Annotated in this window: 47 protein-coding genes (1 of these 47 running past the window's edge); 33 read left to right on the forward strand and 14 right to left on the reverse strand. The window is 67.2% G+C overall.

Annotated features, from left to right (window positions below; translation table 11 throughout):
- Positions 1–63 precede the first annotated feature (63 nt).
- From pepQ to rph, 7 genes are all read right to left on the reverse strand, one after another.
- On the reverse strand, positions 64–1,395 hold the full coding sequence (gene pepQ / locus IAE58_RS05610) for a Xaa-Pro dipeptidase (RefSeq protein ID WP_199932934.1): 1,332 nt from the start codon (positions 1,393–1,395) through the stop codon (positions 64–66).
- Positions 1,396–1,470: 75 nt separating this feature from the next.
- Positions 1,471–1,845 carry a PilZ domain-containing protein gene (locus tag IAE58_RS05615; RefSeq protein ID WP_108754040.1) on the reverse strand — a complete coding sequence of 125 codons (375 nt, stop codon included), beginning with the start codon at positions 1,843–1,845 and terminating at the stop codon, positions 1,471–1,473.
- Positions 1,842–4,127 carry a DUF1631 family protein gene (locus tag IAE58_RS05620; RefSeq protein ID WP_199932933.1) on the reverse strand — a complete coding sequence of 762 codons (2,286 nt, stop codon included), beginning with the start codon at positions 4,125–4,127 and terminating at the stop codon, positions 1,842–1,844. Before IAE58_RS05620 ends, IAE58_RS05615 begins: the two co-directional genes overlap by 4 nt.
- A 105-nt stretch (positions 4,128–4,232) precedes the next feature.
- Complete coding sequence (gene hemW, locus IAE58_RS05625; protein ID WP_199932932.1) at positions 4,233–5,465, reverse strand: radical SAM family heme chaperone HemW; 1,233 nt, start codon at positions 5,463–5,465, stop codon at positions 4,233–4,235.
- A 27-nt stretch (positions 5,466–5,492) separates the two neighbouring features.
- Positions 5,493–6,089 (reverse strand): RdgB/HAM1 family non-canonical purine NTP pyrophosphatase, encoded by a 597-nt coding sequence (gene rdgB / locus IAE58_RS05630; RefSeq protein WP_108757066.1) that lies wholly within the window; start codon positions 6,087–6,089, stop codon positions 5,493–5,495.
- Positions 6,086–6,475 carry a VOC family protein gene (locus tag IAE58_RS05635; protein ID WP_108754036.1) on the reverse strand — a complete coding sequence of 130 codons (390 nt, stop codon included), beginning with the start codon at positions 6,473–6,475 and terminating at the stop codon, positions 6,086–6,088. Before IAE58_RS05635 ends, rdgB begins: the two co-directional genes overlap by 4 nt.
- Positions 6,472–7,197, reverse strand: coding sequence for a ribonuclease PH (gene rph / locus IAE58_RS05640; RefSeq protein WP_108750979.1), 726 nt, complete (start codon positions 7,195–7,197; stop codon positions 6,472–6,474). The genes IAE58_RS05635 and rph overlap by 4 nt, the downstream gene beginning before the upstream one ends.
- Before the next feature lie 128 nt (positions 7,198–7,325).
- Here rph and IAE58_RS05645 point away from each other — a divergent pair, with 128 nt between their 5' ends.
- From IAE58_RS05645 to IAE58_RS05660, 4 genes are all read left to right on the forward strand, one after another.
- A complete protein-coding gene (locus tag IAE58_RS05645) occupies positions 7,326–8,186 on the forward strand; it encodes a YicC/YloC family endoribonuclease (protein WP_108754035.1) in 861 nt (286 codons plus the stop codon).
- On the forward strand, positions 8,183–8,848 hold the full coding sequence (gene gmk / locus IAE58_RS05650) for a guanylate kinase (RefSeq protein ID WP_108754034.1): 666 nt from the start codon (positions 8,183–8,185) through the stop codon (positions 8,846–8,848). Before IAE58_RS05645 ends, gmk begins: the two co-directional genes overlap by 4 nt.
- A gap of 110 nt (positions 8,849–8,958) precedes the next feature.
- Positions 8,959–9,258, forward strand: coding sequence for a DNA-directed RNA polymerase subunit omega (rpoZ, locus tag IAE58_RS05655; protein WP_108750976.1), 300 nt, complete (start codon positions 8,959–8,961; stop codon positions 9,256–9,258).
- Positions 9,259–9,363: 105 nt separating this feature from the next.
- On the forward strand, positions 9,364–11,520 hold the full coding sequence (locus IAE58_RS05660; protein ID WP_108750975.1) for a bifunctional (p)ppGpp synthetase/guanosine-3',5'-bis(diphosphate) 3'-pyrophosphohydrolase: 2,157 nt from the start codon (positions 9,364–9,366) through the stop codon (positions 11,518–11,520).
- A gap of 120 nt (positions 11,521–11,640) precedes the next feature.
- On the opposite strand, the gene catB is transcribed toward IAE58_RS05660, so the two are convergent.
- Complete coding sequence (catB, locus tag IAE58_RS05665; protein ID WP_199932931.1) at positions 11,641–12,273, reverse strand: type B chloramphenicol O-acetyltransferase; 633 nt, start codon at positions 12,271–12,273, stop codon at positions 11,641–11,643.
- 224 nt (positions 12,274–12,497) lie between these two features.
- On the opposite strand from catB, the gene IAE58_RS05670 reads away from it, so the two are divergent.
- The 12 genes from IAE58_RS05670 (at position 12,498) to IAE58_RS05725 (ending at position 31,312) form a co-directional block, all read left to right on the forward strand.
- Entirely contained in the window at positions 12,498–12,884 is a 387-nt protein-coding gene (locus IAE58_RS05670; protein ID WP_025874214.1) for a RidA family protein, read from the forward strand.
- A gap of 7 nt (positions 12,885–12,891) precedes the next feature.
- Positions 12,892–15,003, forward strand: coding sequence for an ATP-dependent DNA helicase RecG (gene recG / locus IAE58_RS05675; protein ID WP_199932930.1), 2,112 nt, complete (start codon positions 12,892–12,894; stop codon positions 15,001–15,003).
- A gap of 304 nt (positions 15,004–15,307) precedes the next feature.
- Positions 15,308–16,246, forward strand: a complete 939-nt coding sequence (locus IAE58_RS05680; protein WP_108769863.1) for a nucleoside hydrolase — start codon at positions 15,308–15,310, stop codon at positions 16,244–16,246.
- Between the two features lie 88 nt (positions 16,247–16,334).
- The gene (locus tag IAE58_RS05685; RefSeq protein WP_079223041.1) at positions 16,335–16,577 is read left to right on the forward strand and encodes a type B 50S ribosomal protein L31; all 243 of its coding nucleotides are present in this window, start codon (positions 16,335–16,337) and stop codon (positions 16,575–16,577) included.
- A 296-nt stretch (positions 16,578–16,873) separates the two neighbouring features.
- Positions 16,874–18,151 (forward strand): citrate synthase, encoded by a 1,278-nt coding sequence (locus tag IAE58_RS05690; protein WP_199932929.1) that lies wholly within the window; start codon positions 16,874–16,876, stop codon positions 18,149–18,151.
- A 385-nt stretch (positions 18,152–18,536) separates the two neighbouring features.
- Positions 18,537–19,616 carry a hypothetical protein gene (locus tag IAE58_RS05695; protein WP_199932928.1) on the forward strand — a complete coding sequence of 360 codons (1,080 nt, stop codon included), beginning with the start codon at positions 18,537–18,539 and terminating at the stop codon, positions 19,614–19,616.
- Positions 19,617–20,080: 464 nt separating this feature from the next.
- Positions 20,081–20,590 (forward strand): CS1 type fimbrial major subunit, encoded by a 510-nt coding sequence (locus IAE58_RS05700; RefSeq protein ID WP_199932927.1) that lies wholly within the window; start codon positions 20,081–20,083, stop codon positions 20,588–20,590.
- Positions 20,591–20,652: 62 nt separating this feature from the next.
- Positions 20,653–23,373, forward strand: coding sequence for a TcfC E-set like domain-containing protein (locus IAE58_RS05705; RefSeq protein WP_199932926.1), 2,721 nt, complete (start codon positions 20,653–20,655; stop codon positions 23,371–23,373).
- Positions 23,370–24,512, forward strand: coding sequence for a CfaE/CblD family pilus tip adhesin (locus IAE58_RS05710; RefSeq protein ID WP_233614729.1), 1,143 nt, complete (start codon positions 23,370–23,372; stop codon positions 24,510–24,512). Before IAE58_RS05705 ends, IAE58_RS05710 begins: the two co-directional genes overlap by 4 nt.
- Positions 24,513–24,530: 18 nt before the next feature.
- Positions 24,531–25,226, forward strand: a complete 696-nt coding sequence (locus IAE58_RS05715) for a pilus assembly protein (RefSeq protein WP_199932925.1) — start codon at positions 24,531–24,533, stop codon at positions 25,224–25,226.
- Between the two features lie 68 nt (positions 25,227–25,294).
- The gene (locus IAE58_RS05720; protein WP_199932924.1) at positions 25,295–30,505 is read left to right on the forward strand and encodes an ESPR-type extended signal peptide-containing protein; all 5,211 of its coding nucleotides are present in this window, start codon (positions 25,295–25,297) and stop codon (positions 30,503–30,505) included.
- Positions 30,506–30,574: 69 nt separating this feature from the next.
- Positions 30,575–31,312, forward strand: a complete 738-nt coding sequence (locus IAE58_RS05725) for a hypothetical protein (protein ID WP_199932923.1) — start codon at positions 30,575–30,577, stop codon at positions 31,310–31,312.
- A 60-nt stretch (positions 31,313–31,372) separates the two neighbouring features.
- Here the strand turns inward: IAE58_RS05725 and IAE58_RS20075 are convergent, their stop codons facing one another.
- A complete protein-coding gene (locus IAE58_RS20075; RefSeq protein ID WP_200734975.1) occupies positions 31,373–32,653 on the reverse strand; it encodes an ATP-binding protein in 1,281 nt (426 codons plus the stop codon).
- A 47-nt stretch (positions 32,654–32,700) separates the two neighbouring features.
- A complete protein-coding gene (locus IAE58_RS05735; RefSeq protein WP_325166838.1) occupies positions 32,701–33,450 on the reverse strand; it encodes a response regulator in 750 nt (249 codons plus the stop codon).
- 176 nt (positions 33,451–33,626) lie between these two features.
- On the opposite strand from IAE58_RS05735, the gene IAE58_RS05740 reads away from it, so the two are divergent.
- Complete coding sequence (locus tag IAE58_RS05740; protein WP_199932921.1) at positions 33,627–34,259, forward strand: porin family protein; 633 nt, start codon at positions 33,627–33,629, stop codon at positions 34,257–34,259.
- A 65-nt stretch (positions 34,260–34,324) separates the two neighbouring features.
- A complete protein-coding gene (locus IAE58_RS05745; RefSeq protein ID WP_199932920.1) occupies positions 34,325–36,178 on the forward strand; it encodes an asparagine synthase C-terminal domain-containing protein in 1,854 nt (617 codons plus the stop codon).
- 59 nt (positions 36,179–36,237) lie between these two features.
- Here IAE58_RS05745 and IAE58_RS05750 read toward each other — a convergent pair whose 3' ends face one another.
- Complete coding sequence (locus IAE58_RS05750) at positions 36,238–36,888, reverse strand: hypothetical protein (RefSeq protein WP_199932919.1); 651 nt, start codon at positions 36,886–36,888, stop codon at positions 36,238–36,240.
- A gap of 158 nt (positions 36,889–37,046) precedes the next feature.
- Positions 37,047–39,467 (reverse strand): penicillin-binding protein 1A, encoded by a 2,421-nt coding sequence (locus IAE58_RS05755; RefSeq protein ID WP_199932918.1) that lies wholly within the window; start codon positions 39,465–39,467, stop codon positions 37,047–37,049.
- Positions 39,468–39,686: 219 nt separating this feature from the next.
- Here IAE58_RS05755 and IAE58_RS05760 point away from each other — a divergent pair, with 219 nt between their 5' ends.
- The 15 genes from IAE58_RS05760 to IAE58_RS05830 all read left to right on the forward strand — a co-directional run bounded on the left by IAE58_RS05760 (position 39,687) and on the right by IAE58_RS05830 (position 56,391).
- Positions 39,687–40,745, forward strand: coding sequence for a pilus assembly protein PilM (locus tag IAE58_RS05760; RefSeq protein ID WP_108754021.1), 1,059 nt, complete (start codon positions 39,687–39,689; stop codon positions 40,743–40,745).
- Entirely contained in the window at positions 40,745–41,647 is a 903-nt protein-coding gene (locus tag IAE58_RS05765) for a PilN domain-containing protein (protein WP_199932917.1), read from the forward strand. The genes IAE58_RS05760 and IAE58_RS05765 overlap by 1 nt, the downstream gene beginning before the upstream one ends.
- The gene (gene pilO / locus IAE58_RS05770) at positions 41,644–42,309 is read left to right on the forward strand and encodes a type 4a pilus biogenesis protein PilO (protein WP_108757055.1); all 666 of its coding nucleotides are present in this window, start codon (positions 41,644–41,646) and stop codon (positions 42,307–42,309) included. Before IAE58_RS05765 ends, pilO begins: the two co-directional genes overlap by 4 nt.
- Positions 42,306–42,842, forward strand: coding sequence for a pilus assembly protein PilP (locus IAE58_RS05775; protein ID WP_199911376.1), 537 nt, complete (start codon positions 42,306–42,308; stop codon positions 42,840–42,842). The genes pilO and IAE58_RS05775 overlap by 4 nt, the downstream gene beginning before the upstream one ends.
- Positions 42,843–42,863: 21 nt before the next feature.
- Positions 42,864–44,840, forward strand: coding sequence for a type IV pilus secretin PilQ family protein (locus IAE58_RS05780; RefSeq protein WP_199932916.1), 1,977 nt, complete (start codon positions 42,864–42,866; stop codon positions 44,838–44,840).
- Between the two features lie 163 nt (positions 44,841–45,003).
- Positions 45,004–46,029: a MoxR family ATPase gene (locus IAE58_RS05785; RefSeq protein WP_199932915.1), complete on the forward strand. Its 1,026-nt coding sequence runs from the start codon at positions 45,004–45,006 to the stop codon at positions 46,027–46,029.
- 8 nt (positions 46,030–46,037) lie between these two features.
- Positions 46,038–46,952 (forward strand): DUF58 domain-containing protein, encoded by a 915-nt coding sequence (locus IAE58_RS05790; RefSeq protein ID WP_233614726.1) that lies wholly within the window; start codon positions 46,038–46,040, stop codon positions 46,950–46,952.
- Positions 46,949–47,398: a DUF4381 family protein gene (locus tag IAE58_RS05795; RefSeq protein WP_199932914.1), complete on the forward strand. Its 450-nt coding sequence runs from the start codon at positions 46,949–46,951 to the stop codon at positions 47,396–47,398. Before IAE58_RS05790 ends, IAE58_RS05795 begins: the two co-directional genes overlap by 4 nt.
- Entirely contained in the window at positions 47,395–48,399 is a 1,005-nt protein-coding gene (locus tag IAE58_RS05800) for a VWA domain-containing protein (protein WP_199932913.1), read from the forward strand. Before IAE58_RS05795 ends, IAE58_RS05800 begins: the two co-directional genes overlap by 4 nt.
- A complete protein-coding gene (locus tag IAE58_RS05805) occupies positions 48,396–50,210 on the forward strand; it encodes a VWA domain-containing protein (RefSeq protein WP_199932912.1) in 1,815 nt (604 codons plus the stop codon). The genes IAE58_RS05800 and IAE58_RS05805 overlap by 4 nt, the downstream gene beginning before the upstream one ends.
- On the forward strand, positions 50,207–51,907 hold the full coding sequence (locus IAE58_RS05810) for a BatD family protein (RefSeq protein WP_199932911.1): 1,701 nt from the start codon (positions 50,207–50,209) through the stop codon (positions 51,905–51,907). The genes IAE58_RS05805 and IAE58_RS05810 overlap by 4 nt, the downstream gene beginning before the upstream one ends.
- Positions 51,908–51,964: 57 nt before the next feature.
- On the forward strand, positions 51,965–53,284 hold the full coding sequence (locus IAE58_RS05815; protein ID WP_108750951.1) for a dicarboxylate/amino acid:cation symporter: 1,320 nt from the start codon (positions 51,965–51,967) through the stop codon (positions 53,282–53,284).
- A 77-nt stretch (positions 53,285–53,361) separates the two neighbouring features.
- On the forward strand, positions 53,362–53,784 hold the full coding sequence (locus IAE58_RS05820; RefSeq protein WP_233614725.1) for a hypothetical protein: 423 nt from the start codon (positions 53,362–53,364) through the stop codon (positions 53,782–53,784).
- Positions 53,785–53,910: 126 nt separating this feature from the next.
- On the forward strand, positions 53,911–55,908 hold the full coding sequence (gene tkt / locus IAE58_RS05825; protein WP_199932910.1) for a transketolase: 1,998 nt from the start codon (positions 53,911–53,913) through the stop codon (positions 55,906–55,908).
- A 177-nt stretch (positions 55,909–56,085) separates the two neighbouring features.
- Positions 56,086–56,391 (forward strand): HigA family addiction module antitoxin, encoded by a 306-nt coding sequence (locus IAE58_RS05830; RefSeq protein ID WP_199932909.1) that lies wholly within the window; start codon positions 56,086–56,088, stop codon positions 56,389–56,391.
- A 24-nt stretch (positions 56,392–56,415) separates the two neighbouring features.
- On the opposite strand, the gene IAE58_RS05835 is transcribed toward IAE58_RS05830, so the two are convergent.
- Both IAE58_RS05835 and IAE58_RS05840 read right to left on the reverse strand, forming a co-directional pair.
- Entirely contained in the window at positions 56,416–57,018 is a 603-nt protein-coding gene (locus IAE58_RS05835; RefSeq protein ID WP_325166839.1) for an NADAR family protein, read from the reverse strand.
- Positions 57,019–57,091: 73 nt separating this feature from the next.
- A protein-coding gene (locus IAE58_RS05840) for an acetyl-CoA hydrolase/transferase C-terminal domain-containing protein (RefSeq protein ID WP_199932908.1) crosses the window boundary here: on the reverse strand, positions 57,092–57,671 show its final stretch. 1,373 nt of this gene lie beyond the right edge of the window; 580 of the gene's 1,953 nt are visible here — the last part of the coding sequence; its start codon lies beyond the right edge, outside the window — the gene reads right to left on this strand; its stop codon occupies positions 57,092–57,094.

A 57,671-nucleotide genomic window follows, 5' to 3' on the forward strand; every position in this document is an offset into this window, starting at 1 on the left:
ACCGCGAACCCACCCGCCCCGCCAGGCGCGGAAGTTTGAATTCAGCGCCCAGCCACGAGGGGCTCAGCCGTTGGCTGCCGCAAACGCCGGGCGGGTCAGGTTGTCCGCGTCGCCTTCGGTACACAGCACTTCGTCTTCGATGCGGATGCCGCCGTAGGGGCGGAAGAAATCCACGCGGTCCCAGTTGATCGCATCGCCATGGCCGGCCGCCTTCACTTCGTTCAACAGCATGTCGATGAAGTACAGGCCCGGTTCGATGGTCACCACCATGCCCGGTTCCAGCACGCGGGTCAGGCGCAGGTAGGGGTGGCCGGCCGGGCGCTCGATGCGGCCGCCGTCTTCGCCGGCCGCGAAACCGGCCACGTCGTGCACCTGCAGGCCGATCAGATGGCCGATGCCGTGCGGGAAGAACGCGGCGCTGACGCCGGTTTCCAGTGCAGTCTGCGGCGAGACATTGATCACGCCGAAGTCCTTCAGCACGCCCATCAGGGAAAGATGTGCGTCCACGTGCAGCTGCTTGTAGTCGAAGCCGGCGCGCACGGCCGCGCACATCTGCTGCTGGGCCGCGTCCACCGCATCGATCATCGCGGCGAACTCGTCGTGGCCGTGCGCGGCGTAGGTGCGGGTGATGTCGCTGGCGTAGCCGAGGGCGCTGGCACCGGCATCGATCAGGAAGCTGCGCAGCGGCTGCGGTGCCTTGCGGCCCAGTTCGGTGTAATGCAGCACGGCGGCGTGTTCGTTCAGGGCCACGATGTTGCCGTAGGGCAGCTCGTTGGCATCCTGGCCGACGGCCTGGCAGTACGCCATGTGGATGTTGAATTCGTCGGCACCGTTGCGGAAGGCGGCTTCGGCGGCGCGGTGGCCGCGCACGCCCAGCACCTGCGCCTGCCGCATCAGGGCGATTTCATACGGCGTCTTGTAGGCGCGGTGCCATTCCAGGTAGTTCAGCACCGGCGCCGGGTTGTTCGGCACGTAGGCGCCCAGCGCGCTCTGCGGCTCACCCAGGATCGCGCAGCGGGCCGGGTTGGCCGGCAGCAGGGCCAGCGCCTCGTCCGGCGTACGGATGATGTGGATGTCGAAGTGCTCCACCCACCAGCCGCTGGGGGCATCGGGCACCACGTGCCAGTAGTCGAAGGGCTGGTGGAAGATCACCGCCGGGCGCTTGCCGGGGGTGAACACCACCCAGCTGTTGGGCACGCGGGTAAGCGGCAGCCAGGCCTTGAACTGCGGGTTCACCGCATACGGGTAGTCACGATCGTCGAACACCTGGTAATGCAGGGTGCCGCTGGGCACCACCAGATGGTCGAAACCGCCGCGCGCCAGCGCCTGTTCGGCGCGTCGGCACAGCACGGCCAGGTGGTCGGAATACAGGGCGCCGGGGTCTTGCTGGATCATTGCGGTGGCTCGACACGGAAAACGGCCCTAGATTCTGCCGCATACGGCGAAAAACCGCTGTGCCGGAACCGGCACTCAGCCCGTCGAAACCGGTGCCTGATCGTTGTCTTCGCCGATCCAGCCGCGCAGCAGCTGGCGATGCTCGCGCGACAGGGTCAGGAAGCGGAAGCCGGCCCAGTGCTGGCCCGGCACGTGCGCCGGTTCGCTCCACAGCAGGTGCACGCCCACGTCGATCGTTTCATTGCGGCCATCGCCCAGCGCCAACGGGAAGCGCAGCTGGTACAGCGCATCCTCGCGCAGGCCGGTGCTGGCCAGCATCAGCATGCCGGTTTCGGAAACATTGCCCAGCCGGCCGATCACGGCGTCGCGCATCTGGTCGGTGACCGGCACCAGGTCGGCCACCTGCCGGCGCGGGGCGCGGCGGGTATCCACGGGCGGTTGCGTGCTCATGCCTTGGGCTCCGGGTTCAGGCGGCTGGCCAGCGAACGCAGCGCCGACAGGCTGGCCTGCCAGGCGCGGTCCACCAGACGGCCCTTTTCTTCGGTGGCCAGCTGGGCTTGGCCGCCGGCCATCTGCCGCGCCAGCGCATCCAGCGTGGATTCGCCGGTTTTCTGGCCACGGGCGTTCACCAGCAGTACGTGCCCGGTCAGCAGGCTGTACCAGGACAGGCGCTGGCGCCGTTGCGCACCGTCGCCCACGTCGATGTCGAACCAGCTGCCGAAGGGCAGGGTGACCAGCTGCTGGTAGCAGGCTTCCTCGCTGTCGCTGCGCGCGCTGCGCCCGGCCTCGGCCTGGCTGTCGGCGCTGCCTTCGTTCTGTTCGCCCAGGCGAGCACGTGCCTTCAGGCGCGCGCTCAGTTCCGTGCGCGAGGTGCTTTCGTCTTCACCGCCCGGGGTTGCCAGGCGTCGGGCCACGGCGGCTGCTTCGTCGGCGTGGTAGCCCACCTGCAGCAGCGCCGCTTCCACATCGGCGGCCAGCGGTGCGTCGGTGATGCCGGCCGCGCTGGCCGGTACGGCCGTGACCGTGGCGATGCGCTCGGTCTGCAGCAGGCGCTCGCGCCACTGCGGGGAATCTTCGCCGTGGCGCAGGCGGGTAAGGGTGAGCGCATCGGCCCAGGCCTGGCGCAGCAGGGTCTGCACGAAGCGCGGCGGCTGCGTGGCCTGGCACCACTGGTCGATCTGGGTGGTGGCCTCGCGCCGGGCCAGTTCCAGCCGTTCCTTGCCGCGTGCGGCTTCCACGTGGCGGCGTTCGGCCAGTTCGGCGCGGTGCGCGGCGGCGCGCTGGTGCTGCTGGATTTCCTCGTTGGCGGCGGCAAATGCTTCCGGCGTGCGCGCATCCTGGCCCAGCAGGCCCTGCACGCTCTGCGCCAGCCGCTGCAGCAGCTGCGGGTCCACGTCGTCGTCGCCCAGCCAGCGTGCGCCGGCTTCGGCCACGGTGTTCAGCAGTTCGCGCGCCGGGTGTTCGTCGCGCACGAAGAAGGCCGGGTCGGCCATGGCGGCGCGGGCCAGCGGTACCTGCAGGCGCGCCAGCAGGGCCGCGGGCACCGGGTCGGGCCGTTGTTGCTGCTGGACCTGCTGCAACAGCAGCCGCAGCAGGTCCAGGTTGTCGCGGTCGTGCCCGGCCAGCTGCGCCTGCGCGCCATGTTCGCTGCGCAGTTGTGCCAGCAGGGCGCCCTGCAGGTCGGTCACGCTGGTGGCGGCGCTGGCCTGGCCCTGCAGGCGCGCCAGCACGGCGTCCACCGCGGCGGTGGGCAGTGCGGCCGGTTCCAGTGCCAGTGGCTGCGCCGGCAGGCGGCGGGCCTGCTGCAGCAGTTCGTGCAGTACGGTGTTGGCCGGCACGGTCAGCCCGGCGGCCGCTGCATCGGCGCCGGCGAAGGCGTCCTGCATCAGGTTCGACCACGAACCGGCCGGTGCCGAACCACCCCAGCCGGTCATCGGGGTCACCGTGCGCGGCGCGGGGCGTCCGCTGCGTTTGTGGCCGACCGAACGGGTGATCACCCGGCGGGTGGCCGACGAGCGTGCCAGATAGGGGGTGTAGACCAGGCCGGGCAGGACGCCGTGCTGGGCCAGCAGCGCGTTGGCGCGGTCCAGGGTATCGCCCAGGCGTTCCAGGCACTGGCGCTCGAAGCTGCGGTACAGCGCCAGCTGCACCTCCATGCTCAGGCCATCGCGTTCAGCCAGGCGACGCACCATCGCGCACAGCGCCTGCGGTGCCAGCGGCAGCGTTTCCGCATCGAAGGCCGGCGCGGCAGCCAGCACGCCCATGCGCTGGCCCAGCAGGTTCAGCGCATTGGCCGAACGCAGGGTTTCCCTGCGCACCATTTCGACCAGCAGCAGGTCGCGGTCCACCTCGTGTTCGGCAACCAGCGACAGGCCCATCATGGCCGGCAGCGGTGGCGGCGTTGCCGGCGCCGCGGGTGCTGTGGCTGGTTCGCGCAAGCGCACCAGTGCATCGGTCAGGGCATCGAGCATGCGCTCGCTGAAGTGCCCGGCAAAAGCGTGCAGTTGCCCGCGCTGGGCCAGCAGGTCGGCCTGCTGCTGCGGATTGCGCGCGTGGTCGGCGTCGTGCAGCAGGGTCTGTTCCAGCGCCTCCACCGTCAGGATCAACGGTGCGGTGAGGGTGTGGTGGCACAGGCCGATCAACGCGCCCAGCACCTCGCGTACCCGCGGTGGCAGGTCGGCGGCGGCCAGGCGCGCGGTGTCCGCGCTGGACAATGAAAAAACGGCAGACATCGACGAGGGGTTCCGGATTCCCGCGGATCGTTACGGCAATCTACCGTGTCGGCAGGGCAGGGCGCCAGCCGCCGGGCATTGCCTGGCGCCATCCAGAGCGCCCGATCAATCTTCCAGGAACAGACTCACTACATCGTTGGTGAAGCGCCGGCCCAGCTCGGTGGGCTGCACATGGCCGTCGGCCACCTGCAGCCAGCCGCGATGGCGGGCCTGGGCGAGCGGGGCGTCCAGTACGCTGCGCGGCAGGCCGGTGCGCGATTCGAAATCGCGCAGGCTGAAGCCTTCGTGCAAGCGCAGCAGGTTCAGCATGTACTCGAACGGCAGACGCTCGGCAGCGATCACCTCGTCACCGCCGAACGAGGCCGGGCTGCCGGCGCTGTCCAGGTAGGCCTGCGGGTGCTTCACCTTCCAGCGCCGCAGTACGTGTTCTTCGGCGCCGGAACTGATCTTGCCGTGCGCGCCGGCACCGATGCCCAGGTAATCGCCGAAGCGCCAGTAGTTCAGGTTGTGCGCGCTCTGCCGGCCGGGGCGGGCATAGGCGCTGACCTCGTATTGGCCGTAACCGGCATGGGCCAGCAAGGCCTGGCAGTGCTCCTGCATGTCCCAGGCGTTGTCTTCATCGGGAATGCCCTGCGGCGGCCGCGCGAAGAACACTGTGTTCGGTTCCAGGGTCAGCTGGTAGTGCGAGATGTGCGCCGGCTGCAGCGCGAACGCGCGTTCCAGGTCGGCCTCGGCACCGGCCAGGGTCTGTTCGGGTAGCGCGTACATCAGGTCGATGTTGAAGTTGTCGTAGCCCGCGTCCTGGGCCATCTTCACCGCGCGCACGGCCTCGCCACTGTCGTGGATGCGGCCCAGTCGCTTCAGCGCGGCATCGTCGAAACTCTGGATGCCGAAGCTGAGCCGGTTCACGCCTGCCGCGCGGTAGCGGTCGAAGCGCCCGTGTTCGGCTGTGCCCGGGTTGGTTTCCAGGGTGACTTCGGCATTGGGCGCGAAGCGCAGGCGCGCGCTGGCCTGCTGCAGGAAGCGGTCGATGGCCTCGGGTGGGAACAGGCTGGGCGTACCGCCGCCGAAGAACACGCTGTGCACCACCCGGCCCCAGACCAGCGGCAGATCCTGGTCCAGGTCGCGCAGCAGGGCGTCGATGTAGGCCTCGAACGGCAGCTCACCCTTGGCCTGGTGCGAGTTGAAATCGCAGTACGGGCATTTGCGCACGCACCAGGGCAGGTGCACGTACAGCGACAGCGGCGGCGGCACCAGCCGCACCGGTGCGGGGTGGCCGTGATCGCCGTCGCAGGCTTCGCCGGGCAGGTGGTTGCAGTGATCGTGGGCGTGGGACATGACGGCAGAACTAGGTGCAGGTGTGGGTCAGAGAGCGGCAGCCAGCTGCAGCTTCAGCTGCTGCAGGGCCAGTGCGCGGTGGCTGATCGCGTTCTTCAGCGCCGGCTCCATTTCCGCGGCGGTCAGGCCGTGGGTGGTGTCCAGGAACACCGGGTTGTAGCCAAAGCCATTCGTACCGCGCAGTTCGCGGATGATCTGCCCTTCCCAGCGGCCTTCGCAGATCAGCGGCTGCGGGTCGGTGGCGTGGCGCAGCAGCACGATCACCGCATAGAAACGCGCGCTGCGCTGGCCATCGGGCACCTCGGCCATGGCCTGCAGCAGCTTGGCATTGTTGGCCGCCGCGTTGGTCGGGTGGCCGGCATAGCGCGCGCTGTACAGGCCGGGCGCACCGCCCAGGGCATCGACGATCAGGCCCGAATCATCGGCCAGTGCCGGCAGTCCGGTGGCCTCGCAGGCAGCGCGCGCCTTCAGCAGCGCGTTCTCGACGAAGGTCAGGCCGGTTTCGTCCACATCGCCCAGGCCCAGCTCGGCCGCCGAGGTGATCTGCAGCGGCAGGTCGGCCAGGATCTCCTGCATTTCCACCAGTTTGCCGGCGTTGTGGCTGGCAAGCACGAGCGTCTTCATGCGCGGGGCTCCAGCAGGTCCCAGGTGTTGCCGTACAGGTCGCGGAACACCGCAACGGTGGCATAGGGTTCTTCGCGCGGGGCTTCCAGGAATTCCACCCCGGCGGCCAGCATGGCGGCGTGGTCGCGGCGGAAATCGTCGGTGTTCAGGAAGAAGCCGACGCGGCCGCCGGTCTGGTTGCCGATGCGGCTGCGCTGCTCCTCGTTGCTGGCGCGGGCCAGCAGCAGGGCGGCGGCGCTGCCGTCGGTCGGGCCGACCACCACCCAGCGCTTGCTGCCCTGGTCGATGTCCTCAAGCAGGGCAAAGCCCAGCTTGCCGGTGTACCAGGCAATGGCTTCGTCGTAGTCGGCCACCACCAGGGTGGTCAGGGCGATGCGACGGTTCATGCCGACAGCGCCGCCTGCTGCGCGGCCAGCAGTTCGCCCACGCCCTTCTCGGCCAGGCCCAGCAGCGCATCCAGTTCATCGCGGCGGAAGGCATGGCCTTCGGCGGTGCCCTGCAGTTCGATGAAGCCGCCGCCATCGTTCATGACCACGTTCATGTCGGTGTCGCAGTCGCTGTCTTCGGCGTAATCCAGGTCCAGCACCGGGGTGCCGCGGTATACGCCCACCGACACGGCGGCCACCGCGCCCAGGATCGGGTTGCGCTTGATGTCGCCACGCTTCATCAGCACGTTCACCGCATCGACCAGGGCCACGTAGGCGCCGGTGATGGCCGCGGTACGGGTGCCACCGTCGGCCTGCAGCACGTCGCAGTCCAGGGTGATGGTGCGTTCGCCCAGCGCATTGCGGTCCACGCAGGCACGCAGGCTGCGGCCGATCAGGCGCTGGATTTCCAGCGTGCGGCCGCCCTGCTTGCCACGCGCGGCTTCACGGTCGCTGCGGGTGTGGGTGGCGCGCGGCAGCATGCCGTACTCGGCGGTCACCCAGCCTTCGCCCTTGCCGCGCAGGAAGCCGGGCACACGGTTTTCCACGCTGGCGGTGCACAGCACGCGGGTTTCACCGAAGCAGACCAGCACCGAGCCTTCGGCGTGGCGGGTGAAACCGCGTTGGATGACGACCGGACGGAGCTGGTCGGGCTGGCGGCCACTGGGGCGGGCATCGGACATGGTGCGAATTCCCTGGAGGGTAAGGCAGGCAGGTACGCCGCCATGCCCGCACCCGTCAGGGGCAGGCAGGGAGGCTCGAATAGGGCCGCTAGGGTACCATTCCCCCTTTGAGAGCATCGGAAACGCTGATGATTCGAAGCATGACGGCCTATGCCGGTGGCGAGCGCGCCACGGCCTGGGGCACGCTGGGCTGCGAGCTGCGCTCGGTCAACCACCGCTTCCTGGAAGTGGGCACCCGCCTGCCCGAGGAACTGCGTGCGCTGGAACCGCAGCTGCGCGAACGCATCGCCGCGCGTCTGAGCCGCGGCAAGCTGGACCTGGTGATGCGCCTGCGCGCACCCGAAGCCGCCGCCAGCCTGCAGGTGAACGAAGCGCTGCTGGGCCAGCTGGGCCAGTTGGCGCACCGCCTCACCTCGGATTTCCCCAATCTGCAGGTCAGCTTCACCGAGCTGCTGCAGCTGCCGGGCGTGACCCAGGGCGAGGCCACCGATGCCGCCGCCCTGCAGCTGGAAGCGCTGGCCCTGCTGGAGCAGGTGCTGGACGGCTTCGTGGCCGCCCGTGAGCGCGAAGGCGACAAGCTGGCCACCGCCATTGCCGAGCGCGTGGACGCGATCGAGCGCATCGCCGCCGAAGTGCGCACGCTCATTCCGGCCATTCGCGACGGGCAGCGCGCCAAGCTCGCCGCCCGCCTGGCCGACCTGCCGCACCCGGTCGACCCCGGCCGTGCCGAGCAGGAACTGGTCATGTGGCTGCAGAAGCTGGACGTGGATGAAGAGCTGGACCGGCTGGGCAGCCACATCGTGGAAATCCGCCGCGTGCTGAAGCAGCGCGAGCCGGTCGGCCGCCGCCTGGATTTCCTGCTGCAGGAATTCAACCGCGAAGCCAACACCCTGGGTTCCAAGTCGGTGGACAGCCGCACGTCCAACGCGGCGGTGGAACTGAAGGTGCTGATCGACCAGATCCGCGAACAGGTGCAGAACATCGAATGAGCAGCCAGCCCACCCCCATCGGCGCGCCCGCGCGCGGCACCCTGTACATCGTGGCCGCGCCGTCCGGCGCCGGCAAAAGCAGCATCGTCAACGCCACCCTGGCGCGCGACCCGCAGATCGCGCTGTCGATCTCCTTTACCTCGCGCGCCATGCGCCCGGGCGAAGTGAACGGTGAGCACTACCACTTCGTCAGCGCGGAGAAGTTCGAGGAAATGATCGCCGCCGGCGATTTCTTCGAGCACGCCTGGGTGCACGGCGACTGGAAGGGTACCGCCCGGCAGTCGGTGGAACCGCAGCTGGCCGCCGGCCAGGACGTGCTGCTGGAGATCGACTGGCAGGGTGCGCAGCAGGTGCGCCAGCTGGTGCCCGGCACGGTGACGGTGTTCATCCTGCCGCCGTCCAAGCAGGCCCTGCAGGACCGCATGCGCAAGCGCGGCCAGGACAGCGAGGCGGTGATCGCCCAGCGGCTGGGTGCGGCGCGCGAGGAAATGCTGCACTTCAACGACTTCGACTACGTGATCGTGAACGAAGTCTTCGACACGGCAGTGAACGAGCTGTGCGCCATCTTCACCGCCAGCCGCCTGCGCCGGGAAGCCCAGAAGGTCCGCCACGCCGGCCTGATCCAGGCCCTGCTGACCCCGGATTCGGGCGCAACTGACTGATTCCAAAAGACTCCGCCAGGGGTTGGCTTGATTTTGTCCAGCCCCTGGCCGTACACTCCGTCCCCTTTCCCTCATTCGACTGAGCGGCCGACCGGTCGCCGGGAGCCCGTATGGCCCGCATTACCGTAGAAGATTGCCTGGAAGTCGTTAACAACCGTTTCGACCTGGTCATGATGGCCTCCAAGCGCGCCCGCCAGCTCGCCAATGGCGTGCAGGCCACGCTGGACAACAGCGAAACCGAAGACAAGCCGACCGTGCTGGCGCTGCGCGAAATCGCTGCCCGCAAGATCGACAACGCGCTGATCGACGAAGTCGAGAAGGCCGAGCGCGAGCGTGCCGAGCGCGAAGCGCTGGAATGGGCCGCCGCGGAAGTGGTTGCCGACGAAGACATGTCCAAGAACGACGATTGATCGCATCGATCAAGGTCATTGCTGGACAGCCGAACAGCCCGCCCCGTGCGGGCTGTTTCGCATTCAGGGTTTGCCGTAAACGTCGCGCTGGAATAGGCTTCGGGCATGAACCCAGGCCCCACTGCCAAGGTAGCCGCGCCCACCGCCGCGGCCGTACCTGATTACGTCCTCCAGCTTGAACGCGCCGCCCACTACCTGCCCCCCGAGCAGCTGCCGCTGCTGCGCCGGGCCTGGGAAGTCGGTGCGTCGGCACATGCTGGGCAGACGCGCAAGTCGGGCGAACCCTACATCACCCACCCGGTGGCCGTGGCCCAGGTGCTGGCCGAGCTGGGCCTGGATGTGGAAGCGCTGATCGCTGCGATCCTGCACGACACCATCGAAGACACCCCGCTGACCCGCGAGGAACTGGCCGCCGAGTTCGGCGAAGCCGTGGCCGAGCTGGTCGACGGCGTGACCAAGCTGGACAAGCTGAAGTTCCGCGACCGCCAGGAAGCGGCCGCCGAGAGCTTCCGCAAGATGCTGCTGGCGATGTCGCGCGACCTGCGCGTGATCATGATCAAGCTGGCCGACCGCCTGCACAACATGCGCACGCTGGGCGCGCAGAGCCGCGAAGCGCGCGGCCGCATCGCCCGCGAGACGCTGGAGATCTATGCGCCCATCGCCCAGCGCCTGGGCATGAGCCTGGTCAAGAGCGAACTGCAGAACCTGGGCTTCAAGGCGCTGTACCCGTGGCGCCACGCGATCATCGAAAAGCACATCCGCAGCCAGCCGGTGGTGCGCCGCGAGGCCATGGCGCAGGTGGAAGTGCAGCTGTCGCAGCGGTTGGCCAAAGAAGGCCTGGAACACCGTCTGGTCAGCCGCATCAAAACCCCGTGGAGCATCTACAACAAGATGCGCGACGAGAACAAATCCTTCGACCAGGTGATGGACGTGTTCGGCTTCCGCCTGGTCGTGCGCAGTGTGCCCAGCTGCTACCACTCGCTGGGCGCGGTGCACGCCACGTTCAAACCGCTGGACGGTCGCTTCCGCGATTTCATCGCCATTCCCAAGGCCAACGGCTACCAGTCGCTGCACACGGTGCTGTTCGGGCCGTACGGTTCGCCCATCGAAGTGCAGATCCGCACCGAGGAAATGGACCTGATCGCCGAACGCGGCGTGGCCGCGCACTGGACCTACAAGTTCGGCGGCGATACCCCCAACAGCGCGCAGAGCCGGGCCCATGCCTGGATCGTCGAACTGATCGATTCGCAGCGTGCGGCCGGTTCGTCGCTGGAATTCCTCGACAACGTGAAGGTCGACCTGTTCCCGGACGAGGTCTACCTGTTCACCCCGAAGGGCAAGATCCTGGCCCTGCCGCGCAACGCAACCGCGCTGGATTTCGCCTACGCCGTGCACACCGACGTGGGCAACATGGCCGTGGCCTCGCGCGTGGACAAGAAGCTGGTGCCGCTGCGCACCAAGCTGGTGTCGGGGCAGTCGGTGGAAATCATCACCGCACGTTCGGCCACGCCCAAGCCGCAGTGGCTGGAATTCGTGGTGACCAGCAAGGCGCGCACCGCCATCCGCCACCAGTTGAAGCAGCTGGAACACGAAGACGCCGTGCAGCTGGGCCACCGCATGCTGGACCGCGCGCTGGAAGCGATGGATTCGTCGCTGGAACGCCTGCCCAAGGGCCGTCTGGACGCCTTCCTGGCCGAACACCGCTACCCGCGCCTGGAAGCGCTGCTGGCCGAAGTGGCGCTGGGCAACTGGATGCCGACCCAGGCCGCGCAGGCGCTGATGTCCTACGCCGAACTGCGTGGCGGTCCGCGACACCATTCGCAGGAAAAGATCCTGATCAACGGCAGTGAACGCGGCGTGGTCACCTTCGCCGGTTGCTGCCAGCCGATTCCCGGCGACGAAATCATGGGCTACCACACCGCCGGCAAGGGCATCGTGGTGCACCGCATGGATTGCCCGAACCTGGCCGAGCTGCGCAAATCGCCCGAACGCTGGGTGCCGATCGGTTGGGACACCACCGTGTCCGGCGATTACGACACTGCCCTGGTGGTGGAAGTGGAGAACGGCACCGGCGTGCTGGCGCAGTTGGCCGCCGCGATTGCCCAGAGCCACTCCAACATCGAGCGCGTGGATTATCTGGACCGCGACTTCAACGCCGCCGTGCTGGCGTTCAACATCCAGGTACGCGACCGCAACCACCTGGCCGAAGTGATGCGCCGCCTGCGCCGCCTGTCGGTGGTGCAGTCGGTACGCCGCCAGTAACGCACACCTGGGGTCGGATCCCTCTCCAACGGAGAGGGCTCTGACCCCATCGCGTGACCCGATCGCATGCACGGGGTCAGAGCCGTTTCCCGCAGGGAAACGGATCCGACCCCAGCCGCATCACGCCACCTGTTCGCGCCAGTAGGCATGCAGCGCCGCGATATCTCCGGCAGTCAGCAGCGGCATCGCCGCCTGGATGTGCGCCAGCGGCCACGCCCACCACGCCATTTCCAGCAGCCGCGCGATGTCCTCCGCTTCGAAGCGGCTGCGCAGCACCTTGGCTGGGTTGCCGCCCACGATGGCGTAGGGCGCCACGTCGCGGGTCACCAGCGCCCGGCTGCCGATCACGGCGCCATCGCCAATGCGCACGCCCGGCAGGATCATCGCCTCGGCGCCGATCCACACGTCATTGCCGATGACCGTGTCACCGGCCGGGCTGAAGGCGTCATTTGCCGCAGCGAAGGCCGGCTCTTCCTGCATGTAGAAGAACGGGAACGTCGATGCCCAATCGTGCCGGTGGCCCTGGTTGCCAGCCATGATGAAACTGGCGCCGCTGCCGATCGAGCAGAAGCTGCCGATGATCAGCTTGTCCACGTCATCGCGGTCAGGCAGCAGGTAGCGCGCACAATCGTCAAAGCCGTGCCCGTGGTAGTAGCCGGAGTAGTAGCTGTAGCGGCCGACCAGGATGTTGGGGTTGGTGACCATTTCGGTCAGCAGCTTGCCCTTGAAGGGCGAGTCGAAAACGTTTGCCATGGTGCGGCCCTGCCGGAATCTGCAGCCAGTCTACGGAAGCCCGGCCCGGGCGAGTCCAGTAGATCCACGCCATGCGTGGATGATGTTCCGCGAACGTGACGCACGGGGTCAGAGCCGTTTCCCGCCGGGAAACGGATCCGACCCCGGCCGCATCGACCCCAGCCGACATCGCGCCCAGCCGGTACAATCACCGCTCTGTTTTCCCCCAACGCACCGGAGCGACCATGTCCCGCCAGATCATCAACACCGAAAAGGCGCCTGCCGCCATCGGCCCGTACTCGCAGGCCGTGCGCGCCGGCAACACCGTGTACTTCTCCGGCCAGATTCCGCTGGACCCGGCCACCGGCGACATCGTCGGCGTGGGTGATGTGGAAGCGCAGGCCCGCCGCGCCTTCGACAACCTCAAGGCCGTGGCCGAAGCCGCCGGTGGTTCGCTGGACAAGGTCGTGCGCCTGGGCCTGTACCTGACCGACCTGGCCGAATTCGCCAAGGTCAACGCCGTCATGCAGGACTACTTCCAGGCCCCGTTCCCGGCCCGTTCCACCATCGAAGTCTCCGGCCTGCCGAAGGGCGCCAACTTCGAGGTCGACGCGGTGATGGTCATCGACTGACCCACCCGTGGCACGCAAGGCGGCGGTCACCCCGGCACTGTCACCGTCCGGCGAAGCATCCCTGGCGATGCTGGCCGGCGTGGGCCCGGCCGTGGCCGCCAAACTGCAGGCGCGTGGCCTGGCCACCCTGCAGGATCTGTGGCTGCACCTGCCGCTGCGCTATGAAGACCGCACCCGGCTGACCCGCATCGAAGACCTGCGCCCGGGTGTGCCCGCGCAGGTGGAAGTGCGGGTCACCGCGGTCGAACGCGGCATGCGTTACCGGCCCATGCTGAAGGTGGCGGTGGAAGACGAAGGGCGGGGCACCCTGGTGCTGCGCTTCTTCCACTTCCGCCAGCAGCAGGTCGGCCAGTTCGCGGTGGGCAACCGGCTGCGCTGCTTCGGCACGCCCAAGCCCGGCCACCTCGGCCTGGAAATCGTCCACCCCAGCTACCAGGTGCTGGGCCGCAACGACGACCCCGAACTCGGCGACCGCCTCGACCCGGTGTATCCCACCGTGGAAGGCGTCGGCCCGATGACCATGCGCAAGCTGATCGGCCAGGCCCTGGACCGCCTGCCCGAGGAAAGCACGCTGGAGCTGCTGCCCACCGGCTGGCTCGACGGCCTGGGCCTGCCGTCGCTGCGCAGCGCGCTGCTGACCGTGCACCGGCCGCCACCGGATGCCGATCTGGCCGCGCTGGCCGCGGGCACCCACCCGGCGCAGCGACGTCTGGCGATGGAAGAACTGCTGGCCCACCACCTCAGCCTGCGCCGCCAGCGCATCGCGTTGCAGGCGCATCACGCGCCGCCGCTGGCGGGTCCGGGCAAGCTGGCCAAGGCGCTGCTGAGGCAGCTGCCGTTCGCGCTGACCGGCGCGCAGGCACGCGTGTTCAAGCAGATCCGCGAAGACCTCGCACGCCCCAGCCCGATGCTGCGGCTGGTGCAGGGCGACGTCGGTTCCGGCAAGACCGTGGTTGCCGCGCTGGCCGCCATGCTGGCGGTGGAGCAGGGCAAGCAGGTTGCTTTGGCCGCACCCACCGAGCTGCTGGCCGAACAGCACCTCAACAATCTTCGCGGCTGGCTGGAACCGCTGGGCGTACGCGTCTGCTGGCTGGCCGGCAAGGTCACCGGCAAGGCGCGCGCCAAGGTGATCGAGCAGGTCGCCAATGGCGAAGCGCAGGTCGTGGTCGGCACCCATGCGCTGATGCAGGAAGCGGTGGTGTTCCAGGACCTGGCCTTGGCCATCGTCGACGAGCAGCACCGCTTCGGCGTGCACCAGCGGCTGGCCCTGCGTGACAAGGGGGCAGGCGCACACAGCGTGCCGCACCAGCTGGTGATGACCGCCACGCCCATTCCGCGCACGCTGGCGATGTCCGAATACGCGGACCTGGATGTATCGGCCATCGACGAACTGCCGCCGGGCCGCACGCCCGTGCAGACGGTGGCATTGAACAATGACCGCCGCCCCGAGCTGATCGAACGCATCGCATTGGCCTGCCAGGAAGGGCGGCAGGTGTACTGGGTGTGCACCCTCATCGAGGAAAGCGAAGAGCTGGATGCCACGCCCGCGCAGGCCACCTACGAATCGCTGCAGGCGCTGCTGCCCGGCGTGCGCGTGGGCCTGGTGCATGGCCGCCTGAAGGCGGCGGAAAAGCTGGCCACGATGGTCGCGTTCAAGGCCGGCGAGATTGATCTGCTGGTGGCCACCACCGTGATCGAAGTGGGCGTGGACGTACCCAATGCCTCGTTGATGGTGATCGAGAACGCCGAGCGTCTCGGCCTGGCCCAGCTGCACCAGCTGCGCGGTCGGGTGGGGCGTGGTTCGGCGGTATCGCGCTGCGTGCTGCTGTACCAGGCACCGCTTTCGCAGATGGCGCGCGAGCGCCTGCAGACCATGCGCGAAACCAACGATGGCTTCGTCATCGCCGAGAAGGATCTGGAACTGCGCGGCCCCGGTGAACTGCTGGGCACCCGCCAGACCGGCCTGGCCGGCTTCCGCATTGCCGACCTGGCCCGCGATGCCGGCCTGCTGCCCGGCGTGCACGACCTGGCCGAACGCCTGCTTGCCCAGCAACCCGCGCTGGCCGACCGCGTGGTCAACCGCTGGATCGGCACCGCCGTGCGCTACGCCTCGGCGTAACGGCCGAAGGGGTCACATCCCTTTGCGCAGCAAAGGGCTCTGACCCCATTTCCGGAATGCTCATCCACGCATGGCGTGGCTCTACTGGAGCATCGGTAGCGCCGGGCCATGCCCGGCGGCCGTTCGCGCACCACCTGTAGAGCCGAGCCCATGCTCGGCTGCTCTCACACATCGGGGTCAGAGCCCTTGCCCTCTGGGCAAGGGATCTGACCCCATTCCTGCCGCATTTGCCCCCGGAGCGGGGTGGTCTTGCAACGGTCATCAACCCGGTCCACACTTCGTTGCCGATCTGAAGACGGCAACGATGACCCACAAGATCCCGCTGTTGATCGACACCGACCCCGGTGTGGACGACGCCCTGGCCCTGCTGATGGCCTTCGCCGATGAACGGCACGACGTGGTCGCCCTGACCATCGCTGCCGGCAACGTCGGCCTCGACTACACCGTCCGCAACGCCCTCAAGCTCTGCGACATCGTCGGCCGCACCGACGTGCCGGTGTTCGCTGGCAGCCCCGATCCGCTGATCCACCCCTCGATGGACGCTGCCCACGTGCACGGCCGCGACGGCTATGGCGATGTCGACCTGCCGCCGCCGAGCCGCCAGGCCGAGGCCGAACACGCCGCGCTGGCCATCCTGCGCCTGTCGCACCAGTACGCCGGCGAGCTGATGCTGGTGATGCTGGGCCCGCTGACCAACCTGGCGCTGGCGCTGAAGCTGGACCCGACCCTGCCACAGCGCATCAAGCGCATCGTGGTGATGGGCGGTGCCGTCACCTGCCACGGCAACATCACCCCGGCCGCCGAATTCAACATCGCCTTCGACCCCGAAGCCGCGCATGTGGTGTTCACCTCGTTCAAGCACCTGCTGGTGTCCGATTGGGAGGCCACTGTCGCCCACGGCCTGCCGCTGGAGCAGGCGGAGCAGTGGCTGCAGGCCGATTCCGACCGCGCACGCTTCTATGAGCTGATCTCGCGCAAGACCCGCGCGCTGTCCGAAGACGCCAAGGGTGGCCGCTGGTACACCGCCGATGCGGTGGCCATGGCCTGGGCGCTGAACCCGGAAGGCCAGCTGCAGGTGGAATCGCGTCCGCTGAACGTGGAACTGAACGGAACGTTCAGCCGCGGCGCCACCATCGTCGACTGGAACCGCCAGACCGGCCAGCCGGACAACTGCGACCTGCTGATGGCCTACGACCAGGCCCGTTTCGAGGCCCTGGTGCGGCAGGCGCTCGGCGCCAATTGATCCCGATGTGCAAACACCGGTTGCCCCGCGTGGCAGCCGGTGTTTATAATGCCGCTCTTGACCACCAGCCCATTTACGGTGTGAGCCCATGAAGGCCGATATCCATCCGAACTACCGCGACGTCGTCTTCGAAGACGTCACTTCCGATTTCAAGATCCTGACCCGCTCCACCATGGCGACCAAGGAAACCACCACCTGGACCGACGGTAACGAATACCCGCTGGTCAAGGTTGAAATTTCCTCGGCTTCGCACCCGTTCTACACGGGCAAGCACAAGGTGATCGACACCTCGGGCCGTATCGACAAGTTCCAGAAGCGCTACGCGCGCTGATCCGTCGATCCAGCTTCGAACCGACGGCCGCGCTTTGCGCGGCCGTTTGTTTTTGTCCGGCGCCCACCCAACGGGTGTTTGGAATGGCGGAACAGACCGTTCAGGGGATGGCGTCTTTGCCCATCAAGGCCGCTTGCCGGCAGGGTTGCCCCTGCCCGTCGTCTACGACTTCCGTCTAGCACCCGACAAATGCTGCTGTGCGATAATGACCTGATCCCCGGCACAGGCCGAGGACGTCATTCACGTGCCTGACCAATGCGCTTGGGCAGGCGCCTTCCCATGAAGGAGCGCACACAGTGTCCGATCTTGATCAGGTCACGCTCAACGCCGGCGACACGTCGGTCGTTCTGCCCGTCATCAAACCCACCCTTGGCAACGACTGCGTCGACATTGCGAAGCTGACCAAGGAAACGGGGTATTTCACCTACGATTCCGGCTTCACCGCCACGGCCAGCTGCAAGTCGGCCATCACCTACATCGATGGCGACAAGGGCGTGCTGCTGTACCGCGGCTACCCGATCGAACAGCTGTCGGAAAAGTCGAGCTACGTCGAAGTGGCCTACCTGCTGATCAACGGCGAGCGCCCGAGCGCCGAGCAGCTGAAGGCCTTCACCGATGAGCTGGCTGCCGAAGCCAATGTCGATGAGTCGATCAACACCCTGATCGGCAGCTTCGCCAAGGATGCCCACCCGATGGCCATCCTGACCGCCGCCATCGCGCAGCTGTCGGCCATCTACCACGCCTCGCTGGACCTGTCCGACGCCGAACAGCGCCGCCAGGCTGCCGTGCGCCTGATCGCCAAGGTGCCGACCCTGTCGGCCCTGATCTACCGCCACGGCAAGGGCCTGCCGGCCAACAAGCCGGACACCTCGCTGGATTACGTCAGCCGCTTCCTGAAGCAGACCTTCGAGTCGGCTGATGGCCAGTACGATCTGAACCCGGACGTGGTCAAGGCACTGGACCTGCTGTTCATCCTGCACGCCGACCACGAGCAGAACGCCTCGACCTCGACCGTGCGCCTGGTCGGTTCGACCGGTGCCAACCCGTACGCGTCGGTCGCCGCTGGCGTCACCGCGCTGTGGGGTCCGGCCCACGGCGGTGCCAACGAAGCCGTGCTGAAGATGCTGGAAGAGATCGGCACCGCCGACAACGTCGAGTCCGCCGTGGTCAAGGCCAAGGACAAGACTTCCGGCTTCCGCCTGATGGGCTTCGGCCACCGCGTGTACAAGAACTTCGACCCGCGCGCCAAGGTCATCGGTGAGATGACCGGCAAGGTGCTGAAGCAGCTGGGCGTGCAGGATCCGCTGCTGGACGTGGCCGTGAAGCTGGAACAGGCCGCGCTGCAGGACGAGTACTTCGTCGCCCGCAAGCTGTACCCGAACGTCGATTTCTACAGCGGCATCATCTACAAGGCGCTGCAGATCCCGACCGAAATGTTCACCGTCATGTTCGCCCTGGGCCGTACCTCCGGCTGGGTCTCGCATTGGCTGGAACAGCAGGTCGACCCGGAAATGAAGATCGGCCGTCCGCGCCAGGTCTACACCGGCAGCGACGTGCGCGACTACCAGGGCTGATCGCCTGCGGTAGGTCGTGAGAAGAACGCCCCGCATTGCGGGGCGTTTTTTTTGCGTCGTGCATGCCCTCGGCGCCGTGCCCCGGTAGCGCCGGGCCATGCCCGGCGGCTCCTGCCCTGGTATGCGCGTCCGCGCAAAAACCATCCACGCATGGCGTGGATCTACAGGTGCTCGCCGTCGGCACCGCGTCCCGGTAGCGCCGGGCCATGCCCGGCGGCTCCTGCCCTGGTAGCTGCCAACCTTGGCTGGCACGCCTTTGCGCTCGTCTCGCGCGTATCCACCCGCGCCAAGACCGCGTGATTCAAGGGTCTCACCAGCTTCACAACCGCTCGCGCAGCCTCAGGACGCACGCTGCACCCGCAGCACCGATACGGAGCGTCCACCCATGAGTACCCGATTCGATCCACCCGAGCGCGGCCCGCTCGGCCCAGACGTCGCCACTGTCGTCACTGCCCCCATCGTCGCGCCGCCCAGCGAAAGCGCCGTGTCCTGGGGCGCGATCTTCGCGGGCGCCGCCGCCGCCGCCGCGCTCTCCCTCGTACTGCTGATCCTCGGCGTCGGCCTGGGCCTGTCCTCGGTCTCGCCGTGGTCGTTCGAAGGCGTCAGCAAGGAAACCTTCGGCTGGTCCAGCATCGCCTGGCTCACCTTCACCGCATTGGCTGCTTCCGGCCTGGGTGGCTACCTGGCCGGGCGCCTGCGCACCAAGTGGACGCAGATCCACGGTGATGAAACCTACTTCCGCGATACCGCGCACGGCTTCGTGTCGTGGGCCGTCGCCACGCTGCTCACCGCTGGCTTGCTGACCTCGGCCATCGGTGGCGTGCTGGGTGCCGGCGCCAAGGTTGCAGGCGCCACTGCAGGTGCCGCCGTGTCCACCGCAGGCGTTGCTGCTGCAGGTGCTGGCAGCGCTGCAGCCGCTGCGCCGGAAGGCGACCTCAACTACTGGGTCGATTCGCTGTTCCGCAACGCCACCAATCCGGGCCCGGACACCGCAGGTGCACCGCCGGCTCCGCCCGCACCGGGCGCGGCACCGATCGACCCGGCTGCGCCGCCGCCGCCGGCCGCCGGCACCGGCCCGCGTGATGCCCGCATGGCGCCGCCGCCGCGCCCGATGCCGGGCCACGGCCCGATGGGCGACCGTCGTGAAGTCCGCGCCGAAGTGAACCGCATCATCGTCAACAGCCTGCAGGGCGATGGCCTGGATCCGGCCGACACCCAGTACCTGTCGCAGCTGATCGCACGCGAAACCGGCATGAGCCCGGCCGAAGCGCAGGCCCGCGTGACCGATGTGCAGACGCGCATGCGTGCTGCGCTGGAAAAGGCCAAGAACACGGCCAAGGAAGCCGCCGATGATGCGCGCAAGGCGACGGCCTATGCCGCACTGTGGCTGTTCATCACCCTGCTGATCGGTGCGTTCTTCGCCAGCCTCAGCGCCACCTGGGGCGGCCGCCGCCGCGACCTGTAACCCGCATTCCATGCAAGGAGACCTGCCATGAAAATGATTCTGCTCTGGCTGTTGGGCGTGCCGATTCCGCTGTTGATCCTGTACGCGATCTTCTTCTGACAGCACGCGCTTGAATGCTCTGACCATCAGGCCGCCGAAAGGCGGCCTGATGCGTTTGCAACGCCGCGCCATGCCCGGCGGCGTCTGCGCCATCCACGCATGGCGTGGAACTACTGATGCTGCGTGCAATGAGGTTAGTTGCAAAACAATCGGCGAAAAGTTGCATCTCTCTCAAACCTTGACCGTCATCCCCAAAATTCCTTAACAACCAAATATTTAGGAATCGTTGAATGGTCAGGAGCGGGTAAGGATTTTTACCATTCCCCCGTCGCCACTCCCTACCTCCGGCGTGGTGACGCTCCCCTCCCACCCTCCTTCCTCCGGCAGGGGAGCTTCTTCCTTTCATTGTCCGAGAGAGACAACCGATGAATACCATTCTGAAGAAGGTCGCGCTGGCTGCAGCGCTGGCCACCGCTTCGCTGTCCGCACACGCCGCTGAAGCCGAAATTGCTGTATGGGCCGACGTTGATCCCACCCTCGCTCTGCTGAAGGTCGATGGCACCGCCCTGGACGACTCGGTCAAGCTGGCCTTCAACCCCGTTCTCGGCCGCCTGGCGGACTGGACCGATCGCGTCCGCATCTACAGCAACGCCGTCGACAAGGACATTGAAGTGCGCCTGGGCGCTGATCCAGTGCTGCTGCGCCAAGGTGGCGGTGGCACTGCCGTGCCGCTGGCGGTCAGCCTGAATGGTGAGGTCCTCACCACCGCCCCGCGAACCTACGAGGCCAGCAAGATCTTCGACGGTGCACTGGGTGGCGCGTCCATTCCGATGGAGCTGCGCATCGCCCATGGCGGCACCGGCAAGATCACCGTCGACGGCAAGTACGAAGGCATCGTCAGCATCGCCATGGTCCAGGCCGCTGGCACCCCGTAATACCCAGCGTTGAACCCCGCGCCGGCCCGACCACCGGGCCGGCCGCACCAGGCACCCCTCCCATGAAAGCTCCCGCACCCGCCGTCACCCGGCTGGCGGTCGCGCTCGCCTTGTCGCTGGCCACGCCGCTGGTCGCGGCACGCGGCGTTCCCGTCGGTTTCGAGGATCTGGTCGAAGGCCAGGTCGAACAGCTCGACATCCGCCTGTTCGGCCGCAGCGCTGGGCTGTCGCCGGTGCGCGTCACCCTGGAACACGTGCAGCTGGAAGATCCCGCACGCGTGCTGCAGGCGCTCGACCTGCCGGCCGATGCCCAGGCCGCGCTGCTGCCCGCGCTGTCGCAGCCGCTGGCACGCAACAGCCATCTGGCCTGCCGTTTCGGCGGCGCCGAAGCCGGCTGCGGCTACCTCGATCCACCGGAAGACCCCAATACCGTGCGCGCGCTGTACGACGAAGGCGAGGGCGCCGTGCGCCTGTTCGTGGCCAAGCAATGGATCACCGCCGAGCCCGCTGCCGACCGCTTCCACCAGATCAGCAGCAATGCCGAGAACGCCTTCCTGCACCAGCAGACCGTCAACCTCAGCGGTGGCCGCGGCTACCAGGCGCTGAGCGCGCAGGGCGCCGGTGCATTGGGCCTGTTCCAGCGTGGCCACATCGCCGTGGACTGGAACCTCAACAGCCAGCAGTACCGCGGTGGCCGGCGCCGCCACGATTTCCAGTTCGACAACGCCTATTACCGCCATGACCTGGGCCCGCAGCATTACCTGCAGGCCGGGCGCATGGACCGCCGCAACCTGTCCAGTCCGCAGGGCGGCACCTTTAGTTTCAGCATGCTGCCGATGGACCGCTTCGCCGGCCTGCGCATCGGCACCACCCAGGCCTACGTGGATACCGAAGCGGCCGTGCAGTCCACGCCGTTGACCGTGCTGCTGGCCCGCGATGCACGCGTGGACGCTTTCGATGGCGAGCGCCTGCTGCAGAGCTTCTACCTGCAGGCCGGCATCAACGATCTGGACACGCGCCGCTTCCCGTTCGGCAACTACACCATCACCCTGCGCATCTACGAAGACGGCGTGCTGGTGCGCAGCGAGGAAGCACCGTTCGACAAGGGCGGCGACTGGGCCAACAGCAGCGTGCAGTGGTTCATGCAGGGCGGCCGCCGCAACGAGCGCCGCAGCGATCGCTTCGATGGCGAGATGGCCGCCATGGTCGGCCTGCGCGTGCCGATGGGCCGCGATGCCGCCCTCACCGCCGGCGCCGCCGATCTGGGCGGCTTCAGCTACGGCGAGCTGCGCGTGGACCTGCGCCACATGTTCACCACCCAGGACGTGCGCGCCAGCTTCAGCGGCATGCGCGGCAGCGACGGCAGCAGCGGCCAGCAGCACCAGCTGTCCTACCGCCGCAAGGCGTCCTGGAACGTCTACCAGCAGCGCCTGCGTGGGCGCGCCTGCCAGTTCGAAACCGATACCCGCGACCGCCTGGCCTGCGCCGATTCGCTCAGCGCATCCATGTCGCTGCCGGTGGCCGGCGGCAACGCCTACGTCGCCTACACCCGCCGACAGACCTGGAGCCGCGGCACCGTGCTCAACACAGACCCCGATGACCCGATGGCCGCACTCGACCCGCTGCTGCCGTGGGAGCCGCGCTACAGCCGCGAACCCAACCTCACCCGCACCTGGCAGGCCAGCTACAGCCGCATGCAGCGCTGGCAGGAATTCAGCGTCTCCACCCGCGTGGGCGTGTGGCAGCAGGGCACCCAGCGCAGCGTGGGCGACAGCCGCGACTGCGGCATCTTCATCAACTTCAGCCTGACCCGCCTGCAGCGCCGCGACATCGGCAGCTCGCAGCGGCGCTATGCGCTGGATGCGCGCCAGCCGCAGCACGCGCGCCCCGATGTGAACTACAGCGCCGGCCAGACCCTGCGCCAGGAAGTGGATGCGCAGTACCGCGAGGCCACCGTGGACCTTCGCGGCAACAACAACGACCGCTACAGCGCATCGCTGAGCGGGCAGACCCAGAACAAGTACGGCCACACCGGCGCCAGCGTGGCGCACTACCAGCAGCGCGGCGGCAACGAAGTGACCTACAGCGCCACGCACAGTTCCGGGCTGGCGCTGGGCCGCCGTGGTTTCTACTGGGGCGGTGGCCTGGGCGCCGAAGCCGGCCTGGCCGTGCAGGTCGATGGCACCGACGATCTGGAACTGACCGGCGTGGCCGCCGAATTGCAGGTGGGCGGCCAGCGCAAGCAGCGCCTGGCGCTGGGCGAACGCCGGCTGATGCCGCTGTCGGCCTATCAATCGCACCGCGCCGAAGTGCAGGACGCCAGCGCTCTGAACAGCGACGCCGCCATCCGCGTGACCGGCGTGGGCGGCGCACGCCCGCTGTTCCTCGCGCCCGGCCGCCTGGTGCGCATGCCGGTGCCGATTGAAGTGACCTACACCTTCATCGGCAATGCGCGCGACATCGCCGGCGTGCCGCTGGGCGGCGCCCGCATCCTCAACGCGCCCGTGCCCGGTACCGGCAGCAACGGCGGCTTCGTGGCCGACTTCCCGCGCCGCGAACGCACCCTGTACCTGCTGCAGGACGACCGCCTGCTGCAGTGCCCGCTGCAGGTACGCGAGCGCCGCAGCGTAGTGATGCTGGTGGGTGCGGTGAACTGCGAGCCGCTTTCGGTGGCGCAGCTGCCGCCGGATATCCGCCAGCAGGCGCGGGTAACCCGGCTGCTGCAGGAACAGGCGTTGATTGCAGGCACGCAGCAGACCGCTGCGGCAGGAGGTACGCCATGAAGCGCGCGATTCGCGGGTTGATGTGGGTGATGTTGAGTACCGCGCTGGTGGTGATGGTGCCGCGGGCGTTTGCGCAGCGGCCGCCGGACCAGGCGCCCATAGGTGTAAGCCAAGACTTCAGCCTGTCTTGGGATCGGTCAGCCGTCCCAACGATGATTGAGTTGGTACCTCGAAAGACAGTGATTGCCAATGATCGAACAGGGCTTGATGGCTATGGAAAGCTGTTCTACACCTGCGTCTCCAGTGCGGATACGCAGCAAGGACGGTGTCCCACCTCCGACACAATGGACGCCGCTGCAAACGAGGCGAGCACTATCGCTCTGCAATTCCGCGAAAAGCGTAGCGGAATGCGGATCGATGTACATGTTGAAGGTGAGCTACTACGGATTCAACCCACTGCGGCGTGCTTTTCAGACTACTGGGACCCGACGGCCCACTTTCTCTGGTCTTCCCAGACTGCCGAGTGCAACTTTAGAGATCCCGCCGGGACTGCTCTTGGCCTACGTATTCAACAAAGAGAGCTTGAAAAACTGGTGGCCGGGCATTGGGTTGCCACGCTTTCGATCGATCTTCGCAGGCCCCCGAGTCAGTTCCTTCTGAAGAATGACTTTCGGTTTGAGCTTGCGATAACTGATCGCGACGCAGTAGCCATCTACTTCCCGCACTTCGACGAAATCTCGCCACACGTCGGCATGAACCTCCGCTACGACCCCATCACCCAAACCGTGGGTGGCGGCACGACCGTGGATATGTGCCTGTACGACGGCCTTGGCTCGCAGGCGCCGTACATCGGCGTCACCGTCCGCGATTCCGGTGGGCGTGCACCCGGCCCCACCGGCTTCTCGGCATGGCACCGCGATAGTGGTGGCAGCGGCGACAACGCGCGCCTCGATTACAACGTCACCCTCGACTACAACGGCGCGCCATTGCCTATGCGCAACGGGGTGGAGGAACAACTCACCGGCATCGACACCGCAAAGCTGAAGCTGGTGGTGCTGCCCGGCATGAGCCAGCCCGTGTTCTGCGTGGATACACCGCTGCGCCTGAACATGCCGCGCGTTCCCATCACCGAGAAACAACCCGGCTACTACCGCGGCGACCTGAAGGTCGAGCTCCGCGTGCCCACCGGCGTGCCCTGATCCCCGCCAGGAACTTCCATGAAACGTCTCTCACTCTGTCTGCTCCCGTTCTGCCTGCTGCTGGCACTGCCCGCACAGGCCAACCTGACCGTGCACCCCATGCGCACCTCGGTGGACGCCAAGCGTGGTACCCAGATCCGCGTCTACTCGCAGTCCACCCAGCCGCAGTACATCCAGGCATCGCTGCGCCGCATCGTCGATCCCGCCGGCGCTCAGGAATCCGAAGTGGAGGTTGAACCCGGTGACGCCGCCATCGCCGTAACGCCCGGCAAGTTTGCGTTGTCGGGTGGCGGCAACCGCCTCATTCGTGTCATTCCGCTGCAGCCGGTCGAGCGCGAAACGGCCTACCGCGTGTACTTCGAAGGCGTCGCCGGGCCGGAGGCATCGTCCGCCGAAGCAAAGGAACAGGCCGAAGCAAAGGTCGGCGTGAACCTGGTCTGGGGCGCGCTGGTGAATGTGCTGCCGCATGACGGCACGGTGCTGCCGCGCGTGCAGGGCAACACCCTGCGCAATGACGGCACGTTGCGCCTGGGCATCACCAGCATCGCCGACTGCGTAGGCAGCCGCTGCACGGCACATGACGTGTCCAAGAGCCTGTACCCGGGCAGCACGTTGGAACTGCCGTTCGCCGTTGAGGCCGGGCACACCGTGCAGCTGCGCTACCGGCTGACCCGCGATGGTTACCGCGAGCACGTGCAGACCCTTACCCCCTGATCCCCACACCCCGCCTTGCGCTGGGCGCGGGCGGGTTTCTTCTGTATTCCCTGTTAAGGAGACACCTGATGAACAAGATCTATCGCCGCCTATGGTCCACCGCCCGGCAGTGCTGGGTAGTGGCCAGTGAACTGACGGCACCGCGTGGAAAGGCCTCTTCTACTGTCGGCGCCTCTGCACTGGTGCTGGCCATGGCAATGCTGCCCGGCGTGGGCCTGCACGATGCAGAAGCCACGGTTTACATCGACTGCCAGATCCGTAGCGACACCATCATGCAGTGTGTGCCGTTCTCTGCGCACGTAGACGGTTCGCAACCTAATACCGTCGTCTCGGGGTCCAACAACTTCATGATGCTCGGTATGAGCAATCATATGAACGGCAACTTCTCCACACTGTTCGGCAACTGGTCGACGTCAGTGGGCAACAACAATGCCGTCTTTGGCTACGATACGCGCGCCAAGCAGGGCAACAGCGCAGTGTTTGGTGCCCGGTCCGAAGCAGACGGTGCGGGCGCCGTTGCGGTGGGTACCTATGCCTACGCCAACGGAAACCAATCCATTGCCATGGGATTTGCTGCAAAAACGGCAGAGGGTGCCGGTGTATCCCGGATTGCCATCGGCAGCGATGCCAATGCGGGTACGCCAGGCTGGACCGGGGCGATAGCCGTGGGCGGATCGGCGAAATCAGCGTATGACGGCGTCGCTCTTGGTTATGAGGCCAAGGCAAACGCCTACGGTTCCGTCGCAATCGGGCGCGCCTCCGTGGCAACCGATGTGGATACCGTGTCCGTGGGCAATGCGGCGGACAAAAAGCAACGCCGCATCGTCAACGTCGCTGACGATGTCGTCAACAGCAGCAGCTTCGACGCCGTCAACGGCCGGCAGCTGCAGCAGGTCATCGACAACAACTACACGGCCAACAATGTCATTTCGGCCGGATCTTCACTGGCGGACAAAAAGGCCTTCGCCCGCGGAAACCTCTCCTTGGCAGTAGGCCACCTGGCCCAGTCCAGCGGCATCGCAGCACTCGCGCTGGGCCACTCCTCCTACGCAGGCGCCAACAACGCGATCTCCCTCGGTAGTGGCGCGCGCGCACAGGGCGTCGGTAGCGTGGCCCTGGGCGGCAACACCCGTGCCATCCATACGGAATCTGTTGCACTGGGTGAAGGCTCGGAAACCAGCGGCAACCGCCAGGTCTCGGTGGGCAGCGGCTCGATCAAGCGCAGGATCATCAATCTGAATGATGGTGACGTGAGCGCGACGAGCAGCGATGCAATTACCGGCAAGCAGTTGCATGCCACCAACCAGCGCATCGACAGCACCAACCGGGCCATTGCCACGAGCGCCGCGATTTCCGAAGCGAACAAGGCCGTAGCAACGGGTACCGTCTCTCTGGCCATCGGCAACCTCTCCAAGGCAACTGCGGACGCAACGACCGCCGTGGGACACTTGTCAAAGGCTGAAGCACTGAATGGCGTGGCAATGGGCGCGTCCGCGCGTGCTGCGGCAAAGTACTCCATGGCACTGGGCAGCAACTCGGTGGCCGGTCACGAACAGTCTGTCGCGCTGGGCGAGCATTCGCAGACCAATGGCATCAAGCAGGTGTCGGTGGGCAATGCCACGCTGAAGCGCAAGATCGTCAACCTGGCTGACGGTGACATCAGCGCCGCCAGCAGCGACGCAGTGACCGGCAAGCAGATGCACCAGGAGAGCCAGCGGATCAGTGGCTTGGTGAAGCAGGCCCATGGAGGTGGCGCGCTGTACCTGGGGGCCGAAAACACCGGCAACGTACTGACCGTCAGCAACAAGGAGGGTGAGAAGCGCTATATCAACGGTGTGCGGAACGCAACGCTGAGCGCATCCAGCAGCGACGCGGTGACCGGGCAGCAGCTGTTTGCCACGAACAACAACGTGGCTTCCGCGAAGTTGGCAGCAGACAGCGCATTGAGCAAGGCCAACACGCTCGACGGGCTGGTCAGCCAGGTTGCAGCCGATGGCAACGTTCGCCTGGGTGGCGAGAATACAGGCAGTGTCCTGGATGTCAGCAACAAGTTGGGCGACGCCCGGAGCCTGTCGGGCCTCGCCGATGGAACCATCAGCGCAACCAGCACCGAGGCTGTGACTGGCAAGCAGCTGCAGGCCACCCATGATCGTCTGGCAACGGCCCAGTCTCGCGCCGACGCCGCACATGCTGGTGCCACGGCCGCGCAGACGACGGCCAACCAGGCCAAGGCCAACGCCGATGCAACCGGCAATGCCGTAGCCACCTCGGCGGTGATTGAAGATCGCAACCGCGCGACCGCCACGGGCAATCTGGCAATGGCGATGGGCCAGGCTGCCAAGGCCAATGGGCAAGCAGCATTTGCCATGGGCCATACCGCCGTTGCCAGCGGCAACAACGCGGTGTCCGTGGGCAGTGCATCGGCCGCCTCGGCCAAGTTCGCGGTGGCACTGGGCGGCAATGCCAAGGCAAAGCACGATAATTCGGTGGCGCTGGGCGAGCGCTCCGAGACTACGGGCATCAATGAAGTATCGGTGGGCAACGCCGCGACGGATCTGAAGCGCCGGATTGTCAATGTGGACGATGCACGTCTGACCGACAGCAGCACCGATGCGGTGACCGGCAAGCAGTTGTTCGCCACCAATGAGAAGGTCCAGGCGAATGAGGGCGTACTTGCAGGCCACACCAGTGATCTAGCGGCGCAGTCTGGCCGTATTGCCGACAATCGACGCGACCTGGATGCGCTGCGTTCGGAGTTTGAGGCCTTCGACCCGGACCTTGATGGCGTGGTGAAGTTTGCTGCCGATGGGAGTGTAGATATCGCCGGCGGGAAACTGCGTGGCGTGGCTGCGGGTGATATCAGTTCGGCGGCGAGTACAGATGCGGTGAATGGTGGGCAGCTGTTTGCTACGAACGAACGAATTGGCTCAATTGAGCGGTTGAATCAGTTCCTGTCCATCGGTGCTGGAGGCGACCAAGATGCGGCGATCGCGGGTCAGATCTCGGTCGCAATTGGCGACTCTGCTCTCGCCTCGCCTAAGGGGGAGGGCGCGGTCTCCGTTGGTGCTTATTCAGCTGCACTTGGAGACAACTCGGTTGCTATTGGCCGAGCAGCGTCTGTACGCGAGAATGCAGACAGTGCATTCGCTCTCGGTACACAGTCCCTCGTTGAAGCTAGTGGAGGGCTAGCGCTTGGTGCGCGCAGCCGTGTATCGCCCGGCGCCTTCGACAGTGTGGCGCTTGGCAATTTCTCGGTCGCGGATGAGCCTGGGACGGTGTCCGTCGGTCATTCGAGACTACAACGCAGAATCACTAATGTTTCTGACGGAACGTCCTTAACAGACGCGTCCACCATCTCCCAGCTTGGCGCAGCCGTTCGTGCACTTGGTGGCGATGCGGAGGTCGACGCCAATGGCAACATCATCGCTCCCACCTACAACGTCCAAGGCGGCACCAAGAACAATGTCGGCGACGCCCTGGCCGCACTCGACAGCGCCGTGGTCACTGCGGACAGCCGCGTGGACAACCTGGAAGGCAAGCTGCGCTCCGCATTCCAGGACGGCCCATCGGTGCGTGCCGATGGCCTGAACCAGCTGATGCTGGCAGGCGCCAACGGCTCGGTGTTGACCAATCTGGCCGACGGCCGCATTGCCGCAGGCAGCCGTGACGCTGTGACCGGTAGCCAGCTGTTTGACGCGAAGCAGGAGATCGCCCGCAACCGCAATGATCTGAATGATCTGCGCGGTGAGCGTGATGGGCTGCTGTCGCGTGGGCTCATGGCGGCGGAGCAGGGAAACGTGATCGATTATGGCGGCGCGCGATTGACGGGTGTTGCCGATGGGGTGGTCTCTGCGGAGAGCCGAGATGTGGTCAACGGACGGCAGCTCTTCCCTCTGCAAGAGAGCGTTGGGAAAATGCAACATCGAGATCGGTTCTTCAAGATTGGCACCGATGAGTGGAGCGAGGATGCTTCCGCTGGCTGGTTTGGGGTTGCGATCGGCGAATCCGCTGTAGCATCTCCCACCGGCGAAGGTGGCGTTGCACTGGGTGGATTTGCCAAGGCGCTCGGCATCAATTCTGTCGCGCTCGGGAGAGCTTCTCGTGTCTCAGAGAACGCAACGTACGGGCAGGCTCTCGGTATGGGGGCGCATGTACAGGCCGATCGCGGCCTTGCGTACGGCGCGGAGTCTCGTGTCCGAGAGGGAGCTTCTCGATCCGTAGCGCTAGGCGCATATTCATGGGCTACTGAGGCGGACACTGTTTCGGTTGGCGCTGATTGGCTTCAACGCCGCATCGTAAACGTAGCCAACGGCCGCAACGCCACCGATGCCGCCACCGTCGGCCAGCTCCGCGGTGCCCTCGCCACCCTCGGCGGTGATGTCGACGCCAACGGCAACATCATCAACCCGACCTTCAATGTGCAGGGCGGCCAGCAGTCCACCCTCAACGAAGCCCTGTCCAGCCTCGACTCCGCCGTCGTCACCAACACCACCCGCACCGAGCGCGTGGAATCCCAGCTGCGCGCGGTCTTCCAGGACAGCCCGACCGTCCGCAACGACGGCCTGAACCAGCTCACCTTCGCCGGTGCCAACGGCATGGTGCTGTCCAACGTCGCCAACGGTGCCATCGCCGCGGGCAGCCGCGATGCGGTCAACGGCGGCCAGCTGCATTCCATGCAGCAGCAGCTCAACGGCCGCATGGACGGGCTGGAACAGCGTATCGACGGCCAGCCGCAGGCCCCGCAGTCTCGTGCGCTCACCGTGGCGGCTGTGGACAGCGCCGCATCGTCCGCCCCGGCGGCCACGCCGGCCGCCGACGAGCCGGTCGCACCGCCGCCGTCCAGCGGTGACAACAAGGTCGTGGCCGATGCCGGCAACGCGCCGAAGTCCTCGCCGCAGCCGCAGGCCGATGCGCCCAAGCCGGAATCGCCCACCCCGCAGGTGGACACCGCCGAGCTGGAGAAGATGCTGGCCCGTGCCAACGAGTACAGCGATGGCATCTCCCGCGAGGTGGATGCGCGCCTGGACAAGATGGACAAGCGCTTCAACCGCATGGCGGCGATGAGTAGCGCGCAGAGTGCGATGGCCATGAACACCGCCGGCCTGAACACCTACAACCGCCTGGGTGCCGGCGTGGGCTACAGCGATGGCGAATCGGCAATGGCCGTGGGCTACCAGCGCGTGTTGAACGACAAGGGCTCGGCCACCTTCAGCCTCAATGGTGCCTTCACCAACAGTGGTGAACGCAGCATGGGCGTGGGTGTGGGCATTGGCTGGTAAGCCGTGACGCCCCGGCGTGGCGCGCAGAAGGATGCCCGTTGCGCCGGGGCACTTCAGAGAGAGATGGCGATGTACAAGAAGTTCAGCCGCTTCATGACCTACCGGCGCTTCTATGTGTGGCGCGCGCGGTACAACTATGTGGTCCGCAGCATCAATGGATGGACGCTTGTGTACGCGCTGCTGGTGCTGGGGCTGGTGTATTCCTGCTGGATCATCTGGAAGATCAGCAACCCGCCGGTACCGCGCGTGCATCCGGAGGCGGCCAAGGTGCAGGTGCGGCTGATCCGCGAGCAGTCGATGCATCGCGTGGCCGTCGCACTCCACGGCGGCGGCAAGCCCGGGCAGGATTACACCACGGCTGATGAGGTGCGCGCGGCGACGCTGCGCGCGATGCGGGCGCGTGAGCTCTACCTGGGCGAGGAGTCCAAGCAATTGCAGGCCGACATGCTGGCGGATATCTCCGACTACATCCGGGCGACGGGTGTGTGTGCGCCTTTCATCTGCTGGCATGTGAAAGAGAGCGTCGCGCGGCTGCAAAGGGCAGGGGAGCGCACGGCTGCACTGGATGAAGCGCTGCGGCCGATGTTGAACCTGCCCAGCGGGGCGCTGCCGCCACTGGAAGGAGAACTGGACCGGTTGCAGAACTCGTGGTCCGACCCGTTCCAGGATGTGGTCTTCCACGGCTGGATGCTCAGCGACATGCAGGTGCTGCACGAGCGCATGATGAAGGAGTACCCCCAGCGCGAGCCGATGCCGTGGTTGTCGCGGTTGATGGACAAGCCGCTGGACCCGCGTTACGCCATGTGACGCGCCAGTAGGTGTCGCCGTGGTCGAAACGGCGTGGAGCAGCCGAGCGTGGGCTCGGCTCTACAACGGGGCGGCCTCGGGCAGCCACAGGGTCACGGCTGCGCCGCCCAGCGGGCTGTCACCAATCTCCACATGTCCGCCATGGCGCTGGGCAATGGCCTTGACCATCGCCAGCCCCAGCCCAAAGCCTTCGGTGGATTGGCACAGGCGCACGTAGGGCGCAAAGACCTGTTGGCGGTGGGCGGGGGGAATGCCCGGTCCATCGTCTTCCACGCGCAGGCGCAGGCCGCCCTGGTGCAGCTCCGCCCGCATGCGCACTGCCGAACGGGAGTGCCGCACCGCGTTGGCCAGGAGATTGCGCACTGCCAGATCCAGCGCCGCTTCGTTGGCGTGTACCGTCAGCTGCGGGCAGCACTGGCAGGTCACTGCGGGGCCGGGCGATCGGCAGATGGCGGTCGCCGCGTTCCGCAGCAGTGTCTGCACGTTCACCGGGCGGCGTTCCACCAGGGGCATCCGCCCAAAGCGCAGGTATTCCACGCTGGCGGCGGTCAGGTCCTGCAGCAGCTGCAGATCGGTCTGCAGGTCGTGCAGCAGAGTGGCCTCATCGTCCGGTACCGCCTGCTGTTCTTCCATCAGCCCCACCGTGAACCGCATGCGCGCCAGCGGCGTGCGCAGCTCGTGTGCCATGGCCTGCCCCAGCAGGCGCTGCCCGTCCAGCAGCACCTGCAGCTGCTGGGAAAGATCGTCCAGGGCATGGCCCAGTGGTCGCAGCAGGCGGGTGCGAAGGGGCGGCACGGGGTGGCTGAAGGCATTGGCCTGCAGGTGATGCACGGTGTCGTGCAGCACCTTGACGTCATGCCAGAAGCGGTGGATGAGAAAGTACAGCGGAAGCGCCACGGCGGCTGCCACGGTGGTCAGCAGGCTCAGCCAATACAGGCCGTCCTCCAGCAGGTCCTCCTCATCGTCATCGTTTTCGGGCACGTTGCTGAAGTCACCCAACGTCAGCACGGAGCTCGTTCCCGTGAGCCGTTGGTGGCTGTAGGCGCCGTCGGCGGACACCACGATCTGCCCGTCCCGGAGTTTGTCCGCATGAGCAGCCGGCAGCTGCCCTTCAATCTCAGCCAGGGGTTGCAGCTGCAGGGGATAGGCGAACAGCGTCTGCAGCCCTGCCAGGGCCTCAGCCCGCTGCGCCTCGGGCACCTGCAGCAGGCGATCGGCCAGCAGCGCGTGGCTGCCTTGCACGCGGTAGTGCAGGGTGGAGACCGGCGTCGGGTCGAGCAGTCGTTCCCACAGCAAGGTGCCGGCCGTCAACAGCAGCAGTTGCGCCGCGATGAAGATCACGCAGTAGCGCACAAAGAGCGGCAGTGGCCCCTTCAGGCGTCGTGGCCTCACTGCCAGCCGCTTGCGTTGAACAGGTAGCCTCGCCCGCGCACGGTGCGGATGCGCATCGGATCGGTGTCGAGATCGCCCAGTTTGCGACGCAGCCGCGATACACGTGCGTCGATGGACCGGTCCATGCCGTCAAAGCCGATGCCGCGCAGACCCTTGAACAGGGCATCGCGGTGCAGGATACGGCCGGCGTTGCGCGCCAGGATCAGCAGCAGATCGAATTCGGCCGTGGTCAGCGCAATCGGCGCGCTGTCCAGCTGCACGGTACGGCTGCCGGGATCAATGCTCAGCTGACCAAAGACAAGCAGTTCGGGCTCAGACCGTCCGCCCGCGTGCGCGCGCCGCAGGTGGGCGCGCAGTCGCGCGACCAGCACGGCCGGCTCGATGGGTTTGGTGAAGTAATCATCCGCACCGAGCTCCAGGCCCACCACTTGATGGATGTCATCGGCGCGCGCACTGAAGATGCACAGCAGCCCGTCGTACGCTCGCCGCACCGCGCGGCAGGCATCCAGGCCATCCATGTCCGGCAGGCCGAGGTCAAGCAGAATGATCTGCGGCGTCTCGTTGGCCACGTGCTCGATGGCGTCCTGCCCGTTCGCAACGCGGGTGACGTGGAAGGCGTGGCGCTGGAGGTAGCGGGTGATCAGACCGGCCAGGCGGTCATCGTCTTCAACAAGCAGTAGCCGATGCATGGGCGTCAGGAATAGTTGCAGAACGCGGTCGATGATAGGCAGGGCACTGCCATTCACGTCACTGCCAAATGCGACACGGCGCCAGCGTGCGGGGGGTGTGTTCAGCTGGCCAGGCGTGTCGTTACAAAGGGTCATGATCGGCCTCAGCGCGGTGACATCGCTGCCACAGACGCACTGAGGCGGGGGCGCGGTGGCATCCCCAAGCTGGGGACTCCAACACCACGGAGTTCCACATGACGCAGTATTTCTCTCCTGTTCTTGGCGCGTTGCTGCTGGCCGCAGTGCCGGCCGTAGCCTCGGCCGATGCCTCGGACCGCACGGGTGTCTATGGCGTAGCCGGCCTCGGCAAGGCGCAGTTGAGCGCGTACGGCAAGCACGTGCCCAACGACAAGCAGACCAAGGACGTGGGGCCGTCGCGCCTTGCCTACACGCTGGGCGCCGGTTACCGCATCAACCGCTACGCTGCAGTGGAATCGGACTTCAGCAGCATGGGCCGGCACGTGAAGTCGTCCGCCAAGGGCAACGGCACGCCACAACGCACCGGTGTCAGCAGCCGCGCGGTGTCGGTCTCGGCGCTGGGTATCGTGCCGGTGGGCGAGCGCGTTGAACTGTTCGGCCGGGCCGGCGTAGGCAACATGCAGTCGCGCTATCTCGCAGGCGGTTCTACCGATGCGCGTACCGTCAAGACCAGTGGGCTTGCGCGTCAGTACGGCCTGGGCAGCCAGCTGCACCTCTCCGACAGCAGTTTCCTGCGTACCGAATACAGCGTGTTGCGTGCGCGCAAGGGCAGTGACGTGGCCAGGGCGGTGAATGGCGACCGGCTGCACAACGCACAGCTCACCCTGTCCTACGGCTATCGATTCTGAGCGGGGCGCCGGAACGGGCAGTCTCTCCCTGCCCGTTCCGGCCCTCGGGTGATGAGGCCCGCACAATGAACGGAATGGCGGGGATATGGTCCCCGGAAATCTCCAGCGCCCCGGTGCAGCAGCGCGTCCTGGCAATGCTGGAGGCTGCACCGGCTGCACCCGGCGGGCACTGCCAGTGGCTGGATGCGGGGAGGCGCCTGGCGCTGGCACGGGTAGGCACTGAGGTGAGCCATGCGGGCTCGGTAATGCACTCGTCGTGTGGGCGTTACGTGGTCATGTGGGATGGCTGGGTCGTGACGCCGGGCCGACTGCCATTGGCCGATCTGATCAGCGTCAGGGGCGTCGCCGCGGCCGTGCCGCAGCTGAGGGGCGCCTACGCGCTGGCCGTCTTCGATATCCACACCGCAGAACTCTGGCTGGCGCGTGATGCCGCCGGGCAGCATCCGCTCTACTACGGTTGGTCGGCCGGCAGCCTGGTCTTTGCCAGCTCACTGGGTATGCTGCGCGCAGACCAGTGTGCGGCGCATCAGATCAATCGCGATGTGTTGGCGCTGTATCTGCAGCGCGGTTATGTGCCGGCGCCTCACTGCATCGTGCAGGGGGTGTTCAAGCTGCGCCCGGGCACGGTGCTGCGGCTTGACGTGGCTGCGGTTACCCGCGGCCCGCAGCTGCACCATGCCGGCATCGACCAGCAGCTGCTGCAACCGGTGGTCGCTGCATCGACGCTGGGAACTGCAGGCAGTGTCGGGGACCGGGAGGCCATCGATGCGCTGGATGCTCGCATTCATCAGTGCGTGGGCGTTGCGCACGAGGCTGGCGCGCATGCGGCGTTCCTTTCCGGTGGGGTCGACTCGTCGCTGGTGGCGGCAGCGCTGCAGGCGCACAGCGCACAGCCGGTGGATACGCTATGCGTGGGCTTCCACGATGAAGCACACGACGAGCGTGCGTGGGCAGCAGCGGTTGCAAAAGCGTTGGGCACTCGCCATCACGACGTGTTGCTTTCAGGGGCATCGGTCTTGGACATGATGCCGGCCGTTGCCGCTGCATGGTGCGAGCCGTTTGCCGACGCATCGCAGGTGCCTACGCTTCTGGCCAGCCAGTGGATGGGGAACCACTGCAGCATGGCGCTGGCGGGGGATGGCGGCGACGAACTGTGGTTTGGCCATGCCGCCCACGCCAAGGCCCTGCGCAACGCGCGCCTGGCACGCTGGCTGCCAGCGGCCGTACGCGGCCTTGCTGGCCGGTACGCGCGAGGCAGTGGCGAGCTGCCGCGGCTGGGCGGCTGGCCTGCGCTGCTGGCCAATGTTGCCAGTAATGACATCCGCCACCACTTCCATCTGCGCACCGTGCGCTGGCGTGATCCCTGCCGTCTGGTGAAGGGCGCGCGCGTGCTGCGCACGCCCTATGACGATCCACAAGGCATTGCCTGGCACGATGACGATGCACGGCGGCTGCAGCAGCTGGAGGTGTCCATGGAGCTGGCGGAGGGCATTCTGACCAAGACCCACCGAGCGGCTTTACATGCCGGGCTGCAGGTGCACGCACCGTTGCTGGACCCGGCGATCATGGCGCTGTCATGGCAGTTGCCACTGCACCTCAAGTATCGCGACGGCCAGCACAAGTGGTTGCCCAGACAAGTGCTGCTGCGTTACCTGCCGGACGCACTGGTCAACCGGCCCAAACGCGGCTTCGGGCCGCCGGTGGCCAAATGGTTGCGCGGGCCGCTTCGTCCTTGGGCGGAGGCGTTGCTGTCGCCCAAGGCGTTGCAGGCCCATGGCCTGTTTGATCAGGCCATCATCGTGTGCATGTGGCAGCAGTTTCTGGCGGGGGAGCGGCGCTGGGATCCGCTGCTGTGGACGGTGCTGATGTTCCAGGCCTGGTACCAGCGGCACGTGCTCGGCCCGGTGCGGCCGCCGTAGAGCCGAACCCATGTTCGGCTCAGAGCCATGCCGTAGAGCAGCCGAGCGTGGGCTCGGCTCTACAGGGGCGGCGCGATGTAGGCGGTGATCTCCGCTTCTGCCAGCAGCTGCCGCAGCTGCGCGATGGATGCCCGCCGCATCGGTTTCTCGTCCACCGGCGACAGCGGTGCCTGGCGCAGGGCGTCGTAGGGCAGTACGGCCAGATCGAAAGTCAGTTCTTCGGCGCTGAACACCCACACCGGCACGTCCAGGCTGCGCTCGCGGTCCAGCCGCAGGCGACGCGTGCGCGACTCGGCGGGAATGCGGTGTTCGTCCAGGAAGCGGTGCACGGCCTCGGCATCATCGCTGTGCAGGTGCAGCTGCACGGGGCTGTTGGCATCGGCGGTGCCGTCCAGCACGGGGCCGACCAGGCGCGGGGCGAAGCCGTGCAGAAAATCCAGCGCGTTGACCGCAGCCTCGCGGCGGCGCTGCAGCTGGCTGCTGTGCTGGGGGCCAGCGAACAGGCGCTGGTGCTCGCGCAGGGCGTCTTCGATCTCGGAATTGCGGGGCAGGGAGGCATCGTCGTGGATGCCGAGCCGGCTGGCGGCCTTCAACTTGGCCTGGTGGTAGTCGCGGATACCGCCTTCGGCCATCAGGCGGGCGGCTTCGTGGGCGAGGCGATGGCGTCGCTCGCGGGTCTGGCTGGCAGCATGCTGGCGTGCGCGATGCATGCGATGACTCCTGTTGCGACCTGGGTACAGAGTAGCGCAGGGATGTGACATGCGCGTGCTTGGTCGGCACTTGCTCTGGTAGGTGCCGACCTTGGTCGGCACGAAGCTACCGGGCTGTGGAAGGGCCAACCAACGGTTGGCCCCCACCCATGCGGGCCTTAGAAGATATCAAACGCGGCGGCGTCGGCCTGCGGGGTGTTCTGCAGGTTGAGGTCGTAGTCGGTCAGGCGGTCCATGTCTTCCACCTTCACCCACTCGGTGGCGCCGTTCAACGTGGTCTGCACCATGCCCGCCGGCGGTTCGTTCTGGGCGATCGGGGTGTCCTTCAGCGCAACGCGCATGTAGTCGATCCAGATCGGCAGGGCGGCCTTGCCGCCGTACTCGCGGTAGCCCAGCGAACGGAAGTCGTCGCGGCCCACCCAGACGGTGGTGGCATACGGACCGCCGAAGCCGGAGAACCAGGCGTCGCGGTGGTCGTTGGTGGAACCGGTCTTGCCACCCACGTCCTCACGTCCCAGCACCTTCGCGGCGGTGCCGGTGCCGCGCTGCACGACGTCGCGCATCATCGACACCAGCTGGTAGGCGGTACGGGCATCGATCGCGCGCGGGGCGGTGCGGGCATCCGGGTTGGCCGGCGCGGCCGGGGTTTCGGTGGCCGCCTTGGCGGCAGCGGTCGGGTCCACCTTCGGGGCCGGGGCGCCGAAGTTGAAGCCATCCACCACCTGGTTCACCGGCTGGTCGCTGCTGCCGGCGCACTCGCGGCAGGCCAGCGCCGGGTTTTCCTTGAACACCAGGTTGCCGTCGCGGTCGTTCACCTGGTCGATCAACCAGGTGTCCACGCGCGAGCCGCCGTTGGCGAACACGGCATAGCCACGGGCCACCGACAGCGGGGTGAGCGAGGCGGTACCCAGCGACATCGACAGGTTCGGCGGCAGCTCCGATTCGGCGAAGCCAAACTCGCTGATGTACTTGCGTGCGTAGTCCACGCCCATGCCGTCCAGCAGGCGCACCGACACCAGGTTGCGCGACTGCACCAGCGCTTCACGCAGGCGCATCGGGCCGCGGAAACCGCCACCGTCGTTCTGCGGCGCCCAGGTCTTGCCGCGGCGGTCGCGGAACACCACCGGGGCGTCCAGCACGATCGAGGCCGGGTTGTAGCCCTTGTCGAAGGCGGCGGCATAGACGAACGGCTTGAAGCTGGAACCGGGCTGGCGGCGGGCCTGGGTGGCACGGTTGAACTTGTTGCCCGAGAAGCTGAAGCCACCCACCAGCGCCTTCAGCGCGCCGCTGTGGGCGTCCAGCGAGACCAGGGCGGATTGGCCGCGCGGAATCTGGTCCAGCAGCCACTCGCCTTCCTTGGCCCCGGCACGCACGCGCACGATGTCACCGCGCTGCACCAGCTTGCCGGGGGTCTTGTTGGTCCACTTGGCGGCACCGGCCGGCAGCACGATCTCGCTGCGGTTGGCCAGCACCACCGTGGCGCTGCCATCGGCGCCGGTGCTGGCCACGATGGCCGGCAGCAGGCCGGCCTGGCCGTACATGCCGCGCAGGTGCTCGGCCAGGGCCGCGGCATCGTCGCCGGCGCCCAGCGTCACCTGCTTTTCCACGCCGTGCCAGCCGTGGCGGTGGTCGTACAGCAGCAGGCCGTCACGCACGGCCAGGTTGGCCGCGGTCTGCAGGGTGGCATCGATGGTGGTGGTGACGTGGTACCCCTTGTTGACCACGTCGCCGCCGAAGCGGGCGATCATTTCCTGGCGCACCAGCTCGGCCACGTAGGGCGCTTCCACCTGCACCGGCGGTTCGTGCGCGGTGGCATGCATCGGCACGGCCTTGGCTGCATCGGCCTCGGCCTGGGTGACGAACTTCAGGTCTGCCATGCGCTGCAGCACGTAGTTGTCGCGGCGCTGGCGGGCGCGTTCCGGGTTGGAGATCGGGTTGCCCGAGGAGGGGAACTTGGGGATGCCGGCCAGCGAGGCCATTTCATCCAGGTCCAGCTCGTTCAGCTTCTTGCCGTAGTAGAACTCGGCCGCGGCGGCTACGCCGTAGGCGCGGTTGCCGAAGAAGCTCTTGTTCAGGTACAGCTCGAAGATCTCGTCCTTGCTCAGCTCCGACTCGATCTTGCGGGCCAGAAGGATCTCGGCCAGCTTGCGGGTGTAGCTGTATTCGGAACTGAGGAAGAACTGGCGGGCCACCTGCTGGGTGATGGTGGAACCACCGGGCACGCGCTTGTCGTTGGTGGTGGCCAGCAGCCACACCGCACGGCCGATGCCTTTGTAGTCAACGCCCCCGTGTTCATAGAAGCGGGCGTCTTCGGTGGCCAGGAAGGCCTTCTTCAGCTTGTCCGGCACGTCCTTCATGGTGATGGGGGTGCGCCGGGTCTCGCCGAACACCGCCATCAGCTTGCCATCGGCAGCGTAGACGTACATCGGCTCCTGCATTTCCACGTCGCGCAGGGTCTGCACGTCGGGAAGCTTGGAGGACACGGCGTAGTACAGGCCGCCCACGGCGGCCGCTCCGACCAGCGCCAGGACCAGTACAACAAGGAAGATCCAGCGCAGCCAGCGGCGGAGTCGAGTCATCGGGTTCAGATTCCGATTGCGAATTTCGTGGTCGCAGAGTATAGATTACGCACGGTGGCGGCTGGGGTCGCTACCAGGGGACGCAACGACAAACGCCAGGGGCTGCATCGTGAACCTGTGAGGGACTTCACAGCAGGGTGGTTGCCATTTGCTAAGAATACGTTATTAATGCGCGGACACAGTTCTTGTGTCCAAGTGCCCGTCGGCAGGGGAGAAACCGTGGGGCTTATCCCAAAAAGTCAGTCGCCACTCATAGGCGTCGACATCAGTTCGACTGCGGTGAAGCTCTTGCAGCTTTCCCGCAGCGGTAGCCGTTTCCGCGTGGAACATTACGCCGTGGAACCTCTTCCGCCGAATGCGGTGGTGGAGAAGAACATCGTCGAAGTGGAGGCCGTGGGTGAGGCCATCCGCCGCGCGATGAACCGCTCCGGCAGCAAGGCCAAGCTGGCCGCGGCTGCCGTGGCCGGCTCGGCGGTGATCACCAAGGTGATCCCGATGCCCGCCGATCTGGACGAAAACGACATGGAAGCCCAGATCGAGCTGGAAGCGGTCAACTACATTCCGTACCCGATCGAGGAAGTGAACCTGGACTTCGAGGTGATCGGGGCGATCCCGAACAACCCGGAAATGGTCCAGGTGCTGCTGGCCGCGTCGCGTTCGGAAAACGTGGAACTGCGCCAGTCGGCGCTGGAACTGGGCGGCCTGCAGGCCAAGGTGATGGACGTGGAGGCCTTCGCGGTCGAGAACGCCTTCGCCCTGGTGGCCAGCGAACTGCCGGTGTCCAGCGATGGCGTGGTGGCCCTGGTGGACATCGGCGCGACCATGACCACCCTGAACGTCCTGCGCGGTGGCCGCAGCCTGTACAGCCGCGAACAGGTGTTTGGCGGCAAGCAGCTGACCGACGAGATCATGCGCCGCTACGGCCTGAGCTACGAGGAAGCCGGTCTGGCCAAGCGCCAGGGCGGGCTGCCGGAAAGCTACGAAATGGAAGTGCTGGAACCGTTCAAGGAAGCCACGGTGCAGCAGATCAGCCGCTTGCTGCAGTTCTTCTACGCAGGCAGCGAATTCAACCGGGTTGATCACATCGTGCTGGCCGGCGGCTGCGCTGCGCTGGCCGGCCTGCCGGAAATGGTCGAAGAACAGCTGGGCGTGCCGACCGTGGTCGCCAACCCGCTGGCACAGATGACCCTGGGCCCGAAGGTGCAGGCCCAGGCGCTGGCCCAGGATGCCCCGGCGCTGATGATCGCCACCGGTCTGGCACTGAGGAGCTTCGACTGATGGCACGCATCAATCTATTGCCCTGGCGCGCCGAACGGCGCAAGCAACGCCAGCGCGAGTTCGGGGTCATGCTGGGCATGGCCGCACTCGGCGGTGTGCTGCTGTCGCTGCTGGTGTGGTTCTACTACGACATGCAGGTGAGCGGCCAGATGGACCGCAATGCCTACCTGCAGGCCGAGATCACCAAGGTGAAGGCGCAGAACGCCGAGATCGACCGTCTGGACGAGCAGAAGAACCGTCTGCTGGCCCGCAAGGCGGTGATCGAACAGCTGCAGGCCAAGCGCTCGCAGATGGTTCACCTGTTCGACGCCCTGGTCCGCACCATTCCCGATGGCGTGGTGCTGACCGCCCTGCAGCAGGATGGCGACACCCTCACCCTGGAAGGCCGCACGCAGTCCAATGCGCGCGTGTCCGCCTACATGCGCAACCTGGAAGTGTCCGGCTGGATGACCAACCCGGAACTGTCGATCATCAAGGCCAGCGAGCCTGAGAAAGACAAGGACGCCGCACCGGTGGGTCCGGTGGCTGACATCAAGGCCCTGCCGTATGTGTTCAAGGTGACGGTGAAGCTGCCGGCACAGAGCGAGGAGTCGACCACTCCGGGCCTGAACGCCGACGGTAGCGTGGCAACTGGCGCACCGGCTGCACCCACCGTGGCCCCGCTCAGTGCGGGCCCGGATGCCGCCGCACCGGCTGCTCCGGCCGCACCGGGCGCAGCCCCGGCGCCGGCCAATGCACCGGCCCCGGGCAACGCACCGGCACCTGCACCGCAGGCCCCGGCCGCACCGGCCACCCCCGCAGCGCAACCGGCACCGCCGGCCGCCGCACCGAAGAACGAGGGTAGCCGCCTGGCCCAGCCGCCGCAGGCCTTCCGTGCCCTGCCGCAGGGGGACCGCGCATGAGCAAGAAAGTCGAACTGAAGAACCTGGATTTCAACGACATCGGCAACTGGCCGCGCAACGCCAAGATTGTCTTCTGCTCGCTGATCGCCCTGGTCATCATCTTCGTGCTGTGGATGTTGCTGATCAGCGGCAAGCGCGAAGAGCTGCAGACCCTGGAAAGCCAGGAAACCACCCTGCGCCAGGAATTCACCAAGGAACAGGAACGCGCGGTCAACCTGGAACCGCTGAAGCAGCAGCTGGCACAGATGGAACAGGTGCTGCAGCAGATGCTGCGCCAGCTGCCCAGCAAGACCGAGATGCCCGATCTGATCATCGACATCTCGCAGACCGCGCTGTCCAGCGGCCTGGCCAACCAGCTGTTCGAGCCGGAAGAAGAGCAGGTCAAGGAGTTCTACGCCGAAAAGCCGATCAAGCTGAGCATGGTGGGCAGCTACCACCAGTTCGGTGCGTTCGTCAGTGGCGTGGCCTCGCTGCCGCGCGTGGTCATCCTGACCATGCACGACATCAACCTGAAGCCGGCCGACAAGACCAACGGCAACATCCGCGCCGGTGCGCTGGTGCTGTCCGGTACGGTCAAGACCTACCGTTACCTGGATGAAACCGAGGTGGCGGAACAGCAGAAGGCTGAAGCAGGCGAAGCAGGCAAGGAGGCGCAGAAGTGATCCGTTCCTTCATTGCACGCGGTGGCATGGCGATGGCGGTACTGCTGCTGGCCGCCTGCGGCCGCGGTGTGACCAGCACGCCGGGCGATGCCCCCAACCTTGAGAAGTGGGTCGAGAGCGAACGCGCCCGACCGGCGCAGCCGCTGGAGCCGCTGCCCGTCATGCAGCAGTTCGAGACCTTCGAATATTCCGCGCAGGGCATGCGCGATCCGTTCACCGATGCCTGGACCAATCCGCAGCAGGGGACTGGCGGATTGCGCCCGGATCCGAACCGGCGCAAGGAACCCCTGGAAGGGTTCCCGCTGGATGCACTGGACATGGTCGGCACCATCGGCACCGGCGGCGGTACCGTCGCGCTGGTGATGGGGCCGGACAAGGTGACTTACCGGGTACGCCCGGGCGGTTACCTGGGGCAGAGCGACGGGCGGGTCACCGCGGTCTTCGAAGACCGCGTGGAGCTGATCGAACTGGTGCCGGATGGCGCGGGTGGCTGGCTGGAACGTCCGGCTACGCTCGCGCTGGAAGATCAATGATCGTTTACTGGGGATAGCACGATGACTTTTCACCAAGCCAAGGGGCTGCGACCCATCCGGCGCTCCACCTTGAACCGCATCAGCGCGCTGGGAGTCGCGTTGATGCTGGCCTGCGCTCCGGCGCTGGCTGCCGCACCGGCTGCAAAGCCGGCCAGCACCACCGTCGCTGCACCGGCCACCGCGCCGGCCAGCCTGGCGGTGTCGCGCATCGACTTCAAGCGCGGTGACGACGGCAGCGGCCGCCTGATTGTGCAGTTCGACGGCCAGGGCGCCATCCCGGATCTGCGCACGCAGGACAACAGCGTGATCGTGGATGTGGGCAACGCACGCCTGCCGGCGAACCTGCAGAAGCCGATGAACGTGACCGACTTCGCCACGCCGGTGCAGCGCATCGACGCCAAGCCGTCCGGTGCCGGCACCCAGCTGGTGCTCAGCACCGGCGGTGCGGTCGAATCGCTGGCCTACCAGAGCGGCAACGAATACGTGGTCGAGATCACCCCGCGCAAGGCTCCGGCCGCGGTGGGTGCGGTCAGTGCCGGCAGCGTCAGCCAGGCCGCCAAGGGCGTGCCGCAGCGCGGCTACAGCGGCAAGCCGGTCACCTTCAACTTCCAGGACGTGCCGGTGCGCACCGTGCTGCAGTTGATCGCCGAAGAATCCAACCTGAACGTGGTGGCCTCCGATTCGGTGCAGGGCAACGTGACCCTGCGCCTGGTCAACGTGCCGTGGGACCAGGCACTGGACATCGTGCTGCGTGCCAAGGGCCTGGACAAGCGTCGCGACGGCAGCGTGATCTGGGTTGCGCCGCAGGCCGAACTGGCCAAGTTCGAGCAGGAAAAGGAAGACGCGCGCATTGCGATCGAGAACCGCGAAGACCTGGTGACCGATTATGTGCAGATCAACTACCACAGCGCCACGCAGATCTTCAAAGCGCTGACCGAAGCCAAGGGCATCGGCGGCGGCGGTAGTGGTGGCCAGGGTGGTGGCGGCAGCGGTTCGTCGTCGCAGGAAGAGAGCGGTTTCCTGTCCTCGCGCGGCCGCATCGTGGCCGACGAGCGCACCAACACGCTGATGATCAGCGACATTCCGAAGAAGATCGCGCGTATGCGTGAGCTGATCGGGGTGATCGACCGCCCGGTCGACCAGGTGTTGATCGAAAGCCGCATCGTGATCGCCACCGATACCTTCGCCCGCGAACTGGGTGCGAAGTTCGGCATCAGCGGCAGCCGCGACAACGTGTACTTCAGTGGTGATCTGGATTCGAACCTGGCGACCCGCAACTCGCAGGTCGACGCCAATGCCACCAACTCCAAGGCCGAGCGCGACTGGATCGCCGGTGGCCGTGTCGGCCCGGCGCCGGTGCCGATCAGCTCGTCCATCACCCGCGGCCTGAACTGGAACCTGCCGGTGGCCTCCACCAGCAACCCCGGTTCGCTGGCCCTGTCGATCCTCAACGCCGGCTACCTGCTGGACGTGGAACTGTCGGCCATGCAGGAAGAGTCGCGTGGTGAAGTCATTTCCAACCCGCGCGTGGTCACCACCAACCAGCGCGAAGCCCTGATCAAGCAGGGTAAGGAAATCGGCTACGTCACCATCAGCGGTGGTGGTGTCGGTGCTGCAGCCACGCCGAACGTGCAGTTCAAGGAAGTGGTGCTGGAGCTGAAGGTCACCCCGACCATCACCGACGACAACCGCGTGTTCCTGAACATGGCGGTGAAGAAGGACGAGGTCGAAAGCTACATCGTGCTGGAAGGCTACGGCCAGGTGCCGAACATCAACCGTCGCGAGGTCAACACCGCCGTGCTGGTGGAAGACGGCCAGACCGTGGTGATCGGCGGCGTGTACGAGTTCACCGACCGCAACAGCGTCAGCAAGGTGCCGTTCCTGGGTGACGTGCCCTTCCTGGGCAATCTGTTCAAGAAGCGCGGCCGCAACAAGGACAAGGCCGAACTGCTGGTGTTCGTGACCCCGAAGGTGCTGCGCGTAGCCAAGCGCAGCTGATCGGTGCCACCGGATGTACGAGAGGGGCCGCCATGTGCGGCCCCTTTTCGTTGTGGATCCACGCCCTGCGCGCACGGCCATTCATCCATCCTTGATCCAATCCCCGGACCAGCCTGCGATGATGTGGGGAACCCGTGCCGTCCTGCGCCGGTCAAAGGCCCCCATGAACCTGCCACCGCCGATGCCCGAATCCATCTCCCCGCCCCCTGCGCCGGCCACCTCGCGGCTGCATGCCGCCTTCACCGCCCTGCGCGATGCGCTGTCGGCGGAGATCGTCGGCCAGGCCACACTGGTTGAGCGGCTGTTGATCGCGCTGTTGGCTGACGGCCATCTGCTGGTGGAAGGCGCGCCCGGCCTGGCCAAGACCACCGCCATCCGCGCGCTGGCCGCACGCCTGGAAACCGAGTTCGCGCGCGTGCAGTTCACCCCCGACCTGCTGCCGGCCGACCTGACCGGCACCGAGATCTGGCGCCCGCAGGAAGGCCGTTTCGAATTCGTGCCCGGTCCGATCTTCCATCCCATCCTGCTGGCCGACGAGATCAACCGTGCCCCGGCCAAGGTGCAGTCGGCGCTGCTGGAAGCCATGGGCGAACGCCAGGTGACCGTCGGCCGGCACACCTATGCGCTGCCGTCGCTGTTCCTGGTCATGGCCACGCAGAACCCGATCGAGCAGGAAGGCACCTTCCCGCTGCCGGAAGCGCAGCTGGACCGTTTCCTGATGCACGTGCGCATCGGTTACCCCGACCAGGCCGCCGAAGCGGAGATCCTGCGTCTGGCGCGCGAACGTGCGCGCGGCGCGCTGGGTGAAGCGGCGCCGGCGCCGGACAAGCTGCCAATGCAGGATGTCTTTGATGCGCGCCGGCAAGTGCTGGACCTGCACATGGCGCCGGCATTGGAACGCTACCTGGTGGAACTGGTGCTGGCCTCGCGCGATCCCGGCCGCTACGACCCTGCATTGGGCCGTCGCATCGCCTGGGGCGCCAGCCCGCGCGGGTCCATCGCCCTGGAACGTTGCGCGCGTGCGCGCGCCTGGCTGGCCGGTCGCGATTTCGTCACCCCCGACGACGTGCGGGCAGTGGCTGCCGACGTACTGCGGCACCGGGTGCTGCCCAGCTATGAAGCCACCGCCGAAGGCTGGGACGGCGAGCGCCTGGTGCAGGAGCTGCTGGCCCGCGTGCCCGCGCCCTGAGTCCGCGCATGACCGATCTTCCCATGCCCAGCGCCGGTGACGGCCTGCGACCGCAGTTGGCCGAACTGGTGGCCCTGCGTGGTCTGGCGCAGCGCCCGCCGGCACCGCGGCGCGGTCGCACCGGTCTTGCTGGGCAGGCACCGTCGCCGCTGCGTGGCCGTGGCATGGAATACGCCGAATCGCGCGAGTACGTGGCCGGCGATGACGCGCGCCATATCGACTGGCGGGTGACCGCGCGCAGCGGGCGCGCACATACCAAGCTGTTCCAGGCCGAGCGCGAACGGGTCACGCTGATCGTGGCCGACACCGCGCCGGCCCTGTATTTCGGCACCCGCGTGCGCTTCAAGTCGGTGCAGGCGGCGCGCGCCGGCGCCATTGCGGCCTGGTCGGCGCAACGCCGTGGCGACCGCATCGGGGCACTGCGCGGCAGCGACCTTGAGCCGCCGGTGACCCCCGCTGGCGGCCCGCGCGGCGTGCTGCGCGTGCTCGACGCGCTTACCCGCTGGTACGCGCAGCCGCCGGCCGACGATCTTGGCCTGGAGCGCGCGCTGGATCACGCCAGCCGCGTGCTGCGCCCCGGTGCGCGGCTGTTGGTGCTGGCCGATCCGCAGCAGGCCCTGCGCATCGCCCCTGCGCGCTGGTGCGCGTTGGCGCAACACCACGACGTGACGCTGCTGCTGCTGGTGGATCCGCTGGAGCTGCAGCCTCCCTCGGCCGCCCTGCAGTTCCTGTCGCCACAGCAGCGGGTGAGCCTGGACCTGCGCCGCAGCGATGTGCAGGCGCACTGGCACGCCCATTTCGTCGCGCCGGTGGACGCGCTGCGACGGCAGCTGGTGGCGCGCCGCATCGATGTGCAGCTGCTCTCTACCGATGCCGCCAGCGATGCCTGGTTGGCGCCGGCCGCCACCGAGGTGCCGGCATGAGCGCCGCGCTGCCACTGCGCGATGTCGCACTGCCGCCCGCACCGGCCTGGTGGCCGCCTGCGCCGGGTTGGTTGATGGTGATCGCCGCCGTGGTGCTGGTGCTGGCGGTCATCGTGGTGATCGCGGTCCTGCGTCGGCGTCGCCGCCAGCGTTGGTTGCGTGGGTTCGACCAGGAGCTGCGCGCCGCCGGCACCGGTCCGGCCGAGCTGGCCGCGATTGCCGGTCTGCTGCGGCGTGCGGCACGCCAGGCGCAACCGGGCAGCGAAGCGCTCCAGGATGCGGCCTGGTGGGCGCGCATCGATCCGCAGAACGCCTTGCCCGATGCGCAGCGCACCCTGCTGGCCGAAGGCCCGTACCGCCCGCAGATAGAGACCACGCAACTGGACGGCATTCGCGCGTGGGCGCGACAGCGCTATCTGCAGCTGCTGCAGGAGCGCCGCCGATGAACCTGCTGGCCTCCTACTGGCCCTGGCCGGACCTGCAGCTGGCCTGGCCGCTGGCACTGCTGGCACTGCCGCTGCCGCTGTCGATGCAGTTCTGGCCGCGCCGCGCATTGCCGGGCGCGGCGCTGCGCGTGCCGTATGCCGCCGCCGAACTGCAGGCCCTGGCTGGTGGTGGGCGGGTGGATGCCGCGTGGCTGCGCACCCTGCTGCTGTGGCTGGGCTGGGCCGCGCTGTGCGTGGCGATAGCCCGCCCGCAGCAGCTGGGCGAAGCCATCACGCCGCCGCAGCAGGGCCGGCAGATGATGCTGGCCATGGACGTATCGGGCAGCATGAGCGAACCGGACATGGTGCTGGGCCCGCAGGCGGTGGAACGCCTGACCGCGGCCAAGGCGGTGCTGGCCGACTTCCTCGACCGCCGTGCCGGCGACCGCGTAGGCCTGCTGGTGTTCGGCGACCGCGCGTACACGCTTACGCCCATCACTGCCGACCTGGCCAGCGTGCGCGACCAGTTGCGCGACAGCGTGGTCGGCCTGGCCGGGCGTGAAACGGCCATCGGCGATGCCATCGCACTGGCCGTCAAACGCCTGCGCGCGCAGCCGGAAGGACAGCGGGTACTGATCCTGCTGACCGACGGTGTCAGCAATGCCGGCGTGCTGGAACCGCTGCGCGCCGCCGAACTGGCCAAGGCCGAAGGCGTGCGGGTACACACCGTAGCCTTCGGTGGCGACGGCAGCATGCGCCTGTTCGGCATTCCCATCGCCGCCGATCGTGACCCGGTGGACGAGGCCACGCTGCGGCGGATCGCCGAGCAGACTGGCGGCCGCTTCTTCCGTGCGCGCGATACCGACGAACTGGTGGGCATCTATGCCGAACTGGACCGGCTGGAGCCGATCGCCGGCAAGGGCCCGAGCACGCGCCCGCGCGACGAACGCTACGCCTGGCCGCTGGCACTGGCGCTGTTGCTGGGTTCGCTGGCCTGGCTGTGGCCGGAGCGCCGCCGATGATCGCCCTGTCGCTGGCCCTGCAGGATTGGAACGCGTTGCATTTCCTGCGGCCTGATTGGCTGTGGGCGTTGCTGGCGCTGCCGGTGATCATCGCCTTCGCCCTGTGGCGGCAGCGCCGCAGCGAGGGCTGGCGGCAGGCGGTGGACGCGCACCTGCTGCCACACCTGCTGGCGGCTGAAGGGCGCCGACGGCTGCGGTTGCCGTGGGCGATCGCGTTGGGCTGGGCGCTGGCTGTGCTGGCCCTGGCCGGGCCCAGTTGGCGGCAACAGGCGCAGCCCTTGTTCCAGTCCAGCGCGCCCTTGGTGGTGGTGCTGGATCTGTCCAGCCGCATCACCGCGACCGACCTGCCGCCGTCGCGCCTGCTGCAGGCACGGGCCAAGATCGGCGCTCTGCTGCGGGCGCGTCAGGGCGGGCAGGTGGGCCTGGTGGTCTACGCCGACGATGCCTATACGGTGGCGCCGTTGACCGACGATGTGGCCAACGTGGCGCTGTACCTGGATGCGCTGGCGCCGGATGTGATGCCACGCGATGGCCAGCGTGCCGACCGCGGTATCGATTGGGCCACGCAGTTGCTGCGGCAGACCGGTGCGCTGCGCGGGCGCATCCTGCTGATCAGCGACCAGGCCAACGGCGAAGCAGCATTGGCCGCGGCGCAGGCGCGCGCACTCGGCCTGCAGGTGTCCGTGCTGGGCCTGGGCACGCCCGCCGGTGCCGCTTACCGCGACAGCAGCGGCCAGATCGCGCAGGCCGCGTTGGACGAAACCGGGCTGCGCGCAGTGGCCACGGCCGGCGGCGGTCGCTACCAGCGCATTGCCGCCGATGATCGTGACCTGCAGGCGCTGGATGTGCTGGACGGCAGCGGTGCGCAGGCGCAGGCGCGTCCCGGCCAGAGCCGGCAGTGGCAGGATGAAGGCTACTGGCTGCTGCCGCCGGTGATGCTGCTGGCACTGCTGGCGTTCCGTCGCCGCGCACTGCTGGCCGCCGTGCTGGCCATGGGCCTGTTGCCGCTGAGCGGGCAGGTGCAGGCCGCGCCGGGTACCGCGCCCACCCGCGCAGAGCACGGCACGCTTTGGCAACGCGGCGACCAGCGCGAACACGAGCGCCTGGCCGAAGGCGTGCAGGCGTACCACAACGGCGATTTCGCGGCGGCCCGACAGAAATTCGAAGGCATCGACAGCGATGCCGGGTGGTACAACCTGGGTAACGCGCTGGCACGCCAGGGCGACTATGACGGTGCCATCGCCGCCTATGACAAGGCGCTGGCCAAGCACCCGGGCATGGCCGATGCCGTGGCCAACCGCGCGGTGGTCGATGCCGCGCGCAAGCGCAAGCCGCCAGCGGGCAAGAACGAAGGGCAGGGCAAGCAGCCGCCGAAGTCGCAGAACCCATCGCAGCAGCCCAAGCCGTCGCAGGGCCAGCAGGGTCAACAAGGCCAGCAGGGTCAACAAGGGCAGCAGGGTCAACAAGGGCAACAAGGCCAACCGCAACGTCCGCAGGACGGCAAGCCGGGTGAGCAGCAGGACGGTTCGGGCGCGGTCGATTCGCAGCAGCCACCGCAGTCCGCCGACGCCAAGGCGCAGGCGCAGGCCGATGCCCAGCAGCGCCAGCGCATGCAGCAGTCCCTGCAGCAGGCGCAGCGCGCCGACCAGGCTGGCAAGGTGGCCGCACGCAGCGACGGTCGCACCCCGCAGCAGCGCGAGGAACAACAGGCCGTGGAAGCGTGGATGCGTCGCGTTCCCGATGATCCGGGGGCGCTGCTGCGCACCAAGTTCCAGTTGGAAAACGAACGTAGAAAGAGGGAAGGGCGATGAAGCGCAGGGCACGCGTGCATGAACGTTGGGCGTTGCCGGCGCTGGCCCTGTGGCTGTTGTGGCTGCCGCTGGCCGCGATGGCACAGACCCGTGCGTGGCTGGAACCGGACACCATCGCCGCCGGCGACTCTGTCACCCTGAATGTGGAAACCGACCAGGGCACGCCGGACTACACGCCGCTGAACGTCGATTTCGCGCTGGGCGCACAGAGCAGCAGCCGCCAGGTGCAGTGGAGCAATGGCGGCATGCAGCGCCGCGATGTGTACACGGTGCTGCTGACGCCGCGCCGCACCGGCGTGCTGCAGGTGCCCTCACTGCAGGTCGGCGCCGCACGTACGGTGCCGCTCACCCTGCAGGTGAATGCCGCGGCGGTGGCGACGGCGCAGACCAATGCCGTCGCCTTCGTCGAAACCGAGGTGGACGATGACACACCCTACGTGCAGCAGAGCGTAGGCGTGGTGGTGCGGCTGTACTTCGCCTCGCAGCTGGCCTCGGGCGAGCTGGTGCTCGACACACCGCAGGGCGCATCGCTGCAGCGGGTGGGCGAGGACCGTACCGACGTGCGGCAGATCAATGGTCGTCGCTACAACGTGGTTGAACGGCGCTTCCTGCTCATTCCCGAACGCAGCGGTGCGCTGCGCCTGCCGGGCGCACGCTTCAGTGGCCGCAGTGCCGGCGGTTTCTTCGACGATTTCTTCGGCAACGGGGGCGATGGCCGCATGAATGCCGTCGCGCCCGAGCGCACCCTGCAGGTGCGCGAGCAACCGGCGCAGGCGCCGCAGCCCTGGCTGCCGCTGCACGGCCTGCAGCTGCGCTATACCAGTGCGCCGACCACCGCGCGTACCGGCGAGGCCGCCACCGTTGTCGTTGAAGCGGTGGCCAACGGGGCCACGCGCGCGCAGTTCACCGACCTGCCAGTGCCCGACCTGGGCGATGCCGCGCAGGTGTTCGCCGAACCGGCGCAATACGATGAAACCTTCACCGGCAGCACGCCGCGGCTGAAGTTCACCCGGCGCTATTCGATCGTGCCGCGCACGCCGGGCGAGCTGGTCGTGCCCGGGCCCAGCGTGGCCTGGTGGAACGTGGACAGTGGCACGGCGCAGCAGGCGCGCCTGCCCGAACTGCGCCTGGCGGTCAGCGCCGGGCGTGGCGGGGTGCCTGCACCGCAGCCGATCGACACGCAATCGGCCCTGCCCGGCCAGGATGCGACCCCGGCGACCCAGACGGCCCTGGCCGCGACGGCGCGCGCGGTGCCGGCATGGCCGTGGGTGGCCGCCGTGGTGGGGCTGGTCGTGCTGTGGCTGCTGACCCTGCTGTGGGGCTGGCGGCGTGGCCGCCGGGCAGCGGCGCCTGCCGGTGCCGCGGCGGGCACGACGGCGTCCGCGGTCCGCCGCGGTGGCGGCAGCACCGCCGACCTTCGCCGCGCTCTGGATGCCGACGGATTCGACCAAGTAGAAGCACAGCTATGCGCGATGGCCGGGGTGGAGCGTCTGGAGCAGGTGATCGAATGCCTGGCCGACACCGAGCAGCGCCAGGTGCTGCGCGACCTGCAGCAGGCGCGCTGGGGCGGGCAGGGCGAAATGGGTGCGCTGCGGGCGCGCCTGCGGGTGGCCTTCCGTGACGGACCGCACTGGTCGGCCCCGCACGCGGCCGGCGACACTGGCCTGGCGCCGCTGTACCCCACGCGGCAACCCTGAACCAGCGCGGCCTGCGCGCTTTGTTAGAGTAGATTCATTTTTCGAGGAACCCCGCATATGACAGCAGCTGCTGCCGGCAAGAAGAAGTTGCCCCTGCACTGGAAGATGGGCATCGGCTTCGCGATCGGCCTGGTCCTGGGACTGATCGTGCACGCCCTGGGTGGCAGCGTGGAAGGCCTGCAGACCGGCGCCAAATGGGTGATGGACTACATCACCACGCCCGCCTCGGGCCTGTTCCTCAACCTGATCTTCATGCTGATCGTGCCGCTGATCTTCTCGGCACTCATCATGGGTGTGTCGGAAATGGGCGATATCCGCGCCCTCGGCCGCATCGGCTGGAAGACCCTGGCCTACACCGTGCTGCTGTCCGGCATTGCCGTGGGCATCGGCCTGGTGCTGGTGAACGTGCTCAAGCCCGGCGCCGGCGTGGACCCGCAGACCGCCGCGCTGATGCTTTCGGAAAACGCCGAGCGCAGCAAGGAAATCGTGGCCGGCATCCATGGCACGCCCAAGGGCATGGACATGCTGCTGTCGATCGTGCCCAGCAACGTGCTGCAGGCCGCATCGGACAACGGCGCCATCCTGTCGCTGATGTTCTTCGCACTGATGTTCGGCATCGGCATGGTGCTGACCGACGATGAGAAGGTTGCGCCGCTGCGCCGCGCCATCGAGGGCGTGTTCGAAATCTCGATGACCCTGATCAACCTGGTCATCCGCCTGGCCCCGTACGCGGTGGCCTGCTTCATGTTCAACCTGGCCGCACTGTTCGGCTTCGAGCTGATCATCCGCCTTGGCGCCTACGTGGGCGTGGTGGTGCTGGCCCTGGGCCTGCACATGGTGGTGACCTACGGTACCGCCGTGTGGCTGTCGGGCCGTTCGCCGCTGTCGTTCTTCCGCGATACCCAGGAAGCGACGGTGATGGCCTTCTCCACCGCCTCCAGCAACGCGACCCTGCCCACCGCCCTGCGCGTGGCCGACCAGATGGGCCTGCCGCAGCGCGTGTCGCGCTTCGTGCTGACCGTGGGCGCCACCGCCAACCAGAACGGCACCGCGCTGTTCGAGGGCGTGACGGTCATCTTCCTGGCCCAGTTCTTCGGCGTGGACCTGAGCATCGGCCAGCAGATCATGGTCATGGCCGTGTGCATCCTGGGCGGCATCGGTACGGCCGGCGTGCCGTCCGGCTCGCTGCCGGTGGTGGCCATGATCTGTGCCATGGTCGGGGTGAACCCGCTGGGCATCGGCCTGATCCTGGGCGTGAACCACTTCCTGGATATGTGCCGCACCGCCCTGAACGTGACCGGCGACCTGGCCCTGACCACCTTGGTGGCCAAGGGCGAAGCGCACGATGGCCCGGAGCCGGCTGCGCCGCGCGATTGAACGCGCCCTGAATGCCATGGATACTATCCCGACGCATGGAAGGCGTCGGGATTGGCGCCGTGCGAACGGGAGCAGAAATGAGGATTTCGTACGTGATGGTCGCCGCCCTGGGCCTGCTGGCCTTCGACGCCAGTGCCCAGAAGGCCTGTGAAACCAACTACACCAAGACCGGCAGCTTCTTCGCCGGGCGCACCTTCACCACCTGGGACGTAGTGCCCAACGCGACGCCGGCTGACGCGCTCAAGCGCATCCAGATCGAAGGCGTGAAGTCGGGCCTGAAGGTGGCCACCGTGGACAAGGACCTGGGCATGCTCACCATGGAGCAGAACGTCCAGTTCAACGGCGGCCAGACCACCCTGCCGTGGAACGTGCTGATCGAGGCCGAGGGCAAGGGCTCGAAGATCACCGTGACCAAGACCACCCCGGCCACCTACGCCACCGGCGAGGACTTCCAGAAGAAGTCGATGTGCGCCGTGATCGAGGCCGCCGCCCCGAAGTAAGCGGCGGGCGGGGTTAGATCCCTTTCTCTGGCAAGGGATCTGGCCCTACGCCTGAACCCGGCCCCGGGTCTGTGGGACAATGGGGGGCCCGCACGTCCGCGGCCGCCTCCCGATTCCGACAGAACCATGACGCAGCCTACCCGTCGCCAGTTGGCCAACGCCATCCGCTTCCTTGCCGCCGATGCGGTTGAAACCGCAAAGTCCGGCCACCCCGGCATGCCCATGGGCATGGCCGATATCGCCGAAGTCCTCTGGAACGACTATCTCCGGCACAACCCGAACAACCCGCAGTGGTTCAACCGTGACCGCTTCGTGCTGTCCAACGGCCACGGCTCGATGCTGCAGTACGCCCTGCTGCACCTGAGCGGCTACGACCTGCCGATCGAACAGCTCAAGCAGTTCCGCCAGCTGGGCAGCCACACCGCTGGCCACCCGGAACGCCACGAGACCCCGGGCGTGGAAACCACCACCGGCCCGCTGGGCCAGGGTTTTGCCAACGCCGTGGGCTTCGCCCTGGCCGAGAAGCTGCTGGCACAGCGCTTCAACCGCCCGGAGCTGGAAATCGTCGACCACCGCACCTGGGTGTTCATGGGCGATGGCTGCCTGATGGAAGGCGTGTCGCATGAAGCCGCTTCGCTGGCCGGCACCTGGGGCCTGCACAAGCTGGTCTGCTTCTGGGACAACAACCACATCTCCATCGACGGCAACGTCGAAGGCTGGTTCACCGACAACACCCCCGAGCGTTTCGAGGCCTACGGCTGGAACGTGGTGCGCGATGTCGATGGCCACGATCCGGAAAGCATCAAGGCCGGCATCGAAGCGGCCCTGTCGCAGGACGAAAAGCCGACCCTGATCTGCTGCCGCACCACGATTGGTTTTGGTTCGCCGAACAAGGCCGGCAAGGAATCCAGCCACGGCGCGCCGCTGGGCAAGGACGAACTGGAAGCCACCCGCAAGCAGCTGGGCTGGAACTACGGTCCGTTCGAGATTCCCGAAGAGATCTACGCCGGCTGGCGTGCCGGCGGTACCGGCACCCTGCGCCAGGCCGAATGGGAACAGCAGTTCGACAAGTACGCCGCGCAGTTCCCGGCCGAAGCCGCCGAACTGACCCGTCGCTCGCACGGCGAACTGCCGGCCGACTTTGTCGCCAAGGCCGATGCCTACATCGCCCAAGTGGCCGCTGAAGGCCCGACGATCGCTTCGCGCAAGGCCTCGCAGCTGGCCATCGAAGCCTTCGCCCCGCTGCTGCCGGAAATCGTCGGCGGCTCGGCTGACCTGGCGCACTCCAACCTGACCCTTTGGAAGGGCAGCAAGTCGGTCGCCAGCGACGACGCCAACGCCAACTACGTGTACTACGGCGTGCGCGAGTTCGGCATGACCGCCATTGCCAACGGCCTGGCCCTGCACGGTGGCTTCATTCCGTTCGATGCCACCTTCCTGGTGTTCAGCGATTACGCCCGCAACGGCGTGCGCATGAGCGCGCTGATCCCGGCCCATGCCATCCACGTCTACACCCACGACTCGATCGGCCTGGGCGAAGATGGCCCGACCCACCAGCCGGTGGAACACCTGGCCTCGCTGCGCTACATCCCGAACAACGATGTGTGGCGCCCCTGCGATGCGGTGGAATCGGCGGTGAGCTGGAAGGCTGCGATCACCCGTCAGGACGGCCCGAGCTGTCTGGTGTTCAGCCGCCAGAACCTGCCGCACCAACCGCGTGATGCCGGGCAGATCGCGCAGATCGAACGCGGCGGCTACGTGCTGGCCGATGCGGCCGGCACCCCGGACGTGATCCTGATCGCCACCGGTTCGGAAGTGTCGTTGGCCACCGAAGCCAAGGCGCAGCTGGACGCCGCCGGCCTGAAGACCCGCGTGGTCTCCATGCCGTCCACCGACGTGTTCCTGCGCCAGGATGCGGCCTACCGTGAATCGGTGCTGCCCAACGCCGTGCGCAAGCGCGTGGCGGTGGAAGCCGGCGTGACCGGCTTCTGGCGCCAGTTCGTCGGCCTGGACGGTGCGGTGATCGGCATCGATACCTTCGGTGCCTCGGCCCCGGCCGACAAGCTGTACCAGCACTTCGGCATCACCGCCACGCACGTGGTGGAAGCAGCCAAGGCGCTGTAAGCCGCCTCGCGAAGCAGAGAGAGAAAGGTCGGCGCAAGCCGGCCTTTCTTGTTTTCCGATCAGCACTGACCGCCGTGTCGATGACGATGACGCGATGGCCTCTTCCGCCGGTACGGCGAACTCTGCAATAACAGCGCGATGTCAGGGGTTGCCTGATGGCTGGACCGAGGATGCTCGATGCCGCTGCATGATCCGCCCCATCCTGGAGAAGCGCTACGCGAAGACATCCTGCCGACGATCAAGATGTCCATCAGTGCGCTCGCGCACCACCTCGGGTACTCACGTGGGCAATTGTCGACGGTCATCAACGGCCATGCAGGCATTTCTGCCGAGCTGGCGTACCGCTTGGAACTGGCCGCTCTGGGAAATGCCCGGATGTGGTTGGCGATGCAAGCGGCCTACGATCTCTGGCAGGCAGAACATCGCGAGCATCCTGCGATCGCGCGTCTCGATCTCCCCGAAGCCTTGAACCGCCCGCAGTAGATCCACGCCATGCGTGGATGGGCGCTACATCGCCTCGCGTACATCCATCAATGCAAAGCCCAGCAGGTTCAGCCCGCGCCATTGCGCGGGGTTGTGCGCGTCGGCGTGGTCCTTGGCCAGCCCGATGCCCCAGATGAAATCCACCGGACTGGCTTCCACCAGCACCCAACCCGCCGTGGCGCGCAGGAAGGCGCCCAGTTCCGGGTTCTGGCTGAATTTGGCGCGGTTGCCGGCCACCACCAGGTCGTAGCGCGCCTGCACCCAGCGCGCTTCATCGAAGCCTTCGATCTGGCGGCCCAGCGCCTTGGCCTTGTCCGGCGTGGCGCTGGCGATGATCTTGTCGAGCAGCACGCTTGCGCCGAACAGCCGCGCCTTGCCGGCCATCATGTAGTGCTCGGCGGTGCGGTAGTGCACGCCATCAATGTCGAAGCCGGCGTCGTACCACTGGCTGAAGCAGGACGCAGACACACCGCTTCGCGGCGGCTGGTGGCCCCAGAAACACAGATAGCGCAGGTCTTCGCCTGCGGCATGGCGTTGCTGCAGGTCGTGCAGGAAACGGGAATCGTCGTTCATCGGCACAGCATAGCGTGCCGCCGCAGCCTGGTAGGTGCCAACCTTGGTTGGCACGGAAGCTGTTCCGCCGGGCATGGCCCGGCGCTACCGCTCCGCGGGGCATGGCCCGGCGCTACCATCGCTGCGATTACGCGGTGCGCGCCAACGCCAGCCGCAGCAGCCGCGCGTTCAAGCGCTCGCCGAAATCCTTCGGCGCCTGCAGCCCCATGCGCTGCAGGTACACCGCATCGCCATCGCCGGCCGGCTGGCGCAGCGCGGCCCACGCCGTGCGCAGCGTCGCGCCGCGTGTCTGCGTATTCGCCTTCAGCCAGCCCAGCGCCTTCACCAGCACCTGTTCGATCTCGTTGAAGTCGCTGCCCAGCGGGTAGTCGGGCAGGGTGCCATCACTGCGGAAGGGCGCCAGCGCCGCCGCCAACGCGGCAGGCGTGTTGCGCTGCAGACGCTGCGGATCCGGCTGCTGCGCGGCACGCAGTTTGCGCGCCGCGTGCGCCTGCTCCAGCAGTGCTGCCTGGAACGGCGCTTCGGTAATGGCGGTCATCGCCTGCGCGCAGTCCTCGTCGGTCAAGCCGCGCAGATCGGCAATGCCGTACTCGTTCAGATAGATATCGCGCAGGTGCCGCGGAATGGTGGTGTGGCCGTAGTTCCAACGCACGTTCGAGGCACGTTGGCCCTTGTCGTCGCGTGCGGCACGGAACATCAGCACGCTG

Origin of the sequence: Stenotrophomonas sp. S49, assembly GCF_016624905.1 — a bacterium.
Taxonomy (GTDB): domain Bacteria; phylum Pseudomonadota; class Gammaproteobacteria; order Xanthomonadales; family Xanthomonadaceae; genus Stenotrophomonas.

Excerpts from the sequence above, each read along its gene's own strand:
- IAE58_RS05830 (WP_199932909.1), top strand. The coding sequence starts at position 56,086 with ATGCCGCTGCATGATCCGCCCCATCCTGGAGAAGCGCTACGCGAAGAC.
- IAE58_RS05765 (WP_199932917.1), top strand. The coding sequence starts at position 40,745 with ATGGCACGCATCAATCTATTGCCCTGGCGCGCCGAACGGCGCAAGCAA.
- IAE58_RS05670 (WP_025874214.1), top strand. The coding sequence starts at position 12,498 with ATGTCCCGCCAGATCATCAACACCGAAAAGGCGCCTGCCGCCATCGGC.
- IAE58_RS05790 (WP_233614726.1), top strand. The coding sequence starts at position 46,038 with ATGACCGATCTTCCCATGCCCAGCGCCGGTGACGGCCTGCGACCGCAG.
- IAE58_RS05815 (WP_108750951.1), top strand. The coding sequence starts at position 51,965 with ATGACAGCAGCTGCTGCCGGCAAGAAGAAGTTGCCCCTGCACTGGAAG.
- IAE58_RS05740 (WP_199932921.1), top strand. The coding sequence starts at position 33,627 with ATGACGCAGTATTTCTCTCCTGTTCTTGGCGCGTTGCTGCTGGCCGCA.
- IAE58_RS05795 (WP_199932914.1), top strand. The coding sequence starts at position 46,949 with ATGAGCGCCGCGCTGCCACTGCGCGATGTCGCACTGCCGCCCGCACCG.
- IAE58_RS05725 (WP_199932923.1), top strand. The coding sequence starts at position 30,575 with ATGTACAAGAAGTTCAGCCGCTTCATGACCTACCGGCGCTTCTATGTG.
- IAE58_RS05755 (WP_199932918.1), bottom strand. The coding sequence starts at position 39,467 with ATGACTCGACTCCGCCGCTGGCTGCGCTGGATCTTCCTTGTTGTACTG.
- IAE58_RS05785 (WP_199932915.1), top strand. The coding sequence starts at position 45,004 with ATGAACCTGCCACCGCCGATGCCCGAATCCATCTCCCCGCCCCCTGCG.
- IAE58_RS05635 (WP_108754036.1), bottom strand. The coding sequence starts at position 6,475 with ATGAACCGTCGCATCGCCCTGACCACCCTGGTGGTGGCCGACTACGAC.
- IAE58_RS05720 (WP_199932924.1), top strand. The coding sequence starts at position 25,295 with ATGAACAAGATCTATCGCCGCCTATGGTCCACCGCCCGGCAGTGCTGG.
- pilO (WP_108757055.1), top strand. The coding sequence starts at position 41,644 with ATGAGCAAGAAAGTCGAACTGAAGAACCTGGATTTCAACGACATCGGC.
- IAE58_RS05685 (WP_079223041.1), top strand. The coding sequence starts at position 16,335 with ATGAAGGCCGATATCCATCCGAACTACCGCGACGTCGTCTTCGAAGAC.
- tkt (WP_199932910.1), top strand. The coding sequence starts at position 53,911 with ATGACGCAGCCTACCCGTCGCCAGTTGGCCAACGCCATCCGCTTCCTT.
- IAE58_RS05800 (WP_199932913.1), top strand. The coding sequence starts at position 47,395 with ATGAACCTGCTGGCCTCCTACTGGCCCTGGCCGGACCTGCAGCTGGCC.
- IAE58_RS05715 (WP_199932925.1), top strand. The coding sequence starts at position 24,531 with ATGAAACGTCTCTCACTCTGTCTGCTCCCGTTCTGCCTGCTGCTGGCA.
- pepQ (WP_199932934.1), bottom strand. The coding sequence starts at position 1,395 with ATGATCCAGCAAGACCCCGGCGCCCTGTATTCCGACCACCTGGCCGTG.
- IAE58_RS05680 (WP_108769863.1), top strand. The coding sequence starts at position 15,308 with ATGACCCACAAGATCCCGCTGTTGATCGACACCGACCCCGGTGTGGAC.
- IAE58_RS05695 (WP_199932928.1), top strand. The coding sequence starts at position 18,537 with ATGAGTACCCGATTCGATCCACCCGAGCGCGGCCCGCTCGGCCCAGAC.
- IAE58_RS05750 (WP_199932919.1), bottom strand. The coding sequence starts at position 36,888 with ATGCATCGCGCACGCCAGCATGCTGCCAGCCAGACCCGCGAGCGACGC.
- rpoZ (WP_108750976.1), top strand. The coding sequence starts at position 8,959 with ATGGCCCGCATTACCGTAGAAGATTGCCTGGAAGTCGTTAACAACCGT.
- IAE58_RS05820 (WP_233614725.1), top strand. The coding sequence starts at position 53,362 with ATGAGGATTTCGTACGTGATGGTCGCCGCCCTGGGCCTGCTGGCCTTC.
- IAE58_RS05645 (WP_108754035.1), top strand. The coding sequence starts at position 7,326 with ATGATTCGAAGCATGACGGCCTATGCCGGTGGCGAGCGCGCCACGGCC.
- IAE58_RS05620 (WP_199932933.1), bottom strand. The coding sequence starts at position 4,127 with ATGTCTGCCGTTTTTTCATTGTCCAGCGCGGACACCGCGCGCCTGGCC.
- rph (WP_108750979.1), bottom strand. The coding sequence starts at position 7,197 with ATGTCCGATGCCCGCCCCAGTGGCCGCCAGCCCGACCAGCTCCGTCCG.
- catB (WP_199932931.1), bottom strand. The coding sequence starts at position 12,273 with ATGGCAAACGTTTTCGACTCGCCCTTCAAGGGCAAGCTGCTGACCGAA.
- hemW (WP_199932932.1), bottom strand. The coding sequence starts at position 5,465 with ATGTCCCACGCCCACGATCACTGCAACCACCTGCCCGGCGAAGCCTGC.
- rdgB (WP_108757066.1), bottom strand. The coding sequence starts at position 6,089 with ATGAAGACGCTCGTGCTTGCCAGCCACAACGCCGGCAAACTGGTGGAA.
- IAE58_RS05805 (WP_199932912.1), top strand. The coding sequence starts at position 48,396 with ATGATCGCCCTGTCGCTGGCCCTGCAGGATTGGAACGCGTTGCATTTC.
- IAE58_RS05710 (WP_233614729.1), top strand. The coding sequence starts at position 23,370 with ATGAAGCGCGCGATTCGCGGGTTGATGTGGGTGATGTTGAGTACCGCG.
- IAE58_RS05615 (WP_108754040.1), bottom strand. The coding sequence starts at position 1,845 with ATGAGCACGCAACCGCCCGTGGATACCCGCCGCGCCCCGCGCCGGCAG.
- IAE58_RS05700 (WP_199932927.1), top strand. The coding sequence starts at position 20,081 with ATGAATACCATTCTGAAGAAGGTCGCGCTGGCTGCAGCGCTGGCCACC.
- IAE58_RS05660 (WP_108750975.1), top strand. The coding sequence starts at position 9,364 with ATGAACCCAGGCCCCACTGCCAAGGTAGCCGCGCCCACCGCCGCGGCC.
- IAE58_RS05780 (WP_199932916.1), top strand. The coding sequence starts at position 42,864 with ATGACTTTTCACCAAGCCAAGGGGCTGCGACCCATCCGGCGCTCCACC.
- IAE58_RS05705 (WP_199932926.1), top strand. The coding sequence starts at position 20,653 with ATGAAAGCTCCCGCACCCGCCGTCACCCGGCTGGCGGTCGCGCTCGCC.
- gmk (WP_108754034.1), top strand. The coding sequence starts at position 8,183 with ATGAGCAGCCAGCCCACCCCCATCGGCGCGCCCGCGCGCGGCACCCTG.
- IAE58_RS05810 (WP_199932911.1), top strand. The coding sequence starts at position 50,207 with ATGAAGCGCAGGGCACGCGTGCATGAACGTTGGGCGTTGCCGGCGCTG.
- IAE58_RS05745 (WP_199932920.1), top strand. The coding sequence starts at position 34,325 with ATGAACGGAATGGCGGGGATATGGTCCCCGGAAATCTCCAGCGCCCCG.